Origin of the sequence: Pedobacter sp. PF22-3, assembly GCF_026239555.1 — a bacterium.
GTDB lineage: Bacteria > Bacteroidota > Bacteroidia > Sphingobacteriales > Sphingobacteriaceae > Pedobacter.
On the sequence record NZ_JAPIVP010000015.1, the window covers coordinates 57,672 to 115,342 of the forward strand.

55 protein-coding genes, 1 tRNA gene and 1 riboswitch (1 of these 57 only partly in view) are annotated in these 57,671 nt (G+C 37.8%); of the genes, 24 read left to right on the plus strand and 32 right to left on the minus strand.

The genetic code is table 11. The features are described 5' to 3' along the window. Window positions 1-10: 10 nt before the first annotated feature. The 3 genes from OQX63_RS17765 to OQX63_RS17775 all read right to left on the minus strand — a co-directional run bounded on the left by OQX63_RS17765 (window position 11) and on the right by OQX63_RS17775 (window position 3,040). Window positions 11-202 (minus strand): hypothetical protein, encoded by a 192-nt coding sequence (locus OQX63_RS17765; protein WP_265852166.1) that lies wholly within the window; start codon window positions 200-202, stop codon window positions 11-13. After that, window positions 199-1,386: a GAF domain-containing sensor histidine kinase gene (locus tag OQX63_RS17770; protein ID WP_265852167.1), complete on the minus strand. Its 1,188-nt coding sequence runs from the start codon at window positions 1,384-1,386 to the stop codon at window positions 199-201. The genes OQX63_RS17765 and OQX63_RS17770 overlap by 4 nt, the downstream gene beginning before the upstream one ends. A gap of 229 nt (window positions 1,387-1,615) precedes the next feature. Continuing rightward, window positions 1,616-3,040, minus strand: a complete 1,425-nt coding sequence (locus tag OQX63_RS17775; protein WP_265852168.1) for a glycoside hydrolase family 125 protein — start codon at window positions 3,038-3,040, stop codon at window positions 1,616-1,618. Between the two features lie 283 nt (window positions 3,041-3,323). Between OQX63_RS17775 and OQX63_RS17780 the strand changes: the two genes are divergently transcribed. Then, complete coding sequence (locus OQX63_RS17780; RefSeq protein WP_265852169.1) at window positions 3,324-4,511, plus strand: DUF1624 domain-containing protein; 1,188 nt, start codon at window positions 3,324-3,326, stop codon at window positions 4,509-4,511. 238 nt (window positions 4,512-4,749) lie between these two features. On the opposite strand, the gene OQX63_RS17785 is transcribed toward OQX63_RS17780, so the two are convergent. Both OQX63_RS17785 and mutS read right to left on the minus strand, forming a co-directional pair. Continuing rightward, complete coding sequence (locus OQX63_RS17785; protein WP_265852170.1) at window positions 4,750-5,277, minus strand: C40 family peptidase; 528 nt, start codon at window positions 5,275-5,277, stop codon at window positions 4,750-4,752. Between the two features lie 71 nt (window positions 5,278-5,348). Then, on the minus strand, window positions 5,349-7,961 hold the full coding sequence (gene mutS / locus OQX63_RS17790) for a DNA mismatch repair protein MutS (RefSeq protein WP_416276541.1): 2,613 nt from the start codon (window positions 7,959-7,961) through the stop codon (window positions 5,349-5,351). 516 nt (window positions 7,962-8,477) lie between these two features. Between mutS and OQX63_RS17795 the strand changes: the two genes are divergently transcribed. Together OQX63_RS17795 and OQX63_RS17800 are read left to right on the plus strand one after the other, a co-directional pair. Further along, window positions 8,478-9,227, plus strand: a complete 750-nt coding sequence (locus OQX63_RS17795; protein ID WP_265852172.1) for a phospholipase D-like domain-containing protein — start codon at window positions 8,478-8,480, stop codon at window positions 9,225-9,227. A 75-nt stretch (window positions 9,228-9,302) separates the two neighbouring features. Next, window positions 9,303-9,617 carry an HPF/RaiA family ribosome-associated protein gene (locus OQX63_RS17800; RefSeq protein ID WP_265852173.1) on the plus strand — a complete coding sequence of 105 codons (315 nt, stop codon included), beginning with the start codon at window positions 9,303-9,305 and terminating at the stop codon, window positions 9,615-9,617. A 109-nt stretch (window positions 9,618-9,726) separates the two neighbouring features. Here the strand turns inward: OQX63_RS17800 and OQX63_RS17805 are convergent, their stop codons facing one another. From OQX63_RS17805 to OQX63_RS17820, 4 genes are all read right to left on the minus strand, one after another. Continuing rightward, the gene (locus OQX63_RS17805; RefSeq protein WP_265852174.1) at window positions 9,727-10,452 is read right to left on the minus strand and encodes a menaquinone biosynthetic enzyme MqnA/MqnD family protein; all 726 of its coding nucleotides are present in this window, start codon (window positions 10,450-10,452) and stop codon (window positions 9,727-9,729) included. Between the two features lie 226 nt (window positions 10,453-10,678). Beyond that, window positions 10,679-11,302 carry a histidine phosphatase family protein gene (locus tag OQX63_RS17810; protein ID WP_265852175.1) on the minus strand — a complete coding sequence of 208 codons (624 nt, stop codon included), beginning with the start codon at window positions 11,300-11,302 and terminating at the stop codon, window positions 10,679-10,681. Between the two features lie 98 nt (window positions 11,303-11,400). After that, window positions 11,401-12,594 (minus strand): aminofutalosine synthase MqnE, encoded by a 1,194-nt coding sequence (gene mqnE, locus OQX63_RS17815; RefSeq protein ID WP_265852176.1) that lies wholly within the window; start codon window positions 12,592-12,594, stop codon window positions 11,401-11,403. A 448-nt stretch (window positions 12,595-13,042) separates the two neighbouring features. Continuing rightward, entirely contained in the window at window positions 13,043-13,537 is a 495-nt protein-coding gene (locus OQX63_RS17820; protein WP_265852177.1) for a hypothetical protein, read from the minus strand. 123 nt (window positions 13,538-13,660) lie between these two features. Between OQX63_RS17820 and OQX63_RS17825 the strand changes: the two genes are divergently transcribed. After that, window positions 13,661-14,776 carry a trans-sulfuration enzyme family protein gene (locus OQX63_RS17825; protein ID WP_265852178.1) on the plus strand — a complete coding sequence of 372 codons (1,116 nt, stop codon included), beginning with the start codon at window positions 13,661-13,663 and terminating at the stop codon, window positions 14,774-14,776. Window positions 14,777-14,966: 190 nt separating this feature from the next. Here OQX63_RS17825 and OQX63_RS17830 read toward each other — a convergent pair whose 3' ends face one another. Beyond that, window positions 14,967-15,980 (minus strand): hypothetical protein, encoded by a 1,014-nt coding sequence (locus OQX63_RS17830; protein ID WP_265852179.1) that lies wholly within the window; start codon window positions 15,978-15,980, stop codon window positions 14,967-14,969. A gap of 211 nt (window positions 15,981-16,191) precedes the next feature. Then, a riboswitch (SAM riboswitch) is annotated at window positions 16,192-16,302 on the plus strand. 260 nt (window positions 16,303-16,562) lie between these two features. Here OQX63_RS17830 and OQX63_RS17835 point away from each other — a divergent pair. From OQX63_RS17835 to OQX63_RS17845, 3 genes are all read left to right on the plus strand, one after another. Continuing rightward, window positions 16,563-17,894, plus strand: a complete 1,332-nt coding sequence (locus OQX63_RS17835; protein WP_265852180.1) for an O-acetylhomoserine aminocarboxypropyltransferase/cysteine synthase family protein — start codon at window positions 16,563-16,565, stop codon at window positions 17,892-17,894. Between the two features lie 31 nt (window positions 17,895-17,925). Further along, entirely contained in the window at window positions 17,926-18,984 is a 1,059-nt protein-coding gene (locus tag OQX63_RS17840; protein WP_265852181.1) for a homoserine O-acetyltransferase family protein, read from the plus strand. A gap of 139 nt (window positions 18,985-19,123) precedes the next feature. Then, a complete protein-coding gene (locus OQX63_RS17845) occupies window positions 19,124-20,368 on the plus strand; it encodes a homoserine dehydrogenase (RefSeq protein WP_265852182.1) in 1,245 nt (414 codons plus the stop codon). A 75-nt stretch (window positions 20,369-20,443) separates the two neighbouring features. Here the strand turns inward: OQX63_RS17845 and OQX63_RS17850 are convergent, their stop codons facing one another. The 4 genes from OQX63_RS17850 to OQX63_RS17865 form a co-directional block, all read right to left on the minus strand. Beyond that, the gene (locus OQX63_RS17850) at window positions 20,444-20,788 is read right to left on the minus strand and encodes a hypothetical protein (protein WP_265852183.1); all 345 of its coding nucleotides are present in this window, start codon (window positions 20,786-20,788) and stop codon (window positions 20,444-20,446) included. 2 nt (window positions 20,789-20,790) lie between these two features. Then, window positions 20,791-21,591, minus strand: coding sequence for a type II toxin-antitoxin system antitoxin SocA domain-containing protein (locus OQX63_RS17855; RefSeq protein ID WP_265852184.1), 801 nt, complete (start codon window positions 21,589-21,591; stop codon window positions 20,791-20,793). Between the two features lie 96 nt (window positions 21,592-21,687). Further along, window positions 21,688-22,140: a hypothetical protein gene (locus tag OQX63_RS17860; RefSeq protein ID WP_265852185.1), complete on the minus strand. Its 453-nt coding sequence runs from the start codon at window positions 22,138-22,140 to the stop codon at window positions 21,688-21,690. Window positions 22,141-22,175: 35 nt separating this feature from the next. Then, window positions 22,176-22,946, minus strand: a complete 771-nt coding sequence (locus tag OQX63_RS17865; protein ID WP_265852186.1) for a queuosine precursor transporter — start codon at window positions 22,944-22,946, stop codon at window positions 22,176-22,178. A gap of 195 nt (window positions 22,947-23,141) precedes the next feature. On the opposite strand from OQX63_RS17865, the gene OQX63_RS17870 reads away from it, so the two are divergent. Beyond that, window positions 23,142-24,368 carry a multidrug effflux MFS transporter gene (locus tag OQX63_RS17870; RefSeq protein ID WP_265852187.1) on the plus strand — a complete coding sequence of 409 codons (1,227 nt, stop codon included), beginning with the start codon at window positions 23,142-23,144 and terminating at the stop codon, window positions 24,366-24,368. A 231-nt stretch (window positions 24,369-24,599) separates the two neighbouring features. Here OQX63_RS17870 and OQX63_RS17875 read toward each other — a convergent pair whose 3' ends face one another. Both OQX63_RS17875 and OQX63_RS17880 read right to left on the minus strand, forming a co-directional pair. Further along, window positions 24,600-25,289, minus strand: a complete 690-nt coding sequence (locus tag OQX63_RS17875; RefSeq protein WP_265852188.1) for a PepSY-associated TM helix domain-containing protein — start codon at window positions 25,287-25,289, stop codon at window positions 24,600-24,602. Further along, entirely contained in the window at window positions 25,255-26,787 is a 1,533-nt protein-coding gene (locus OQX63_RS17880; RefSeq protein ID WP_265852189.1) for a DUF2271 domain-containing protein, read from the minus strand. The genes OQX63_RS17875 and OQX63_RS17880 overlap by 35 nt, the downstream gene beginning before the upstream one ends. 268 nt (window positions 26,788-27,055) lie before the next feature. Here OQX63_RS17880 and OQX63_RS17885 point away from each other — a divergent pair, with 268 nt between their 5' ends. From OQX63_RS17885 to OQX63_RS17905, 5 genes are all read left to right on the plus strand, one after another. Further along, window positions 27,056-28,201 (plus strand): methionine aminotransferase, encoded by a 1,146-nt coding sequence (locus tag OQX63_RS17885; protein WP_265852190.1) that lies wholly within the window; start codon window positions 27,056-27,058, stop codon window positions 28,199-28,201. Between the two features lie 20 nt (window positions 28,202-28,221). Then, complete coding sequence (locus OQX63_RS17890) at window positions 28,222-29,025, plus strand: nitrilase family protein (RefSeq protein ID WP_265852191.1); 804 nt, start codon at window positions 28,222-28,224, stop codon at window positions 29,023-29,025. Between the two features lie 163 nt (window positions 29,026-29,188). Continuing rightward, window positions 29,189-30,223 (plus strand): N(4)-(beta-N-acetylglucosaminyl)-L-asparaginase, encoded by a 1,035-nt coding sequence (locus OQX63_RS17895; protein WP_265852192.1) that lies wholly within the window; start codon window positions 29,189-29,191, stop codon window positions 30,221-30,223. Window positions 30,224-30,254: 31 nt separating this feature from the next. Further along, window positions 30,255-31,139, plus strand: coding sequence for a YegJ family protein (locus tag OQX63_RS17900; protein ID WP_265852193.1), 885 nt, complete (start codon window positions 30,255-30,257; stop codon window positions 31,137-31,139). Window positions 31,140-31,156: 17 nt separating this feature from the next. After that, window positions 31,157-31,927 carry a copper homeostasis protein CutC gene (locus tag OQX63_RS17905; RefSeq protein ID WP_265852194.1) on the plus strand — a complete coding sequence of 257 codons (771 nt, stop codon included), beginning with the start codon at window positions 31,157-31,159 and terminating at the stop codon, window positions 31,925-31,927. Between the two features lie 9 nt (window positions 31,928-31,936). Here the strand turns inward: OQX63_RS17905 and OQX63_RS17910 are convergent, their stop codons facing one another. The 3 genes from OQX63_RS17910 to OQX63_RS17920 all read right to left on the minus strand — a co-directional run bounded on the left by OQX63_RS17910 (window position 31,937) and on the right by OQX63_RS17920 (window position 34,199). Then, on the minus strand, window positions 31,937-32,329 hold the full coding sequence (locus tag OQX63_RS17910) for a DUF983 domain-containing protein (RefSeq protein ID WP_265852195.1): 393 nt from the start codon (window positions 32,327-32,329) through the stop codon (window positions 31,937-31,939). Between the two features lie 150 nt (window positions 32,330-32,479). After that, window positions 32,480-33,061: a Crp/Fnr family transcriptional regulator gene (locus OQX63_RS17915; protein WP_265852196.1), complete on the minus strand. Its 582-nt coding sequence runs from the start codon at window positions 33,059-33,061 to the stop codon at window positions 32,480-32,482. Window positions 33,062-33,212: 151 nt separating this feature from the next. After that, entirely contained in the window at window positions 33,213-34,199 is a 987-nt protein-coding gene (locus OQX63_RS17920; RefSeq protein ID WP_265852197.1) for a D-alanine--D-alanine ligase, read from the minus strand. Window positions 34,200-34,401: 202 nt separating this feature from the next. Here OQX63_RS17920 and OQX63_RS17925 point away from each other — a divergent pair, with 202 nt between their 5' ends. The 7 genes from OQX63_RS17925 to OQX63_RS17955 all read left to right on the plus strand — a co-directional run bounded on the left by OQX63_RS17925 (window position 34,402) and on the right by OQX63_RS17955 (window position 38,704). After that, a complete protein-coding gene (locus tag OQX63_RS17925; RefSeq protein ID WP_265852198.1) occupies window positions 34,402-35,172 on the plus strand; it encodes a PASTA domain-containing protein in 771 nt (256 codons plus the stop codon). Between the two features lie 18 nt (window positions 35,173-35,190). Then, window positions 35,191-36,246, plus strand: coding sequence for an endolytic transglycosylase MltG (gene mltG, locus OQX63_RS17930; RefSeq protein WP_265852199.1), 1,056 nt, complete (start codon window positions 35,191-35,193; stop codon window positions 36,244-36,246). Then, window positions 36,246-36,653, plus strand: coding sequence for an acyl-CoA thioesterase (locus tag OQX63_RS17935; RefSeq protein WP_205055601.1), 408 nt, complete (start codon window positions 36,246-36,248; stop codon window positions 36,651-36,653). The genes mltG and OQX63_RS17935 overlap by 1 nt, the downstream gene beginning before the upstream one ends. Window positions 36,654-36,661: 8 nt before the next feature. Continuing rightward, window positions 36,662-37,651 carry a YihY/virulence factor BrkB family protein gene (locus OQX63_RS17940; protein ID WP_265852200.1) on the plus strand — a complete coding sequence of 330 codons (990 nt, stop codon included), beginning with the start codon at window positions 36,662-36,664 and terminating at the stop codon, window positions 37,649-37,651. Between the two features lie 94 nt (window positions 37,652-37,745). Beyond that, window positions 37,746-37,830: transfer RNA gene (locus OQX63_RS17945), tRNA-Ser, on the plus strand. 239 nt (window positions 37,831-38,069) lie between these two features. Further along, window positions 38,070-38,384, plus strand: a complete 315-nt coding sequence (locus OQX63_RS17950; protein WP_265852201.1) for a TraM recognition domain-containing protein — start codon at window positions 38,070-38,072, stop codon at window positions 38,382-38,384. Further along, the gene (locus tag OQX63_RS17955) at window positions 38,384-38,704 is read left to right on the plus strand and encodes a hypothetical protein (protein ID WP_265852202.1); all 321 of its coding nucleotides are present in this window, start codon (window positions 38,384-38,386) and stop codon (window positions 38,702-38,704) included. Before OQX63_RS17950 ends, OQX63_RS17955 begins: the two co-directional genes overlap by 1 nt. Window positions 38,705-38,970: 266 nt before the next feature. Here the strand turns inward: OQX63_RS17955 and OQX63_RS17960 are convergent, their stop codons facing one another. From OQX63_RS17960 to OQX63_RS18005, 10 genes are all read right to left on the minus strand, one after another. Beyond that, on the minus strand, window positions 38,971-39,792 hold the full coding sequence (locus tag OQX63_RS17960; protein ID WP_265852203.1) for a hypothetical protein: 822 nt from the start codon (window positions 39,790-39,792) through the stop codon (window positions 38,971-38,973). Between the two features lie 10 nt (window positions 39,793-39,802). Further along, window positions 39,803-42,379, minus strand: a complete 2,577-nt coding sequence (locus tag OQX63_RS17965) for a hypothetical protein (RefSeq protein WP_265852204.1) — start codon at window positions 42,377-42,379, stop codon at window positions 39,803-39,805. A 124-nt stretch (window positions 42,380-42,503) separates the two neighbouring features. Then, complete coding sequence (locus OQX63_RS23400) at window positions 42,504-42,626, minus strand: LuxR C-terminal-related transcriptional regulator (protein ID WP_323670618.1); 123 nt, start codon at window positions 42,624-42,626, stop codon at window positions 42,504-42,506. A gap of 892 nt (window positions 42,627-43,518) precedes the next feature. Next, window positions 43,519-44,814, minus strand: coding sequence for a hypothetical protein (locus tag OQX63_RS17975; RefSeq protein ID WP_265852205.1), 1,296 nt, complete (start codon window positions 44,812-44,814; stop codon window positions 43,519-43,521). A 382-nt stretch (window positions 44,815-45,196) separates the two neighbouring features. Beyond that, a complete protein-coding gene (gene bla / locus OQX63_RS17980; protein ID WP_265852206.1) occupies window positions 45,197-46,060 on the minus strand; it encodes a subclass B3 metallo-beta-lactamase in 864 nt (287 codons plus the stop codon). A gap of 174 nt (window positions 46,061-46,234) precedes the next feature. Next, window positions 46,235-47,236: an alpha/beta hydrolase gene (locus OQX63_RS17985; protein WP_265852207.1), complete on the minus strand. Its 1,002-nt coding sequence runs from the start codon at window positions 47,234-47,236 to the stop codon at window positions 46,235-46,237. A gap of 186 nt (window positions 47,237-47,422) precedes the next feature. Further along, window positions 47,423-47,929 carry a RidA family protein gene (locus tag OQX63_RS17990; RefSeq protein WP_265852208.1) on the minus strand — a complete coding sequence of 169 codons (507 nt, stop codon included), beginning with the start codon at window positions 47,927-47,929 and terminating at the stop codon, window positions 47,423-47,425. A 29-nt stretch (window positions 47,930-47,958) separates the two neighbouring features. After that, entirely contained in the window at window positions 47,959-49,155 is a 1,197-nt protein-coding gene (locus OQX63_RS17995) for a serine hydrolase domain-containing protein (RefSeq protein WP_265852209.1), read from the minus strand. Window positions 49,156-49,570: 415 nt separating this feature from the next. Next, on the minus strand, window positions 49,571-50,200 hold the full coding sequence (locus OQX63_RS18000) for a carboxypeptidase-like regulatory domain-containing protein (protein WP_265852210.1): 630 nt from the start codon (window positions 50,198-50,200) through the stop codon (window positions 49,571-49,573). Between the two features lie 9 nt (window positions 50,201-50,209). Beyond that, entirely contained in the window at window positions 50,210-50,797 is a 588-nt protein-coding gene (locus tag OQX63_RS18005; RefSeq protein WP_265852211.1) for a hypothetical protein, read from the minus strand. A 220-nt stretch (window positions 50,798-51,017) separates the two neighbouring features. On the opposite strand from OQX63_RS18005, the gene OQX63_RS18010 reads away from it, so the two are divergent. From OQX63_RS18010 to OQX63_RS18020, 3 genes are read left to right on the plus strand one after another with little or no spacing between them, the layout of a single operon-like run. After that, window positions 51,018-53,021, plus strand: a complete 2,004-nt coding sequence (locus OQX63_RS18010) for an ATP-binding protein (protein WP_265852212.1) — start codon at window positions 51,018-51,020, stop codon at window positions 53,019-53,021. Further along, window positions 53,014-53,643 (plus strand): response regulator transcription factor, encoded by a 630-nt coding sequence (locus OQX63_RS18015; RefSeq protein ID WP_265852213.1) that lies wholly within the window; start codon window positions 53,014-53,016, stop codon window positions 53,641-53,643. The genes OQX63_RS18010 and OQX63_RS18015 overlap by 8 nt, the downstream gene beginning before the upstream one ends. A 29-nt stretch (window positions 53,644-53,672) precedes the next feature. Then, window positions 53,673-54,209 (plus strand): hypothetical protein, encoded by a 537-nt coding sequence (locus OQX63_RS18020; RefSeq protein WP_265852214.1) that lies wholly within the window; start codon window positions 53,673-53,675, stop codon window positions 54,207-54,209. 59 nt (window positions 54,210-54,268) lie between these two features. Here OQX63_RS18020 and OQX63_RS18025 read toward each other — a convergent pair whose 3' ends face one another. Then, entirely contained in the window at window positions 54,269-55,246 is a 978-nt protein-coding gene (locus OQX63_RS18025; RefSeq protein ID WP_265852215.1) for an NmrA/HSCARG family protein, read from the minus strand. Window positions 55,247-55,347: 101 nt separating this feature from the next. Here OQX63_RS18025 and OQX63_RS18030 point away from each other — a divergent pair, with 101 nt between their 5' ends. Then, the gene (locus OQX63_RS18030) at window positions 55,348-55,719 is read left to right on the plus strand and encodes a helix-turn-helix domain-containing protein (protein WP_322974474.1); all 372 of its coding nucleotides are present in this window, start codon (window positions 55,348-55,350) and stop codon (window positions 55,717-55,719) included. Window positions 55,720-55,745: 26 nt separating this feature from the next. On the opposite strand, the gene OQX63_RS18035 is transcribed toward OQX63_RS18030, so the two are convergent. Together OQX63_RS18035 and OQX63_RS18040 are read right to left on the minus strand one after the other, a co-directional pair. Next, window positions 55,746-56,438, minus strand: coding sequence for a response regulator transcription factor (locus tag OQX63_RS18035; RefSeq protein ID WP_265852216.1), 693 nt, complete (start codon window positions 56,436-56,438; stop codon window positions 55,746-55,748). Further along, window positions 56,425-57,671, minus strand: partial view of a sensor histidine kinase gene (locus OQX63_RS18040; RefSeq protein ID WP_265852217.1) — the 3' portion only. Its footprint extends 85 nt past the window's final position; 1,247 of the gene's 1,332 nt are visible here — the last part of the coding sequence; its start codon lies beyond the right edge, outside the window; the stop codon is at window positions 56,425-56,427. Before OQX63_RS18040 ends, OQX63_RS18035 begins: the two co-directional genes overlap by 14 nt.

Here is a 57,671-nt window from a genome sequence, read left to right on the forward strand (position 1 = left end):
GTAACAAGCGTTAACAAACCTGTTTGAGTTTTTTAATGATGATATGGCTACCTTCCAATTGAAAAAGAAACATTAAAAATTCATCCGTTTCGCTAATTTCAACATTTTGAATGATGCCGGATTGGTTTCCGTTGGAAATCACATCCCCAATTTTCAATTCCAACAGCATGGAAGTTGGCAACTGATCGTTAACCGCTATCATTTTTTATAAGGGATATGCAGGGTAAAACAAGTTTGTTCAGGCGTAGAAGATACATCAAGGGTACCATCATGCGCAGTTGCGATTTCTGAGGCAATGTAAAGACCTAAACCCAAGCCTTTTTGATTGGGTTCTACCTCTCCTCTCGAAAAAGGTTGAAACAAACGTTCCATAGCAGCGGTTGGTATTTGTTTGCCCTTATTCGCTACGCAAAGATTAAACTCTTCGATATTGCTAAATGCGGTAATTTCTACAGTCGAATCTGATGGAGAATAATTTAAAGCATTAGCCAGCAAATTAGAAAAAAGCTGCGCAATACGTTTACCATCAGCATGAACAGGATAACCAAAATTAAAACTTACCTTAAGATTTCTAGACGGCCAAATGGCCTGTAACTCTTCGACTACCTGAAGCAGCAATTTTTCTAAATCTTCGTCTGGTGTTTTAGTAATCGTAATGCCCTCGCCTAATCTTCCGCTGGCAAAATCGAGCATATTCTCGATCAAACCATTCATCCTAAAAGATGAATCTTTAATAATTTTAGCAATCCGTATACCACGATCATCTAAATTTAAACGCGATAATAATTGTGCACTGCTGGATATTGCATTTAAAGGATTACGGAGATCGTGACCCAAAATAGCAATAAACTGATCTCTTAAAACCGCTATTTCCTGCTCTTTCTTTAATTCTCGCTCTGTTTTCGCAAGTTCTTCCAGTGCGTCTAAATGAAAGGCGATTAAGTCGGCAAACATGGTAAACATACCTGTAACTGTTGGATTTTTCAGTTTAGCAGGTTTAGGATCAATGGCACATAATGTACCGAAAAACATACCATTTTTTAAAGTGATGGGTACTGAAATGTAACTCTGAAAACCATACGTTAAAGGCGTATGGTGATGGGCAAAATCGGGATCTTCTGCCACATGGTCAATGATAACGGCTTGTTTGTGCTGCCTGATCTCGTTACAGATGGTCGTTTCCAGTTTAAGTTCACCTCCCACAGCTAACCCAAAATTTATTTCATCACGAACAGCACAGACTGTCCATGTATCTGATGTTACCCTGGCCACAGCCGAAAAGCCCATCCCTGTTGTTCTACAAACAATTTCTAAAATATGTGCAACAGCAGGAATCTTATTTATCGATTCAATGTCCTCAAGGATGGTTTTATTAAAATTTTGCAATGCTTTAAGGAAATAATTTTTAGCAAATTACAATATTTATATAAGTAAAAAAAAAGTAACAGGTGTTTTAACAGCGCTTTTATGTAGATTAAACGCTTTATTCCCAATTGGAGTATAAATGCAATAATATTTAACATTAGGTTGTAAAGAAAACCCGAAACCGTATTGATTAGAAATAGAACTGAATATCAAACGCAGTCAATAAAACCAATCAATACGGTTAGTTACATTATGCTTTTAACAAGGCTGGTTTTTCATGGTAAGTTCTCCAAAGCAACTCGCCAAATAAGGTGTTAGACCAGGCGAACCAGGCCCTGGTAAAGTTGGCTGGGTTATCTTTATTAAAAGATTCGTGCATAAAACCTTTGCCCGCATGCGTTTTACGCAAAGTATCTATACAATATTTAATCTCTGCATCATCTTTAGAAGTTAATGCACGCATGGTGATGCTCATTGGCCAAATCATGTCCTGACCAGCATGTGGACCGCCAATACCTTCTGCAGCTGTACCTTTAAAGAAATAAGGATTATCTTTAGAAAGCGCAAATTTCCTGGTGTTCTGATAAATCGGGTCTTCAACTTTCATCGCACCCAGATAAGGCAAGCCCAATAAACTTGGTACGTTCGAATCGTCCATTAAATACGAACTGCCAAAACCGTCCACTTCGAAAGCGTAAATTTTGCCATATTTTGGATGGTTTACAACAGCATGTTTCTGAAGTGCGACATTTACCTCATCAGCAAGATTTAACAAGCTGCTTTCCAAAGTTTTATCGCTGTATAGAGCCTTAATCATTTCTGCAGCCTGCTTTAAGCTCGATACGGCGAAGAAGTTAGATGGAACCAAGAAAGGAAAAATGGTAGCATCGTCACTCGGACGAAATGCAGAACAGATTAAACCCACCGGGTTTACCGGAAAACCATAACCGGCCATCGGTAGCGAATCAGTAGGTTGTGTGGTTTCCCGCTGGAAATGGTATGGTCCTTTATCTGATTTGCGTTGTTGTTCTTTAAAAGTTTTTAAAGTAGCTTCAATTCCTTTTTTCCAATTGGCATCGAATGGTGTTTTATCACCTGTTTTTTTCCAATAGTGATAAGCCAAACGGATTGGGTAACACAAGGAATCGATTTCCCACTTGCGCTCGTGCACACCTGGCTGCATAGCGGTTTTATCGGTTTTCCACTCGCCTACTTTATTGGCATCGCCATAAAAAGCATTGGCATAAGGATCTTTTAAAATGCATTTGGTTTGGTGGATGATTACCCCGGCAATTAGTTTTTTTAGTGGCTCATCTTCATTTACAAATTGCAGGTAAGGCCAAACCTGTGCCGAACTATCGCGTAACCACATGGCATCAATATCGCCGGTAATTACATAAGTATCAGGTTTGCCGTCTTTTTCACCATGATAAACCGTTGTATCTAAAGTATTTGGGAAACAGTTTTCAAACAGCCAGGCCAACTCAGGATTTTTAACATTTGCCTGGAAAGTTTTAATGGCTGCGTCTACTGCCTTACTTTGAAAATGTCTTTTCGCAGCAGCTACACGTACCACAGGGAATTCTGGTGCCAGATCAGCTGCGAAAGAAAATTTTGATGCAACTACTCCTGCCCCTAACAAGCCTGTGTTTTGTATAAATGTTCTTCTTTTCATTATAATTTATGATGATATTTTGGTTTAATTTTTAGTGATGACACTCCGACACATTATGAATTCACATCACTTGCAGTGCTGGCATATTATTCGGTTAGTCCTTAACAAATATTATGATAATTTTTCGAACATCAAAATCATGATGGTCAATTTAACTATTCCTAAATCGATTTTCTTGTGCAATATATAAAATAGATTCTGCTCGTATTCTTTGGATTAAGGTAATTAATTATGGATATAAATAATTCTAAATAAGTATATTTAAATAACCAAACCTAATTTTATGGATGCTGATAACGTTACCCTGTCTAAACGTATTTTATCTATTGATATTCTGCGCGGCTTAGTGATGATTATTATGGCATTAGATCACACCAGAGATTTCTTTCAGATAAGTGCCATGACAGCCGATCCGCTAAATCCTGAAACCACCACAGGGATGTTATTTCTTACCCGGTGGATTACACATTTCTGTGCACCAACATTTGTTTTTTTATCGGGTTTATCTGCTTATTTATCTGCACAGCATAAGACAGCAACTCAGGCGTCTAAATTTTTGCTAAAAAGGGGATTGTGGCTAATACTGGTTGAGATTATAGTCATCACCTTAGGGCTAACGTTTAATCCATTATACAATTTTATCATTCTTCAAGTGATCTGGGCCATTGGTTGGAGTATGGTATTTTTGGCGTTAGTTACCCGTATTTCACCAAAAAGCGTCCTTATCATAGGTTTAATTTTGGTTTTCGGACATAATCTCTTTAATTTATTTCCTGCTCCGGCAGATCCGAGCAGCGGTTTGATTTTAAAAGTTTTCTTTACCGCATCTGGAACAGTCGTACCAATATCCGGTAATCATTTGGTTGGTGTTTTTTATGCCATCCTGCCATGGACAGGTATCATGTTTTTAGGTTACGCGCTCGGTGCATGGTATAAAAAAGGATATGCCGCCGAACGTAGACAAAGAAATTTACTGTTTCTAGGCTTATTTTCTATATGTATGTTTATCGTCCTGAGGTTAATCAATGTATATGGCGATCCAGCACCAAGAAAAGAATATCATGATTTCTTTAAAAATGTACTTGCTTTTTTTAATGTAAGCAAATACCCACCATCACTGCAATATACCGCAATGACTTTAGGTCCGGCCATCCTATTTTTAACTTTCACCGAAAACCTGAATAACTGGTTTACCAGGATAACTGCTGTATATGGCGCTATACCTTTCTTTTACTACATATTACATTTTTACCTGCTTCATACCCTACTTATACTTGCATTTTTTGTCACAGGGTATACAAGCAAGGATATTGTACAAATTCCGTTCTGGTTTAGGCCAGCTCCGTTTGGTTTTGGTTTGCCAATAGTGTATTTAATATGGTTTTGTGTAGTAGCAGCCTTGTATTTACCATGCAGATGGTTTAAACGATACAAAGAAAACCACAGACAATGGTGGTTAAGGTATGTTTAAACAATGAGAGTGTATCATAAAGGCGATTTTATCTCAGATAATAAAGTTTGTTTTAATAACAGATTGTCATTCTGAACAGTTGGTCGTCATTCCCGCGCAGGCGGGAATCTTAATGCAAGAAGCTTTACGATTCCCAATCAACCAAATAGCTATCGGGTTGGGAATGAATACACCCATATTAAAGATTTCTCCATTCCGTTGCACTTCAGTCGAAATGACGCCCTCCCCCGAACAAAAACTAATTAACCGATCCCGATTTCACCAAAACCTTTTGATAAGCCGGTAATGTTAAATCATCTACAATTACCCCTCTGGTAGTGCTTGCATGCACAAAAAAACCATTATTCAGGTAAACACCCACGTGATCTACATCGTTGCCACCAAAAGAGAAAAACACGAGATCCCCCTCTTTTAAGTTATCAATATCTTTTCTTTTGATCACATTGGCCTGATCGCGTGAAATTCTTGGTAACGTAACCCCATAAATTTCTTTTTCCAGTAAAAAAGCAAAACCCGAACAATCAACACCATTTTTATCCAATCCGCCAAAACGGTACCTCACCCCTGTCCAATCGGTAATGAAACGATAAAGCGGTTTGCTTTTTAAATTGGCCATTGCGTCAGCCGCTTTTGCAGCCTTCGTATCACTTTTAACCGTATATTTTCTGGTGCCGCAGGAAGAAAGGAAGAATATGGTGGCTACTAAAAAGAATAAGTTTATTTTGAGGGGGAAGGTAAAGGGCGTAAGGTTGAAAGTTCTTTCCATCGTATAGTGTATTCGTTGTGTGTGATAAGATTTAAAACCTTATGCCTTAAACCCTATACCCTACAACCTTTCTAATTCTTAATCAATCGCTGTATTTCATCCAGTTTTAACAAAGCTTCTACAGGTGTTAACGCATTTACATCCAAATTATTGAGTGTATCGCGGATTTTCACCAGGACAGGATCATCAATGGCAAACATTTGTAACTGATAAGCCTGGTTCTGTACTTTTTTAATGCTGTCTTTTATACTTTGCCCTTCAGTACGGTCTATTTCCAGCTTCTTCAAGATTTCGTTGGCCCGACCTATTAGTTTTGTAGGCATACCGGCCATTTTCGCTACATGTATACCAAAACTATGCTCACTTCCACCAGGAACCAGTTTCCTTAAAAAAATCACCTTATTGGTCATTTCTTTTACCGATACATTAAAGTTTTTAATGCGCGGCATGGTGTTGGCGAGTTCATTTAACTCATGGTAGTGCGTAGCAAATAAGGTTTTTGGCCTGGCAGTTGGGTGTTGATGCAAAAACTCAGCAATGGCCCAGGCGATTGAAATACCATCATAGGTACTCGTCCCGCGGCCAATCTCATCGAGTAAGATCAAACTATCGTCCGAAATGTTGTTCAGGATACTGGCTGTTTCATTCATTTCGACCATGAATGTACTTTCTCCCGAAGAAATATTATCTGATGCCCCTACACGGGTGAAAATCTTGTCTACTATACCTACCTCCGCATCTTTCGCCGGCACAAAAGAACCCATTTGTGCCATCAATACAATCAGTGCAGTTTGCCTTAAAATGGCCGACTTACCCGCCATGTTGGGACCGGTAATCATAATAATCTGCTGACTTTCGGTATCAAGATATACATCATTGGTGATGTATTCTGTGCCAACAGGCAACTGTTTTTCAATTACGGGGTGGCGGCCACCTTTAATATCAAGCACTTTATTTTCAGTAACTTTTGGCTTGTTATAATGGTTTTTAGCTGCCAATTGTGCAAAACACAACAAACAATCGAGTTGTGCAATTAAATACGAATCAAGTTGGATGGGTTTAATGTAACTGGCTGTTTCGTACATCAGTTCGTTGTACAAACGGATTTCGATGGCCTGTATTTTTTCTTCCGCACCTAAAATCTGATCTTCGTATTCTTTAAGTTCAGGTGTAATGTAACGCTCGGCATTCACCAACGTTTGTTTACGTATCCAGCCTTCTGGCACTTTATCTTTATGGGTATGGGTAACCTCTAAATAATAGCCAAAAACATTGTTAAAGGCGATTTTTAACGATGGAATGCCCGTTGCCTCTGCTTCACGCTTCTGAATCTGAACAAGATAATCTTTACCGCCAAAAGCAATTTTACGCAAGCGGTCTAAATCTTCATCAATCCCATCGGCAATTACATTGCCTTTAATCAGCAATGCTGGTGGCTCGGCCTGTAATTCCTTTTCAATCCTTTCGCGTATGGCCAAACAAGGATTTAATTGATCAGCAATTTTAATCAGGAAAGGATTTTTAGAATCGGCTGCCAGTTTTTTAACGGCTTCTATATGATAAAGCGCACGTTTTAAAGCAACCAATTCCCTCGGACCAACCCGTTGCAAGCCCACTTTGGAAATCAGGCGTTCTAAATCGCCAATCTGTTTAATGTTATTTAGAAATTCGCCCTGTAATTCTTCATGCATTACAAAATACTCCACCATACCAAGTCGTTCCTGGATTGGCTTTAATTCTTTCAATGGCATAATGATCCACTTCTGCAACAAACGTGCACCCATCGGCGTACAGGTATGATCCAAAATATCAAACAAGGTTACTGCATTGTCATTAGGCGAGTTTACCAGCTCCAGGTTACGGATGGTAAAACGGTCCAACCACATGTAACGGTCTTCCTCAATGCGACCTATCGAGCTGATGTGCTGCAGGTTACGGTGTTCTGTTTCTCCCAAATAGTGCAATATCACACCGGCGGCAACGATTCCGCTCTGTAAACGCTCCACACCAAAACCCTTTAACGAAGAAACTTCAAAATGTTTCATCAGGATTTCGTTTCCAAAATCAGTGGTAAAAGGCCATTCGTCTAAACCAAAAGTGTAGAAACGGTCGCCAAAGTTTTCGGTAAAAACCTGCCTTTTAGATTTCTGAAAAATAACTTCTGTTGGCTTAAAGCCTTGTAAAAGCTTGTCTATGTAATCGCTGTTTCCTTGTGCAATCAGGAACTCACCTGTTGAGATATCTAAAAATGAAACGCCCAATTGTGTTTTATCAAAGAAAACGCAGGCCAGGAAATTGTTCGATTTCTGATTTACAATGTTATCGCCATAAGCTACACCAGGCGTAACCAACTCGGTAACACCGCGTTTTACGATGGTTTTAGTAGTTTTAGGATCTTCAAGCTGATCGCATATGGCAACGCGCTGCCCTGCCCTAACCAGTTTAGATAAATAGTTATCCAAAGAGTGGTGCGGAAAACCAGCCAGTTCTAAAGCACCGCCATTTGGGCCTGTACCTCTTCTGGTTAATACTATGCCTAAAATCTGTGCCGTTTTAATGGCATCTTCGCCAAAGGTTTCATAAAAATCGCCAACCCTAAATAATAAAAGTGCGCCAGGATACTTCGCTTTTATCGCGTTGTATTGCTGCATTAACGGGGTTTCTTTATTTGTGTCTTTAGCCAAAACTGAAATGAATTTACAAAAGCCATAAAGATAACACGAATAAGTATTTTACAACTGTTTTGTTGAAAAGTTAAAAAAAATTGGTTGTTTAATCGGTTAACTGTTTAAATTGGTTAATCGTAGGATATCACAGTTAACCACTATTTGGAAATGAAGGGTTCTGTGCATTTCGGTTGGTGTAGTCCTGTTATCCGCTTTACTTCGTTACACTCGTTAACCCTGCTCCACAAGAATGATGTTACTCCAAAATTAAAGACTACCACAGTTAACCAGTTTACACAGTTATCCAATATTTGGAAATCAAGGGTTCTGTGCATTTGGGATAGTGCAGTCCTGCTTTTTACATGTAGTTCCTCTTTTTTTCGGGAGCTACCGCTTTAATCATGTTAATGAACGAGGGTTGTTTCTGAAATCAAAACTTAAAAGTTAGACTTTTAATAAAATAAATTTTCTTAAATTTATTTTTCGAAGGCTATACATTAATAAATCTGATCAAACTATTCCCTCATTTTTGATATGTTTTACAATAACGCTCTTTGTGATATCTATATTGGAAGCGGAGCTGGCAAAAAGCTCATGAATGATATGAAAGCTGCGAAGCTTTCAGTTAAGATAGTCTCCCCTTTTTTATCACCTTATTTGATTTCAGAGTTGATTTACCTAAAAGACAACAACATTGATATCAAATTAATTACGACAAATAACATAGAAGATTTTTATAGTTATCGTGAAAAAAATATCTATAAACTGATTATTCAAAATAGAAATACGGATGTTCAAAAACAAAAAATTAGAGATAAGTGGGTCAATTTCACAAGCCGTCTTTCTTATGTTGGCTTTAGTTTAATAGCCCTATTAATTGTCTTGGCTTATTATTTCAAGGATGTTAATGTGTTTTTTGGTTTTACGCTTATTATTATCATTTTTTTAATCCAAAGTCTATACAAAACCAAAATAAAAAAACTGCAGATCTACTCATATTACTATACACAGCTATTTCCATTTAAAGTATACATAGCCGACGAAAAAAAATCTTTAATTCACAGTAAAATTTACTTAATAGATGACCAGATAGCATATATGGGTTCATTAAACTTTACCCAGAGTGGTACTCAATTTAATCATGAAACCCGAATCAGAACAACTGATGCAAATGCAATCCGGGAAATATTGAAAGAAATTGACTTGCTTTTTGATCATCCTTACCTACCGGTTGCAGATTTACAGCTTTGGGGGAAACAAATATATAATGAACCGATTAACTAAAATTAACAATTAATTTTAAAACGTTTTGATACAAGTGCTGTTATTCATGTATATATTAACCTAATATTTTTAATTATGACGATCCAACTGAATACCGACAAAAATTTAACCATACACCAGGAATACGAAGAAAAAATCCAAACCCAGTTAAGTGAAGGTTTGAGCAGATACAGCGATTTAATCACGCGTTTAGAAGTTCATCTATCTGATGAAAACGGCAGTAAAGATGGTTTAGACGATAAAAGATGTTTGTTAGAGGCCAGAATAACTGGAAAAGAACCTTTAGCTGTTACCAATATGGGGAACACCTACGATTTGGCCATTACAGGCGCCTTAACCAAGCTGAAAAGCGCGCTGGAAAAAGTGGCTGGAAAAATGAAAAGTCACTAGATTTCTTCATCATGAACGTCATTCCCGCGTAGGCGGGAATCTTAAAGCTTTTAAAATGCATTAAGATTCCCAATCAAGTTGGGAATGACGAATCTATAAATTAAGTTATTTACAACCGCTCAATATATCCCAAAAACAGATTCAAAGCTTTCTTTCTATCATTGGTTACATCAAATTGAAGCTTATGGTATAAATAGTCTTCCAGATCAAAGTTAGGCGATGCTGGTAACTCCATTAATACTTCTTTTCTATGATCTAAACCTAATTTTAAAGCAGCATTAAATTCATCTTTAAATTCCTGTGAAATTTCTTTGTTGGCCACCCAGGCTGCATACATAAATGGCAGACCGGTAAAGTTTTTCCACTCCTCACCCATGTCATAAGCGTAAGCAAAATCTTCTTTTTTACCAAATGTCCTGTCTCCTATTAGAACAAAGGCATCTGTTTTTGCGGTTGGATCAGTAGTAAACTCCACTTCTTTTTTCCAGTAGAATTTCAGTAAAACTTTGGCTAAATTGTTTGATGTACGCGAGTGGGCATCCAGTCTTACCGTTTTAATTTCCTGGGCAGGAACTTCACTAAAAATAAACACAGAATTTACACCTCCATCACTTCCAATACAATAATCGGCCACAATATTGGCATTTGGAACCAGAGGAATGGCTGCAACCGGCATTAAACCGATATCTACCTGACCATTAATCACTTTTGCTGCACAATCTGAAGGAATATCTAAACTTAAATCAATTTTATTTATAATGTCCGAATGTTCTAATCCGTATATAAAAGCTTTAGTGTTGGTATAAGCAACAGCCGATATTTTAATCTTATTCAAGGTGTTATGTTAAATCTTTAATTATCACTCGCCATGGTTCGTGTCCTCACGAACAATTATATAAATCCATTTAGCTTACCATTAGATCTTGAAACAAGTTCAGGATGACGGATACCTTTGGATTATCCAATTACTAAACCGTCTAAATGGACGGCCTCCGCCATGGTTCGTGTCCTCACGAACAATTACTTATTTCGTTTCGTGGAGACACGAACCGAGACCGTTATTATCCTATTACCAAACCGTCTAAATGCACTGCGCTGTTAAATTCAAGCACAGTAAATTTCCCGTCTTCAAAACCCATTTTATAAAGCACGGTATTCTGGTGTGGGAATTCGGTCATTTCACTTAATGGTTTGCCCAATAATAGGCACAGAAAAACACGCATTGCCCTGCCGTGCATACAAAGCAGCACTGTTTTTTCTTCAGGCCTCGTCATTAAAACTTCCATGGGTTGTTTTAAACGTTCATAAACATCCTGAACGCTTTCGCCACCTTCAAAATGAGCGGTATAGTCTCCACTCTCCCAGCTTTGTAACATCTCACGAAAGGCTTCACGGGCATCTTCAGTATTCGGTTTTCCCTCCCAAACACCCCAGGCCAATTCATCTAGTCCTGAAAGCTTTTCCCAAGGTAATTTAGCATCTATAAATTTTTGAACGGTTTGCCAGGTACGCTTTAAATCAGAAGTATAAATCTTATCAAAAGGAATCTCCTTATATTTTTGATAAAAAGCCTCTGCCTGTTCCCTTCCCAAATCATTTAAGTCAGAATTTATGCCCCTGCCCTGTACTATGCCTTGTCTGTTCAATTCCGTTTCGCCGTGGCGTATGATGTATATTTCTTTCATCTAATTAATTATTGAATGAGGGATTTTTGAGTGATTGAATGTTAAATTTAACGCTCTATACCCTTATTCGCTCATTCAGTCATTCTCTAATTCAATCATTAATTCACCACCGGTAATTTATAATATTGTGGCTTCTTTTCTTCCTCGAAAACAACATTTTCGAAATCCGTAACCACATTGTATAAAGTATCCCTTTCTATTGCTTTTCTGCCAACTTGTTTGATCAGGTTAACCAATTCTTTAGTGCTCATTGCAGGCGTTTGCTCCTCAGCTCCTGCCATCGAATAAATTTTGGTGGTATCATCAAGTGTACCATCAATATCATCCACACCGTAATTTAAAGATAACTGAGCCGTTTCGCGACTGATCATTGCCCAATAAGCTTTAATATGATCGAAGTTATCCATATAGATACGGGCAATAGCATAATTTCTTAAATCTTCAATTACCGACGATTCGGGTACATTGCTCATCTGGTTATGCTGATTTCTGAATTTTAACGGAATAAATGTCTGGAAACCACCTGTACGATCCTGCAGTTCGCGGAGCTTTTCCATATGATCTACACGATGCCAGTATTTTTCGATATGGCCGTAAAGCATGGTCGCATTACTGCGCATGCCCAATTTGTGCCATTCTTCGTGTATATCCAGCCATTGCTGACCGGTACATTTATCTTTAGCGATCTGTTCTCTGATTTCCGGATGGAAAATTTCTGCCCCACCACCTGGTATCGATTCCAATCCGGCTTCTTTCATTAAACGCATACCTGTTGCGTAATCGATTTTAGCCTTTTTGAAAATATAGTGGTACTCTACAGGCGTTAATGCTTTAACATGTAAATCCGGACGATGTTGTTTAATAGCGGTAAACAAGGCCGAATAAAATGCCACATCATATTGTGGAAGCACCCCACCTACGATGTGTACCTCTGTTACCGGTTCGCCATCATATTTTTTTACAATATCGAGCATTTGCTCCATCGTTAAAGCCCAGCCTTCTTCTTTTTGTTTAATTAAACGAGAGTAGGAGCAAAATTTGCAGTCATAAACGCAAAGATTGGTAGGTTCTAAGTGAAAGTTTCGGTTGAAATAAGTTTTATCACCATGTTTTTTCTCACGAATGTAATTTGCGAGGACACCCAGGTAACCTAGTTCGGCATGTTCGTAAAGATGCACACCTTCATCAAATGTAATGCGTTCTCCGTGAAGAACTTTGTGTGCTATGTTTTGTAATTCAGTTGATAAATTGGTATCAGCTAATATTTTTTCAACTTGCTCAGTTGTATTCATTCCTGATTTATTTTGAACAAAAATACAATAATGAGGCGATTTGAAAATCATTTTCTTGTAACAAACCGCGATTTAGAACTGCTCTAATTAATAATAACCCAGGATAAGATAGATTTTGATTGTTAACCATATCCTAAGACACTTAACTAAAGCAATACAAGCCACCGAACTACAAAAAGGGATTTCCTAAAATCAATACCCCATAAAAATCTTTAGATTTCGCTATAATATACAAATCTTTCTATTAAGTAATCGTCTTTCCCGCGCAGGCGGGAATCTTAAAGCGACTGCATTACGATTCCCAATCGAGTTGGGAATGACGACATCTCGTAACCTAAACTTTTTTATAAAATAAATCAGACCCAATAATGATAATGCGAAAGAGTAACAAAAAAAGCACCTCTTTTCAGAAGTGCTTTCATTTATGTTTTTTCAAAGGTAGATGAAATTATCTTGCAGCAGGCGTAAATGTTAATACGATATTTGCAGTTTTACCACCAAATTCGATTGGAGATTTCAAAATCATTTGTGTGCTGGAAAGATCGGTTAATACTAAACGGTAACCTTCTGTTACGTTTTTAGCTTTATCACCTTCATAGATTTTCTTAAACTGGAAGGTTTGATCTTTTGGTGCAGCCGACCAGAAAATAGTCTGCATTACCGAACCACAAGCGCTTGATGCTGGTAAAGTATAAGAACCATTACCGCTATTGGTTAAGTTCCATGTACTTCCCTGGAAACATTTGTAAGATTTTTCTCCAAATAATCCTTGAACAGCGCCGTCAGGCAATCCTTCTAAAGCTACGTTACTCACCACCCATTCGCGAACAACTGTACCTCTGCTACCTGTTACGCCTGCAGTTACTCTTTTTGCAGTATTACAACTTTGTAACATTACTAAAGTAGAACATGCTATTGCGATAGCTATAAATAATCTTTTCATTTTTTGTTTAATTAAATTTCGACAAACTTGTTACATAAATCTTGCCAAAACCATTACGAACCTTAAATTAGCGCCAAATTATTAAATTGCTTCCCGATATCATTTCGATCAAAATTAATTATTATGAAACCCGAAACCCTTGCTATTCACGCTTCTAATCTCGTAAAGATCGCTACTGGTGATGTTACACCGCCAATTAATCTATCCACTACTTTTTTTCGTGGCGAAGATGGTGGTTATCCCGGAGGGCACATGTATAGCAGGGTAAGCAATCCAAACCGGTCTGCTTTAGAAAACACTGTAGCCAAATTAGAATATGGCGAAGATGCTGCAGCTTTTTCTTCTGGTAATACCTGCGGATTAGCGATGTTCCAGGCTTTAAAACCTGGTAGCCATATTATTGCACCAGATGACATGTATTGGGGAATTAAAAAACAGCTGCTTACCATTTTTAACGAAAGTTTGGAATTTGATTTTGTTGATCAAACCGATTTAAATCTGATACAATCGAGCATTAAGCCCAATACCAAACTGATCTGGATCGAAACGCCATCAAACCCATTGCTAAAAGTTACGGATATTGAAGAAATTGCCAAAATTGCTAAAGCAAAAAATATCACCCTGGTTTGCGACAGCACCTTTGCCTCTCCAATTTTACAGAATCCGATTTTATTGGGCGCCGATATGGTAATGCACAGCAGTACCAAATATTTAGGTGGCCATAGTGATGTACTCGGTGGGATTTTAATTACGGCCAAAAAAGATGAATTATGGGAGCGCATCAAAAATATCCAGCAAACCGGTGGGGCGGTTCCTGCCCCATTTGATTGTTTTCTGTTAACAAGGAGCATAAAAACCCTGGCCTACCGCATGAAAGGCCATTGCGAAAATGGAAAAAAAGTAGCCGACTATTTAAACGGGCATCCAAATGTTGAAGCTGTATTTTATCCTGGGTTGGAAAGTCACCCACAGCATGAAATTGCAAAAAAACAGATGAAAGATTTTGGCGGAATTATGTCGTTTTTAGTTAAGGGCGATGTTGAAGTTGCTCATAAAGTGGCAAATAAAGTTGAACTATTTGCACAGGCAACCAGTTTAGGTGGTGTAGAGAGTTTGATAGAACACCGTTACTCAGTAGAAGGACCGGATAGCAAAACGCCTAAAAATTTGCTCCGTATCTCTGTTGGATTAGAACATGTGGATGATATTATTGCCGATTTAGCGCAGGCGCTGGGTTAAAATATAAAACCTATGAGGTCTTTAAGACCTTATAGGTTTCTAGTTATTTCGAACCTTTGTTGCTAAACCCGATTGCAGCGATATCCTTTTTGGCTGTCACCCTGAGCGAAGTCGAAGGGTAGCCAAAAAGATAAAGCGTAAAGCGGGACTGCAATCTCCTAAGGACTACAGTACCCTAATTTTCCAAAACTTACTTAGGATTACAAATCGTGCTTAACTTAAGCGAATAATTTGCCTCCAGTGGTTCGTTAGTTTGTGCTAAACGTTGCGAACCTGTATTGGCAGGACAAGCAATATCTCCTGCAGCATCATAAACCAATCTGTTTCCGTTGACTAATAATTCTTTTGGTACATATACCTGTACTTTGGTAACTGAATAACCTGAAGGGAAATAACGTACGTAATAACCATCGGGATGTTTACTCCAGATACCACTTGGCACATCGCTTCTTGGCGGGGCCATACCTGCAATAATTGCATACTTTTCCATGTCGGCATAAGTGTAATTGCCAGAAGCCACTAACTGGCGAATATTGTTTTCTGCCTCAAAAACGGCCCTCACGCCAGCAGGCAACTGGTCTTTAGCTTTTTCCATCACATCAAAAGGTAAAACGCCTAAAGCACCACCTTCTAATTGCGTAAGTTGTTTTGGGGTTAATAGTTTTATTGCCGTAACTTTAACTTGTCCGTTAAAATCGGTAAATTTTGTTTTGGCAATAATGGTCCATAACAACGATTGGATATCATGTTGATCTACTTCGGGATGTTTTTCAGCACTTTTTAGTATAGCAACTACAATTTCCTCTTTCGGACCTAATACAGGAGCAAACATGTAACCATCACCTTTTGATGGTGCAAAAGTTCCGGCTTTTAAGCAATAACTTTTATTGGTCATTTCATAAAGTCCCTCACAAAGCACAAAACCACCTTCTGGATTTTTAGGTAGTAAATACAAAGGTTGAGCTCTTAAATTTAATGATGTAATAAAATCTGGCATTCTTTCTCCTTCCCTGTTTACATCATCAAAACTGGTGGTAATAGCAGCGGGCTGTTTCAAAAACTTGTCTACTCCTAAAGCCTTAGCACCCTGAGCAGTACCGATTTTTAATAATTTGTCTTTTAAACCGCCAAACTGGGCATTTGCACTGCTAAAAGATATTACTGTGAATAGCAAGCCTAAGCTTAGAACTCTTATATTTTTCATCATCATTATTTAGATAGGTAGCACAAACTTAGAATTTTAAGCGTTAATTTTATATGAAAAGTTTTACTTATCAACTGAACCACTAAAATACATTGCTCATTTTCAGTTACTTATTTTAAATTCAAAATTTTATTTTGTAGATTAAAAATAATTTTAGACATTTGAAATATTATTTGGCGGAAAACTAAATAAAAGTCAATCCTCACAGGTTGATTTATAAAGAAGTGGCGAGAGACTGGCTCGGTGACCCACTGGCAACCCTCAGAGAGAGAAGGTGCCAATTCCTGACCGGACAACATGGTGTTATCTGGAGATATAAATTAGAACTGATGCAAACATTAAATCTTCAATCGCTTGGCGAACCTAGGGCAAACCTTAAAAAAGTAGAGCAAACTTCTATTTCTTTGATTTGTGGCCGTATGCTTGCGATTACCTGTATGTGCTGTTGCATGCAGTAATTTAAAAATCTTCCTTTTTTGTTTATCTCAAACTGGAAGGTCCCGGGTAATCGGGATACGCCCTGCCGTTTTAGGATCAACCTAAGCTCCTTACCTCATCATTTAACAATTAAAAACAGAAATTATGTCAACATCATATAAATTTGAAACTTTACAATTACACGCCGGCCAGGAAATAGATCCAACTACAGGTTCAAGAGCGGTGCCAATATATCAAACCACCTCATACGGATTTAATAGCGCTGAGCATGGTGCCAATTTATTTGCTTTAAAAGAGTTTGGCAATATCTACACCAGGATTATGAATCCGACCAATGATGTTTTCGAAAAGCGTATTGCAGCTTTAGAAGGCGGCGTTGCAGCTTTGGCTGTGGCATCAGGTCAGGCTGCTCAATTTATAGCACTAAACAACATTCTAGAAGCTGGAGATAGCATTGTTTCTTCTTCACATATTTATGGTGGAACGTACAATCAGTTTAAAGTAGCTTTTAAACGTTTAGGTATTCACGTAGATTTTGCAAATCCGGATGTACCAGAGGAATTTGAAGCTAAAATTACCGATAAAACCAAAGCCATCTATCTTGAAACCATTGGTAACCCGGCATTTAGTATGCCTGATTTTGAGAAAATTGCGGCCATTGCTAAAAAATATGATCTTCCTTTGGTGGTTGATAATACTTTTGGTGCAGGCGGTTATTTATTTAAACCATTAGAACATGGTGCCAACATTGTGGTAGAATCTGCAACTAAATGGATCGGTGGGCATGGAACAAGCATTGGCGGTGTGATCATCGATGGCGGAAACTATAACTGGGGCAATGGTAAATTCCCTCAATTCTCTGAGCCATCAGCAGGCTATCACGGTTTGGTTTTCAGCGATGTTTTCGGCATCGGCGGACCATTTGGCAACATCCAGTTTATTATCCGCGCACGTGTAGAAGGACTAAGAGATTTAGGACCAGCCCTATCACCTTTCAATTCGTTTCTTTTATTACAGGGATTAGAAACCTTATCACTTCGCGTACAACGCCATGTTGATAATGCCCTTGAACTGGCTACCTGGTTAGAAAATCATCCACTGGTTAAGGAAGTACAATATCCTGGATTAGCAAGTAGCAAATACAATAATCTTGCGAAGAAATATTTAAGTAATGGTTTTGGAGCCGTACTATCTTTCGAATTAAATGGAAGTAAGGAAAACGCCACGCAGGTGATCGATAATTTAAAATTGGTTTCGCACCTCGCAAATGTGGGCGATGCCAAAACATTGATTATACAACCATCGGCAACAACCCACCAACAATTGAGCGAAGAAGAACAATTGGCTGCAGGTGTAAAACCAAACGCCTTAAGGGTTTCAGTCGGTATCGAACATATTGATGATATTAAGGCCGATTTTGAGCAGGCTTTTGCAGCCATTAACGCACAAGTTTCTACTGAGAATTTATTAGCGTAAGCCCGTTTATTTTTCCGAATACAGCAAAACAATGAGTACAGCATCAATATATAAATACAATAAACAGTTCAAACTAGAAAGCGGAAAAAAAATCCGTAACCTACAAATTGCTTATCAAACTTATGGCAAATTAAATGCCGCTAAAGATAATGTAATTTGGGTTTGCCACGCACTTACTGCCAATGCTGATGTTTTTGAATGGTGGGAAGGCTTATTCGGTCAAAATGCGTTATTCAATCCAGAAGAGCATTACATCGTTTGTGCCAATGTTTTGGGCTCGCATTACGGTAGCACCAATCCATTAAGCACCAATCCGGTAACGGGCTTGCCTTATTACCTCTCATTTCCGCAGTTTACCATCCGCGATTTGGTATCAGCACACCAGTTATTGGCCGCGCATTTAGATATTGATTATATCAAATTATTAATCGGTGGTTCTTTAGGTGGACAACAAGCTGTAGAATGGAGCATTTCGGAACCTAATAAAATTGAAAACCTGATTTTAATCGCAACAAATGCAGCGCATTCTCCTTGGGGTATTGCTTTTAACGAAAGTCAGCGTTTAGCCATTACAACCGACAGAACTTTTTATGCCAACCAACCGAACGGTGGTAGCAAAGGTTTAAAAACAGCGCGTAGCATTGCACTATTAAGTTATAGGACCTACAATGCCTATGGCAGTACACAGGTAGAAAGCGTAAACGATAAGACAGACAATTTCAGGTCGTCTTCTTACCAGAATTATCAGGGCGAAAAACTGATTAACCGCTTTAATGCTTATAGCTATTATTATTTAACCAAAGCCATGGATAGCCATAATGTGGGCCGTAACCGTAAAAGTATTGGCGATGCGTTAAAATTAATTAAGGCGAATACCTTGGTTATCGGAATAGAAAACGATGTATTATTTCCGCTTTCAGAGCAGAAATATCTGGCCGACCATATCCCTGGCGCCGAATTTAGCGCTTTGCATTCGGATTATGGACATGATGGTTTTTTAATCGAAACCAATGCTTTGACCAACGTAATCGGAAACTTTATGAAAGAAAGCCGGAATAAAAAAATCATCAAATTACAGCATACTGCTTAAATAGGTAGAAGGTTAGGGTTTAGGGTGAAAAATAAAAAGAATAGCTAATATCTGTACTATCAAATTCAACAAAAAATAATATAAAATAAATACAGTTAATCGGTGTAATCTGTTTATCTGTGTAATCAAGTCTAAAATAATGAGTAAGAATTTAAAAATCGGTTTATTTGGTTTCGGAGTTGTAGGACAAGGTTTATTGGATATCATCCAAAGCCAAAACCTGAACCTGGAGATCATTAAAATCGCGATAAAAGACCCAAGAAAAAAGCGTACCCTTAATAAGGATCTTTTCACTACTGATCGAAACGAGATATTGAACAATACGGAGATTAATACGATTGTAGAATTGATTAATGATGCCGATGCTGCGTACGAAATTGTAACTACCGCATTAAAAAATGGTAAAAATGTAGTTTCTGCCAATAAAAAAATGATCGCCACACACTTAAAAGAGCTGGTAGATTTGCAACAAAAACATGGCACATCTTTATTATACGAAGGAGCAGTTTGCGGTAGTATTCCAATTATTCGCAATTTAGAAGAATATTACGATAATGAATTATTCCATGCTTTGAGCGGAATTTTTAATGGCTCATCAAATTATATTCTATCGAAGATATTTAACGAGAGTCAGAGTTACGATTCGGCATTAAAAGAAGCGCAGGATTTAGGTTTTGCAGAAACCGATCCGATTTTAGACGTGGGTGGATACGACCCTAAATATAAACTGGCCATCGCTACTGCACATGCCTATGGTTTATTTGTAAATCCTGATGCCATTTTAAACATCGGGATACAAAACCTATCCAACAATGATATTAAATATGCGCGTGAGAAAAACTTCAAAATTAAGCTGGTTCCTACAGCACGCAAAGTAAACACAAAAGATATTGTGACATATGTTCTTCCTAAGTTGGTAGCGAAAGATGATTTTCTTTACAACGTAGAAAACGAATACAATGCTGTTGCTGTTCAGGCGGCTTTTGCCGATAAACAGTTCTTCTACGGTAAAGGTGCTGGTGGCCATCCTACTGGTGCAGCTGTACTATCTGATATTGCAGCTTTACGTTACGATTACCGTTATGAATACAAAAAATACCATTCAGAAAACGGTGTAAAACATACAGAAGAAATTCTTTTAGAAGTTTACCTGCGTTATGCAGATGAAGATTTGATTACGCTATTGGAATTCGATAACATTAGCGAGCGTTATGCGGCCAGCAGTTATAAGTATGTGGTTGGTACGGTTAAGTTAAAAAGTTTAATTAAAAACCGCGACTTACTATTGGATGAATCTGTTTTTGTGGCCTATACCGGCAGACAGATATACAAACAGGAGCAACTGAGTGAAAATGTTTTTGCCGCAGAACTGGCAAGCCTGTAATTTATTTTTAAGGTTAATTTTTTTATTTGTTTTGTTGTTAAGTACAAAGGCCGGAGCGAGTCCGGCCTTTTGCGTTTATTTAAAATTGTCTAAAATGCGTTGCCTGTCTTCATTTTCTTTATCGTTTTTATGATAAAGCTCGATAAAAACGATCTTTTTTTCTTCTTCGAAATAAGCATAAATTAATCTCAAGCCAGAGTTTACCCCTCGACCTTTTAAACTATCGCAAGTAATTTTTTTAATTTTAATTACACATGTGGAAATCCCTAAATTATCAATACGAAAACTAAAAGGATTGCGCTCATTAGGTTTTACCCTTAAAATTATCTTTACATCCTCCAAATCGGATTGCAAACTACGATATCGCTTAAAAAGCTTTTTAAAATCCTTATTAAACTCTTCTATAGATTCAAAAAGCATAATTAATTATTTTCTTCTTCATCATAAACCCGAACAGAATAAGGTAGTTCTCTATAGAAAGCTAAATTATAACTAATATCCTTACCTTCCTCTGTAACTTCCCAGGGTAAATCTTTATGCGAATAATCGCTTATAGCGGTAGCAGACCAATCGCTCATTTGTTCAATCACTTTATCTATAACATCTTTCTCGCTGGCTTTAAGTTCGGTTAAGTCAGCCTTTTCAAGTGGCAGGTAACGCTTTTGCGGATAACCTTTAAATACTGTTTTTATCCTTTGAAGCTGATTGGCATCTATCATTTGGTTGATGATGGCATCTAATTTTTGAGGAACAGGGCCATAAGGAAGTTTTTTGTACTTCGCCCCTGTTAAATGCTCTTCGTACAACTCGTAATAATTAAAATCAGAAAAATAAAGGAGTTTATACAGTACGGTTTCACCAACATTTGGTTTGCCGGCACAACGCTCTAAAATATAAAGTAAAATATTTTTAAACTTATTTACATTTAAGGTTGGAACAGAAATACGTTCTGAGATAACCTCATCTTGTGATGTGCCAGATGGCTGTAAACTTTGATTGACCAGAAAATCTTTGGTCATAAAATCATCCAGTGAAAAACCTAACACTATCGATAGTTTTTGCATTTCACTTAGGCTCACGCCTCGATTTCCCAACTCTATTTGGGTTAAAGATGACCTTGAAATCGCAATATTTTTGGCTAAATCTTGTTGGGAGAAGCCTTTTTTTGAGCGTAAGTTAGCTATTCTTTCTCCAATTTCTTTTTTCGACAATTCGTATCCCATAACTCAAACATACGACATGTTTTAAAATAAAACAACACAATGATTTATTTTAAAACAAATATTGTATTTTGATAGGGATGCACATAGAAGAAATACCTATTGTTTTATTTTGATGTATTTTTCGATTATTACGCGGTCTACCCCAGCCTTTTCCACCTTCTCCACACCTTTCTGAATCAAAGTATCATTATGGATGGTGAGTTTGAAATTAAAATGCTTGTCTTCCCAATTTTTGTCTTTATAATATTCAAGGTGCTCAGTGTAATCGTCGCCATTTAAAACGAAGGTTCCTCCTCCTGCATCAAAACCAGCGCTATCTTTCTGATCAAGGCTATGTTTCAAAAAAGCAAAATGCGTGTTATTAAACAGTTTGATCATTTTTACCTTCCCGGAATAAGCAGTGGTTTGGCTGTTTCCATTTTCGATTGTTGTAGCCGATAACAACTGCCAGGTACCCTGAATATTTAGCGCTAAATCTTTTTTGTTCCTATCTTTATTCGCACAGGAAAATAAGAAAAGCACTACTAATAGCATCAAGATATTTCTCATAAATCAGATTATTTGGTAATTGAGTCGTTTAAATATTATCCTCTTCCAGCCATTTTGATCAGTTTATGAGCCAGGTCTTTGCCTAAATAACGATCTATAATTGCATGTACGATATATAAAATTGGAGTCATTAGAATGGCAACAATAAATTTATAAGTATAATTAACCAAGCCAATTGCCGCGACCATTTTCCAGCTATAGTGGTATTGTGGGTTTAAATAAAATGCGATGAAAATCACCACAAAACTATCAATCAGCTGAGAAACCAACGTAGAGCCTGTTGCACGTAACCATAAAGCACGTTCACCAGTAATTTTTTTAATACGGTGGAAAATGAGCACGTCTGCCATCTGCCCGATAATAAAAGCCGTGATGGAACCTGCGATAATCCACATACCCTGCCCAAAAATCCCGGCAAAAGCATTGTTCATATTGAGGTCTTCCCCATTTATATTTTGGTGTACCCAAAAATCTGCTGCACTTAAATGCATCGACCCCCAAACGACCAAAAAAGCAAAAGCGATTAAAATGGAGGTAAGGATAGATAGAAAACGAACCTGTTTTACACCAAAATATTCGTTTATAATATCTGTCATGATGAAAATAATGGGCCAGGTTAATACCCCGGCAGACATTACAAAAGACAGATTTGGAACACCAAGCAAATTTATATCGAACTTTTTAAAACCCAACGTTTCTTCAACACTGAACAATTTAACCCCAATAAATTCTGATAATATAGCGTTTGCTACAAAAAAGCTACCCAGAACGAGTAGTAAACGGCTTTCTTTTGTCTTAAAAGTCATAGAGTATAAATCTATAAATAAATAGCAGATTTAGCATAGTGATCTTCATCTTTTTAACATAGATAATACAAAGAATTTGGCGGAACCTTTTTTCAGCCTATTGATTAAAATATGATTTTTACAATCATTCGACCATAAAAATAGGTTAGCAACTTAAATCTCCCAATCTTTGCGCCATCAAATCCGGTAATCTTCATGGCTAAAAAACAACATTTCTATCTTATACTCATTTTAGGTTCATTAGCTGCTCTCGGTCCTTTTTCAATCGACATGTATCTGCCTGGCTTTGTTGATATTGCAAAGGATTTAAAAAGTAACGAATCTACAGTAGCACTCTCTTTATCCAGCTTTTTTATCGGAATTTCTGCTGGTCAGTTATTGTACGGTCCGCTGTTGGATAAGTTTGGACGGAAAAAACCACTATACTTTGGGCTGACACTTTATATTTTCGCTTCATTTTTATGTTTGGCGGTAACCGATGTAAACCAATTGATTGTTCTGCGTTTTGTACAGGCTATCGGAAGTTGTGCTACTGCAGTAGCCTCAGTTGCTATGGTAAGAGACCTGTTTTCAGTTGAAGATAGCCCGAAGGTATTTGCCTCTTTAATGTTGGTGATCGCCGTCTCGCCCATGCTGGCCCCAACTGCTGGTGGTTATTTAATTTCGGCCCTGGGCTGGAAATATGTGTTCGTATTTTTAGGATTAATGGCTGTTTTAATGCTCCTGGCTTCAATATTTAAATTACCGGAGAGTTATAAACCAGATCCGAATTACTCTTTAAAACCAAAGCCGATTTTAACCAATTTCTTTACCGTTTTAAAAGAACCACAATTTTACACTTATGCTTTAATCAGTTCAATCACGTTTTCAGGCTTATTTGCCTATGTATCTTCTTCTCCAACTGTATTTATGAAAATATACGAAGTAAGTAAGACTGGTTATGGATGGATTTTCGCCTTGTTATCGGTAGCCTTTATTGGGTCGAGCCAGGTAAATAGCTTAATACTACGATGGTTTTCCAGCAAAAAAATTGTTACCTACGCACTTATTGCACAATGTATTTTCAGTTTAATGTTTTTGATTTTTGCTTTAAACAACTGGTTGAATTTATATGCTACCATAGGTTTCATCGCATTGTTCCTGGCTTGTTTAGGCCTAATTAATCCTAATGCGGCCGCCTTGTCGCTCGCACCATTCTCTAAAAATGCAGGCAGTGCATCGGCTTTAATGGGAGCTTTGCAGATGGGTTTAGGTGCCCTGGCTTCGGTAATGGTGAGTTTATTTAGCGAACACTCGGTGGTACCGATGCCTTTGGTTATGACAGCCGCTGCGTTTATCGCGCTGTGTTGTTTGCTAATCGGCAGGAGGTTTATCACCACTGAAGTGGAGGCATCAGCTGACGCTGCCGTTGCAGCGCATTGATATTTACGCTCAAAGACACCAAGGCTATCATAAATACAGAATTTTCATACGGAAGGCTAATTTATTGGATAAAAATCATCTCGGGGCGTCATTTCGACCGAATCGAGAAATCTTTTAAATTCATCTTTTTGCTTCAAAGATCTCTCCATTCTGTTGCACTCCAGTCGAGATGACGATCTTTCTATTGGAATCACAAATATCCTACAGTCTCACCGTCTCTTTGTGGTAAAACTACGGTACAAATAACTTATAAATCAGATAACAAATAACCGTTCCGGCAGCTGCGATAATCAATCCGCTCAATCGTTTCTTTTTGATAAAACAGATTAAGATTATTCCTGAAATAGATACCAATGTCATCAGCACTGCCGAAATATCGATAATCCACGACCAGGCCTTACCAGAATCTCGTCCTTTATGTAAATCATTAATTACGGCTACAGCACCGAATCGCGTTATGGTTAACTCATATTTTCCCGTTTCTCGGTCTATAAAAGAATCGGCCAGGTAACCCGGTCCGTTAAAGGTTAAGCTCAGTTCCCTGTCATCCATTCTAAAATCGCTCAATGCGCCTTTAACCTGATGTTTACTTCTAAAAAATTCAACAATTTGCAGCTTATTGACCTTATTGGTATCAGGTTGGTTTACCCATTTTAGATTTACCGATCCTGAATCTTTAGTAACCATTTCCTTACCAGCAGTAAACCAGTCTGCATGATTTAAGGTCAGGCCCGATACGGCAAAAAATAGCAGAATGGTAAAACTCACCATCGACAAATAAATGTGCAACCAACGGGATAAACCTGCTAAACGCTTTTTAGCCTTGCCTCTCCCGCTATCTTTTTGTACCTGCTTTTTTCCCATTCCACCAGGTGCAGCGGTGATCTTATTTTTTTGCGGTTCCGATTTTTCTGTAGTCAAGAGATGCTGATGTTAGTTCTGTATTTGGTGTTAATTCTATTTTTTTTGCTGAGCCGGTAAATTTCATTTCTTGCGCAATCACCTGATAAGTTCCATGCTCTCGGGCAACTTCGATAAAAACAGTATAAACACCGGCTTTAACCAGTTTGCCACTATCGTCTTTTCCATCCCATGATAAGCTATATTTACCAGGGCCACGTGTTGCAGAACTCGTTGAGCTCAGTTTTCCTGCTGCTCCTTTTTTAAATTCATCGCCATTGGCTCGGTTCCATGATTTTAAATCTGGCAACCAACGTGGTTTGTTGTACCAAATAGCCAGATTACGCACAGGGGTTTTAGCTGCATCTTCAACCCATACGGCTACAAACGGCCTACGGACACGTTTACCATCAGTAGATTCTATATTGGCAATTTCTAAATTGACCACCAGCTCATATTTAGTATTCCAAAGTTTATCCGCTTTGCTTGCCTTACCCAAAATGGTAACTGGTTTATTTAAAGCGATTTCGTAATTGTTCCATGTTTTGCTTCTGATTTCTTTGCCGTCTTTGGTAATCAGTAAATATGCAATGTCATTTCTCATCGCGGTTAGCGCTTCAATTTCGGCGATAGAAAGTATGTTGAAAGATGTCGCTAGTGCTCCTGCTTCACTGGCATCAGGACCAATAACCGTTGCGCTGATGATTGCTGAAGCAGGATTTCCGGTACGTGGATCAACGATATGAGAGTACCATTTTCCATTTACGTTAAAACCCCTGCGGTAATTGCCACTCGTTGCGACCGCCATGTTAGACACCTTAATTGTGGTTAGTGCAGCATCGTTTTCAGCATCAGCTTTAGGGTTTGCTATTTCTATAGTTTCTGGCTGGTTTCCCTTAATTACCATATCGCCACCAATATTTACCACCACGTTTTCAATACCCGGGCTTTGAGCAGCTTTTTCAGCAGCTTTGTTAATGATATAACTTTTAGCAAAAGAATTTAATGCTAATGCCGCATCATCCAAACGGGTAACCGTTTTATCCTGCTCGTTTAAGATATAATGTTTTTGTTTAACCAAATTAACTGCTTGTTGTAGCGATTCAGCAGATGGCAAACGATTTTCGGCGGCTGCTTTTTTCCATAACTCACCTATCACTTTGGCTGAAGCATCAAGCGCACCGTGGGTTAACACCTTATAATTTTCAAACTGTTTTAAGACCTCAAATAATTCAGGCGAAACTTTCGTTGTTTGTTTACCATTGTTCATCCATTTACTGAACTCGCTGGTCGTTTTATAGGCGCTTAAAATGTCATCCAGTCTATCTATTTCTTTTAATGCGCGGGCTTCCGCCAAATCTGCATCGGCCTGACTGCTGGTTTTAAATTTTAATTCCAATGATGTGCCCAATACGTTTTCGTAGTTGGAAGCGAATGTTCTTAAAGCTTTTTTGGGACTTATAAATGCTGATGTACTAATTACCAGTAAAAAAGCAGTGGTTAAGTGTTTAAACTTCATAATTAATGGATGGGTTGAGATTTCATTGCAAAGAAAAAGGTTTATCTGGAATAATTTTAAATAAGAAGAAATATATTTGAAATAATACAAAATTAAAGGGTTAAAATTTGCCAAGACCTGTTGTTTATTCCTTTGCTATTGAATATAATTTTTGGTGATTGACTAATACTTTTAAAAAAATCCAACGGCTACAGTTACAATTATTTAGCCAGGGTTATTACATAGGTTTTTAAGTCTTAAGCTTTTTTTTCCTATTTTCGCTTACAAGATGCTTCATATACAATCTAAACTTCCCGGAATAAATACCACCATTTTTTCGGTGATGAGTAAACTTGCCACTGAACATAATGCCATTAATCTTTCTCAGGGATTTCCTGACTATGCCTGTGATCCAAAACTAATAGAATTGGTAAATAAAGCCATGAAAGATGGTTTTAATCAATATGCGCCAATGCCTGGTTCTACTTTTTTAAAAGAAACCATTGCAGAGAAAGTTGAAAAACTTTATGACATCAAGTATAATCCTGAGACAGAAATTACGGTTACAGCAGGCGGAACACAGGCAATTTTTACCGCACTGGCGGCCATTATTAATGCTGGTGATGAGGTCATCATTTTTGAGCCGGCTTATGATAGCTATGCGCCTACTGTTAAACTGCTGGGCGGCCTGGTTAAAACTTACGAACTTGCCCCTCCAAATTATGCAATTGACTGGGATATGGTTAAGAAGTTGTTTACAGTAAAAACCAGAATGATCATCTTAAATACGCCACAAAACCCAACCGGTAGTATTTTATCATCAGATGATATGAAATCGCTCATTAAACTCATTAGCGGCACCGATATTGTGATTTTAAGTGACGAAGTTTATGAACACCTCATCTATGATGGGCAAAAACACCAGAGTGTAATGTGCTATCCTGAATTGAGGCAAAGAAGTTTCGTTGTGGCCTCTTTTGGTAAGCTTTTGCATGCTACGGGCTGGAAACTGGGTTATTGCCTGGCGCCGGAGGATTTAACCAAAGAATTTAGGAAGGTACACCAATTTAATGTTTTCAGCGTTAATAGTCCCATGCAGCAGGCCATTGCCGAATACATTAAAGAACCAAAAAATTACACCGAAATTAGCAGTTTCTTTCAGCAGAAAAGGGATTATTTTAGAAATCTCCTGGCTGAAAGCCGTTTTAAACTTCTGCCTTGCAATGGTTCGTATTTTCAATGTGCAAGTTATAGCGATATCAGCGACGAAAAAGATACCGATTTTAGCATCAGGTTGATCAAAGAATTTGGAGTGGCCACCATTCCGGTTTCTGCATTTTACCAAAAAGCAACTGATTATAAAATTATCAGGTTTTGTTTTGCTAAAGAAAATGCCACGCTCGCCTTAGCTGCAGAAAAACTTAAAAATGTTTAACCAGACTAAACCGATATAAAATGGAAGCACCTGTTTACACCCAAATTGAAAACCTGAAAGTAACTGTTTTTCAAGCCTATCTTTTTTGGGAAAACATTGAGAAAAACCTTTTAAATCTGGCACTTAGACTGTCGATGGGGGTAAGGGAGAAAACCGATATTATTATTTTACCCGAAATGTTTAATACTGGTTTTAGTATGAATTCTGAAGCTTTGGCTGAAGAAATGGGCGGTAAAACGATGCAATGGATGCAAAAAATGGCACATCAGTACAATTGCGTTGTTACAGGAAGCTTAATTATTAAAGAGAACAATCAATATTTTAACCGCCTGATCTGGATGGAACCAGATGGTAAAAACAAGCATTACGATAAACGCCATCTGTTTGGTATGGGTAATGAAGACCAACACTTTAGTCCAGGGAAAGAAAAACTCATAGTAGAACTTAAAGGCTGGAAAATCAGATTGGCCATTTGTTACGATTTACGCTTTCCGGTTTGGTTACGTAACGTAGACCAGGAATACGATATCCTGCTCTTGGTGGCCAACTGGCCTGATAAACGTTCGGCACACTGGAAGGCATTGATCCCAGCCCGGGCAATTGAAAATCAAAGTTATGTAATTGCCGTAAACCGGGTTGGGCATGATGGAAACCAGATTTACCATAGCGGATTATCAATGTGTCTGGATCCATATGGCAATACTGTTTATTATAAACCAGAAGATGAAGATTTGTATACTTTCAGCATCAACTATGAAGAACTGGTTAAAGTTAGGAGGCAGTTTCCATTTTTAAAAGATGCAGATCATTTTACGATTGAATAGGCAACGACCAATGATAAAATCACGTTTATAAGACTATAGTAAAACGATTAATTACTTGAAAATACTTATCCTCAAATCGCGATTAGACACGATTAGACAATTTAAAATATCATAATCAACCCCTTTATTAAATAAACAATAAACCAGTTAACCAACCACATAAATGTTTAACCGCCGTAAATTTATAAAAGCTTCTGCCCTGTCGGCCGGACTAATGGCTATTGATAAAAGCAGTATTGCCAATGCTATTCCTAATAAATCGTCAAAAACAGGGAATTTTCCCATTGTAATTTCCACCTGGGATTTTGGAATTGCTGCAAATGCTGATGCCTGGAAAGTTTTATCGTCTGGCGGTCGTGCTTTAGATGCGGTAGAACAAGGCGTTTGGGTACCAGAAGCCGACGAAAAAAATCAATCTGTAGGTTATGGTGGCTTGCCCGATCGTGATGGCCATGTTACGCTCGATGCATGTATTATGGACGAATTGGGTAATTGTGGCGCTGTTTTGGCACTCGAGCATATTAAACATCCCATCTCGGTAGCACGTAAAGTGATGGAAAAAACACCGCACGTGATGTTGGCTGGCGATGGTGCATTACAGTTTGCATTGGAACAGGGTTTCAAAAAAGAGAATCTGCTTACTCCTGCCAGCGAAAAAGCATGGAAAGAGTGGCTAAAAACGGCGAAATATGCGCCGGTAATGAATATCGAAAATAAACTTTACGAGAAAGCAGCCCCACAAAAATTACCGGGCAACCAATACAACCATGATACCATTGGGATGTTGGCTATTGATGCGAAGGGTAATATTTCTGGCGCCTGTACCACTAGTGGCATGGCCTATAAATTGCATGGCAGAATTGGTGATAGTCCGATTATCGGCGCCGGCCTTTATGTAGACAATGAAGTTGGTGGCGCAACATCAACCGGTGTGGGCGAAGAAGTGGTACGGAATGTAGGTTCGTTCCTGGTGGTAGAGCTTATGCGCCAGGGTTATACGCCGGAAGCAGCATGTAAGGAGGCGGTAATGCGTATCATCAAAAAGAAGCCGGAAACGGCCAAAAACATACAGGTAGGATTTTTAGCCATCAATAAAAAGGGCGAATACGGTGCTTATGCCATCCAACAAGGCTTTAGTTATGCCGTTTGTAATGCAGAAAAGCAGGATCTTTTGATTAAAGGTAAAAGTTATTATTAGCATTATTAATCTCTCAAATAATAAACAATAAATGGGATTGTTATCTAAAATTTTCGGTAAAAAGAATGTAGAAGAGCGCAAGGGTGAACCTGATATGGTTTACATTTCAAATGCGGATGAGCGTATGCGTTGGGCGATTGAAAAGGCCGGTTTAACACTTTGGTATTTCGAAGAAAGTCTTTCCAATCCACAACAACATCAGGCTTACTTCTCGGTTAAGGCTCATATCAGAGATGGGGAATATAGCGAGCACATTTGGCTTACTGAACCTCGTTTTGATGGTGAAGGAAATCTGTTCGGTACTGTTGGTAATGAGCCTGTTGATGTGAAAACGGTTAAACTAAATCAAAAAATTGGTATTTCCAGTGATGATATATCGGATTGGATGATTATTGAAAACGGTCGTTTAATTGGTGGCTATACCATTCGGGCAATTAGAGATGGCCTCCCTGAGAAGGATAAAGCTGCATTTGACGATAGTATAGGTTTGTACATCGATGAAGGTGTAGATCATTTCAAAGTCAATCTGGAGACGCCTGAAGGTGCCATACTTTCTATTGAAAAAGCATACATAAATAAAGACATCGATGCAGCAATGGGCTGTAAAGATTTTTACGAAGAAGCGAAATCTTTACTTTCCGGAATGAACATGGCAGTAGAAATTGATCAGGATATTATCAACGAAACAGCTGAGGTGCTAAAGCTATCCTTCATCAATAACATTGAAGAGCATGGCTTTCCTGATTTCTCAAATATTCAAAATGCTTTTCCAGAACGTAAAAAGATTGATAATACCCATTGGGTGATTACTGAAGTTTGTTGGTACCCGGATGGAGGAAAGTCTGTACAATTGCTAAATACCTTTAAATCGCCAAAGGGATGGGTAGTTTTAGGCGTGGTGGATTCGGTAGAATAAAAAATATTGCATAATAAATGAATATGAATATTGAGGTTACTTCTTGCTTAGAAGTATGTGCTAACTCTTACCAATCGGCATTGGCCGCCCAAAATGCTGGTGCAAAAAGAGTAGAATTTTGTGATAACCTGGCAGAAGGCGGTACCACACCAAGTTATGCCCAGATTGCATTGGCCAAGAAAAATCTATCCATTGAAGTTTGGCCAATTATCCGTCCGCGGGGTGGCGATTTTCTATACTCCGACACAGAATTCGAAATAATGAAAGAGGATATAAAAATCTGTAAATCATTAAATTGTGAAGGTATAGTTATTGGAATACTTAAGGCCGATGGCACAATTGACAAAGAACGCTGTAAGGAACTTATTGAGTTGGCCAAACCTATGGAGGTTGCTTTCCACAGGGCATTTGATATGACCAACGATCTGAATCAGGCGCTGGAAGATTTAATCGCACTCAACATAAAAAGGGTACTCACTTCCGGAGGGGCTTCTTATGCAATGCTGGGTGCAGGAAAATTAGCACAACTTGTAAAAAAAGCAGCGGGACGGATTACCATCATGCCTGGTGCGGGAATTAATGAAAACAATATCAAAAACCTGATTGATCAAACCGGTGCAACACAATTCCACGCTTCTGCCAAGGAATTTGTTCCCAGTAAAATGGAATTCAGAAATACTGAAACCAGAATGGGCAGTATAGAGGATGAATATCGGTATGAACTCACCTCAGAAACCAAAGTGAAAGCTTTGGTGGCTTGTATAAATGAAGCTTTTAATTTAAAATAAGATTCGCTTCTAATCTCCACTTCCAGGCACATAATGTAACCCTGGTGTAAGGTAATGAAGCAAAATCACTCTAGAATAGCGGTAATTTATTGGCGAAAACAACAAAACACCTGCTAAGATTAGTCCCACGTAGTACCACAGATTCTCATATACCAGGGCTAAACCTAAAACATATGATGCTACACCAATGGTAATGATTTCTGCAACATTCATGGCATAACTTACAAACATGGCAACATAGAAAAACCCAGGTTCGCGCTCAAATTTCAAATTGCAATGTGGACAGTTTACATTTGTTTTTTGTAGCTTGAATGAGTAAGCACTACCTGTAAAAATATCTCCTTTGCGGCACCTCGGACACTTACACTGTACAAAAGCCTGGAATTTCGTTAACGCTGCCATAATCTTCTAATTTGATCATACAAAGATAAGCCTAAAAATAAACACTAATTTATGATCTAGGTCATGTTTGTGGCATTAGTTTGGTAATTTAACGGCTTATTTATCATTAAATATTCCTGTTGCTTAACTGTACAAATCACTGATGATTTACTAAACCTTAACTATTTTTCCTTTAACGGTTTTAATCAGACCTTTATCGGCTAGTAGTTTCATTCCTCTGATAACGGTTTCCACCCTCAAACCAGTCATGTCGGCTAGTTCTTGTCGCGTTACTTTTAAATTTTCACCTACGGCAATATCATTAAGCAGGTAATTGATCATTGTTAGCAAACGGTGATCAGCCTTTTCACTTGCCAGTTCTTCCAACATCATCGATTTATAAAACAGGCGGTTACTTAAAGTACGGATCAGCTCCATGCTAAAATTGGGCTCGTTTTCAATCAGCTCGAAAAAATCTTCTTTATTTACGGCAATAATCTGCGAATCTTTGTTGGCAATGGTGAAGGCTAAATAAGGCCGATCGGTTAACAAGGCCGGTTCACCAAAATATTGGCCTGTTTTAAAAACGCCTTGAATAAATTCTTTCCCTTCATTACTCACGGTAACCATGCGCACCTCGCCCGATTTGATAAAATACACATAGCGGGGCTGCATCCCAGGCTCGTAAATAACCGAATCTTTTGGATAGCTCTTGAGTTTTAAACCTTTATCAATCAGTTTTTGGATGTTCATGGCTTTGCAGGCTTTGGCGGAATAGCATGTATCTATATTTCATTTTAAAACACCGACTTAAAAAGACCTTATTAAAAAAACAATATGTCCATAAATGCAACGCTACTATTTAAAGATTCTTCATTGTTCAGAATAATCAAACTCACAAAGGCTACCCCAGCGTTTCTTTCATTAAGCGGGTATAAAATTCTTTTAGCGTAATGCCCATTGCAGCTACCTGCTGGGGAATAAAACTGGTTGCTGTTTGTCCGGGAATGGTATTGATTTCAATAAAATAAAATTTACCGGTTCCTTCCTCCAGAAAGTAATCGATACGCACTACTCCCCTACAGTTCAGTTTTTGATATACCTCTTTTACCACCTGCTGCACACGGCTTACCTCTTCGGCATTCATTCTGCCCGGGGTAATTTCTTCGGTTGCACCTGGTGTATATTTGGCTTCGAAATCGAAAAACTCATTCTGCGGAATCACTTCTGTTGCAGGCAAAACAATAATTTGTCTGTCTGAACCAAAAATGCCAACCGAGAATTCCCTGCCGTTCACAAACTCTTCGATTAAAATCTGCGTATCCTCCTTAAATGCTTTTTCAATCGCTTCTTCAAGATCATCGGCATGTTTTACCTTAGTCATGCCAATGCTGCTTCCCCCACTGTTGGGTTTAACAAAATAGGGTAACCGTAAATCCTGCTTAATCTGATTTAAGTTATAATTTCCGCCTTTAAATATCTGAACAGATTTTGCGGTATACAGGTTATCAATATCTGCCACAATAGCTTTGGTGTAACCTTTATTCATGGTGATGGATGAAGTTAAGGCATCACAGGTAGTATAAGGAATACCCAACATGTCGAAATATCCCTGTAATTTTCCATCCTCACCAGGAGAACCATGTATGGATATAAAAATACCATCAAACTTAATTTTTCTTCCTTCCAGCGTTAAGGAAAAATCATTTTTATCAATTTCTATTTTAACAGAATCGGATGGTTCATAAAACCAGCCTTTTTCGTTCAGCATAATCTTATACACATCGTATAAATTAGGGTCGATATTTTGAGCAATGGTGGCTGCGCTTTTTACAGAAACAACCCATTCGCCTGTGGTACCGCCTGTTAGCAATGCTATCGTTTTCTTCATGTTAAAAATCCTTTTATAAATAGAAATTGAATATAAATATATCCTCAAAAATATAAATATCTTTGTGCTTTAGTATTATTGAAAGCGAGAATTTATGGAAGGAATTGGATAAAGATAGAATGGAGGAAATAGACGCGATAATCCAATCCATCATTTAAAATAGTTACATTTGAGCTTGTACGCATAACCCAAATTAAGATTCATGTCTAAATTTATAGAGTATTTAAAAACCAAATCGTTTAGAAACAACATTTTAGCAGCAGTAGTAACTGTTATCGTGCTTTTACTGGTTGCCTTTTTTAGTTTAAGATATTATACGAAACACGGACAAGGTTTAAATGTACCACTGGTAAAAGGATTATCTTTTGAGCAGGCCGTAAAGAAACTGGAAGATGCCGGATTAAAATATGAAGTAGATTCTGTTTTTATTATGGATCAACCTGCCGGAATTGTAATTGATCAGGATCCTGATCCCAATACTTTTGTAAAAGATAACCGTACCATTTATTTAACCATTAATGCAGGTAGAACACCGAATACAAAATTCCCTGATATTGCGTTTAAAACCTTAAGAGAAGCACAGGCTATTATAGAGAGTTCGAGATTAAAACTTGGCGATACCACCTACAAACCGGACGTAAGTCGCGATGTAGTTTTAGAAGCCTCTTTTGGCGGTCAGCCGATCACAGCCGGGCAGGTAGTGCCTGTTGGCTCAAGGATTAACCTGGTATTAGGCGATGGTCGTGGAAACGAAGAGGTAGATATTCCGCAGTTAATGGGCTTAACCATGGATGAAGCTAAATTTAGCCTGAGAGGATCAAACCTCACTTTGGGTAGCATCATGTACGATGGCCCGATTACCGATAGCGCTGCTGCCGTTATTACTAAACAAGATCCTATGCTGGTTGATTCGGTAACGAAAGTGCCAATAGGTACCAGAATTAACATTACGCTATCTAATAAACAACCATAAACAAGTATCATATTAAAGATGACTGAAGTAGAAAAAAAGAACATGGGTACAGGCAAAAAAGCGGCTATAGTTATTGCGCTTGTAGTTATTTTAATTGCCGGTTACTTTGCGTTGAATATTTACAGGCTTTATTTTGCGCCTAACGTTACCGAAAATCAAAAATATTTATACATCAAAACCGGAAGCAGCTATGATGATCTCGTTGCAGAAATAAAAAAGAAAGATCTGCTAAAAAGCGTGTCGTCTTTTACAGCTGCTGCCGGAAAAATGAATTTAGCGACAACTGTTAAACCAGGACGTTACCGCCTGAAAAAAGGGATGACCAACCGCACGTTGATTAACATGATCAAAGCCGGAAACCAGGACCCTGTTAAATTAAAATTCCATAACATCCGTAAGAAAGAAAATTTTGCAGCCTATCTGGCCAGTAACCTGGAAGCCGATTCGTTAAGTTTTATCAAGGTATTAGATTCTACTGCGCTGATTAGCAAATATGGTTTTAACCAGGATAATGTATATGCCATGTTTATCCCGAACACTTACGAAATGTACTGGAATATTTCGCCGGTTGATTTTTTTGAGCGCATGCACAAGGAGTATGAGAAATTCTGGACAGCAGACCGCAAGCAAAAAGCAGCGAGTTTGAACCTTACACCTGCACAAGTATACACTTTGGCTTCTATTGTAGATGCAGAGGCACTTTACGATAAAGAGATGCCAATTATAGCGGGTTTGTATTTAAACCGCTTAAATAAAGGCATATTACTTCAGGCTGATCCGACGGTGATTTTTGCCAATAACGATTTTACAGTAAAAAGGGTAACCGGAAAATTATTACAGGTACAATCGCTTTACAATACGTATAAATATGCAGGTTTGCCTCCAGGCCCGATTATGATGCCAAGCATTAATGCCATTGATGCCGTGCTTAACCGCGATAACAACAATTACATTTACATGTGCGCCAAAGAAGATTTCTCGGGTTACCATAACTTTGCTGAAACCAAGGCTGAACACGAAATTAATGCTAAGAAATACCGTGAGGCGTTAAACAAAAGAAATATATTTAAATAATGTTTAGCCACAGTACAAAAATCAGGGTTCGTTATGGCGAAACCGACCAGATGGGTTATATGTATTATGGCAATTATGCACAATACTACGAAGTAGGCCGGGTAGAAATGTTGCGCAGCTTAGGCATGAGCTATAGCTCAATGGAGGCTGATGGTATTATGATGCCTGTTTTAGAATTAAAGTGCAAGTACATTAAACCTGCTCTTTACGATCAGGAAATTACGGTAAAGACAATCATTAAAACCTTGCCCGGCGTTAGGATCTTTTTTGAGTATGAGTTGTATAACGAAAAAGAGGAACTCATCAACATTGGTTCAACCACACTGGTTTTTGTTGATATGAAGAAAAATAAACCAACAAATCCACCCGAAAATTTTATGGAAAAATTATCGGTGTTTTTTAATTAACCAATATAATGGAATGGTTACACAGGCAGTTATTACATCTTAAACTCTATTCTAGATTTATAGAATGGACTAAAGGATGCATTTTGCCTGGTTTTAGCCCACTCCCCTTATATACTGTCGCCACATTTTTCTTTCGTGAAATCGGAAAAGATGCCTTGGTAAACAAGTCATCATCATTAGCATACAGTTTCATGCTGGCCATTTTCCCAGGGATTATCTTCTTGTTTACTTTAATTCCTTTTATCCCCATTAAGGGTTTCCAGGATCAACTTTTAAATTTAATCCAGCTGGTATTGCCGCACAATGCATTTGATGCCTTTGAACTGACTTTGAAAGATATCATCAAAAACCAGAACAAGGGGTTGTTATCTTTCGGTTTTTTATCTGCACTTTTTTTTGCAACTAATGGGGTTAAAAACCTGATGAAAGCTTTCAATAAATCATCATTAATTATTGAAACCAGGGGCTGGATTAAACAACGTTTAATTGCGCTTGTACTCACTGTAATTATCTGCTTCTCTATCATCATCTGCATCAGTGCAATGGCCTTGGGTGAAGTTCTATTAAACAAAATTAACGATGAACTGCACCTCAAAGATAGTTTTTTGATTTATACCATCAAATTTACCCGTTGGGCATTATTGGCCATCCTGTACTTTATTACCATTTCCATTTTATACCGTTACGGACCCTCCCATACCAAAAAATGGCGCTTATTTAGTGCGGGTTCCTGGCTGGCTACTATTCTGGCCTTTCTTACCATTTGGGGATTTTCGTTTTACATCAACCATTTTGCTTCCTACAATAAGGTCTATGGCTCTATCGGAACATTAATCGTAGTGATGATCTGGCTTTACCTCAACTCGTTGATTTTATTGATCGGGTTTGAGCTGAATGCCAGTGTTGATGTAAGCAAAAGAAGTGTGAAAATTATCCGGCCTACCTTTAATTTGTTCAAAAAATCTGAGCCAATTGAAGAAAATATACAGAAGAAATAATTTTTTCTCCCTCTGTGTTAAGTAATTATCAAGTTTATATAAAAAAAAAGCTTTCTAAGTTTGCAGAGTTAAGCTGAGTTTGTACTTTTGCAGCGGAGAGCTGGCAGAGTGGTCGAATGCGGCAGTCTTGAAAACTGTTGACTGTAACAGGTCCGGGGGTTCGAATCCCTCGCTCTCCGCATGAAGGGTTTCCTTCAAAATCATCAAAGGGTTGCTCCAAAAATAGCAGCCCTTTTTCTTTGATTATCAATAACTTATGAGCGAACTCCACATTAATTTCAGGTATTCTAAAACTACCTTCTTTATATGTGAGTCCCTGTTTGAACACCTGGTTTAAAATAGCATACTTTTGCCCTAAACTGGAATCCTGGAAAATTTTAGGCATATTTAACATATAAGGCAGCAAATGCAGTTCGTTATGCAGGTCATCTTCAAGTTTAAGGGCAGAAGTAATATGATTAGTTGTACGATTGGGATTCAAAGCATTGAGCAGGTAAAAAAGGAATATGGCTCGGAACAGGCGGAGATTATAGCGGGCATTTGTGCCAATATTATCAGCGGGCAGGTATCGGGTGATAGTGCAAAGAAGCTTTCGGAGACTTTCGGTAAAATTATGCAGGATAGGCAGAGCATCAACAGCAATGATACTTCAATTTCTAAATCTACTCAGATGGATTATGCGATTCCAGCTCTAAAATTGCTACGCTTTCTTCGGGTGAGTTTATCGGGATAGTGGCCGATAGTCCGGGTGAAAAGATACCGCAAAAAATGTTTCATGGGGAGATTCAAAATGATCATGATGCTATTGCAACAGAGGAAGCTGGATACAAATTGCTTCCAGTTCTTCGAACAGTTACAAAAGAGGATATTGATGAAAACTATTTAAGAGTTAAAAGAGATGTACAGGAGTTGATGAGGCTGGAGCTGAAAAAGATCAGTAATCGTCAGCCGAAGAAATTGAATAAAAGGAAAAATCGTGATTCTGTTATTGCACAGGGAAAAGCAAAGAAAATGGCGAAAACGGTAAAAGAGCCAAAAATAAATTCACTATGAAGTTTCGCCATCGGAAATTTGCATAAAAGTTAATTATCTAAGAAGTCGTTTTATTTGTCTTTTTCGCGGTATCTTATTATTTTGATTCCGTTTAAGCATTTTTACCAGGTATTTCGCTAGAGGAAATATTATTCCTGTAATAATTGTCGCAATGCCTCCCAAATCAAGTTCAGCATGCTCTATAATGATATGTATTTCCATCGTGTAAAAATTAACCTTACAAAAATGAAAATTAAATCAAGCAGGGGTGGGTCTAGGGGTCACCCCTACTTATTCTTCATAGCTTGAAGATCAGCTTTAATTAGCTTATTAACTCCGTCAAACTCTGATCCCAGTTCGTCAAATAATGCTGCAACAATTTCTACATTTTTTGCTATTTTAAGTCTGTCACTACTCGATTCCTGTATTCCTGTTAGCGCCTTTCTTAGATTTTCATATCCATTATCAAAAAGAAAACTCAAAATTTTGGCCTGTTTGGTAGCGTCCTGACTAATCTTATTAAGAGTTAGTTTTTTATCCTTGACTAAATAATGCAAGACGAGCGCCTTCTGTGAAATCGTATTCTTTTTCTGATCCATGGAAACTAGATCAACATCATTAATCGTAGCCGAGGGGATAGAATGGACAATTCGTTCAATAGTAGCATAATAATAATTCAGCAACATTGCATAACAAAGGACATAGTTACTAGCCTCGTAAAAACCGATATCATGTGAAACTGCTAAATCCGCACTATAATAAATTTCATCCACAGACAATGTGCCCCCTCCAAACTCTTCATGCATAGTTTTTTCAATTCTTTCAGCACTAATCGGTTCATTAAAAAGTTTGAAAGAAATTACGCAGTAATCCCTATATATACCTTTTTGTTTATCATCCAATAATAAAATATTTAATCTAACTTCCACAAAAAAGGCTTTGAGCAATGCCTGCATCTCGTCAAATTCAGATTTGAGATTTTTAATCATACTGTAGCGATTGTCGTCATCCCAAGACTCAATCAATTCATTAACTACCTTCTGAATACTTCGGTTAACGGCATTAAATTTATCGGGCAAACTATCAATTTTCTCGTTTTTAAAATTCATAGTAAATATCTTAAGTTGTTAGTTTGCTCAGGTTATTTCTTTTTCTTACCTCGACTACGAGTTTCTGGCTAACCTTGAAATCTCCTGATAAAGACTGCTTTGCTTTAGCGATTTGTACGAAAGATTGATTAGTTTCCATTTCATCTATTTTGGCCAGATCTAACTCTTTTGAAAACAATTCCCAAATTGTTAAAATGTAACCTAGATACGAATACACTTCGTCTATCATTTCTTTAAGACGATAGCATAGTTCAATTGCATTTGAATCACCAGATGTATCTTCCTCAAGTTCTTTTCTCAGTTTGTATAGATTTATAACAAGCTTTTGTAATTCTATAATTGACAGGTCTATGGTAGAAGTATCAATAATATCTAAAAATTTCAATTTAGCCACTAAGGTGTTCGGCAGTTTTCTAACGATGCTGCTTATTGCGAAAAGCTTATTTCTCACATCTTCCTTTATCAGAAGATTACAGACTATATCCAGTTTTTTGTGAAATTGTGATATCCTGGTAATATCTCTGAAAACACGGATGATGTCGCGTGGTAAGCCTGCCGATAAACAGTAAGCCAAATAAAAGAATAGAATAGGACGACCAATAACACGCCTTTGCAACAGCGAAACCGTATCTTTCAAGTTCAAATAATCAACATAGATAATACTATCGAACGAGCTATCAAAAACATCTCTAAATGGCATTCCGCGTCTTTCAAAATTGAACATTGCGTTTTCAGACACAGAGACTAAGAAAAAACACCGCTGCAGTCCAAAAATGGCTTTGATTTCGTTTAGAAAATTCTTTGCATCAACTTCCGAATCCATTTTATCTAATTCGTCAATTCCAATAACGACTTGGTAATCGGTACAAATTGTATTCAGGAATGCAACAAATGCGTCCACAATTTCCGGATTAGACATCGCGCGTTCTTCTATTGTTGTGCTTTTTTGTACACTACCTTCAAATGCTATTGGGAGTTTTAAACCTCCTGACCATCCCGATGTGAAACTTTGTTGAAATTTGATCTTCTTTAGATATTTTCTTGCAGTGCCTGCGTGCGGACTTTTTTCAAATGCAGAATCTCTCACTTCCCGACTAAAATCATCAAGCCTATCTGCCATATATTGGTCCCACATTAATATTCGAAACAATCGCGGTCTAATGTAATATGAAAGTGGAAACGTGCCGAAACTTATTGTTAAAATCACCCATCCTAATAACGATAAAATTCCGTTAGAAAAGAGCTGAGCCGGCAGTTCTTTAGCTTCACTAATAGTCGCTAAATAGTAGTCAAAAAAATTGATCTCTGGTTTCCTCGTTGGCTGAATGGTGTCTCCAACAGTTTTAGATTTATCGAGCTTAGTGATCAAGCTATTCTTTAATGAATCAGTCTTTTTGTTTGCAATCTTGACTACACTGGATGCCGTTACAGGATGATAATGACTGTGGATAGCTCGCAAAGACAGACTAAACGTTATTAATGCAATCCCAATATAAATTAAAAATATTTGAAGTAAAATCCTGATACCCATGATAACAGTTTCAGTGGAGTACTTCTGATTTGATCTAAGATAATGTTGATGTTCATCTCTTGGTGCTTTTTCCAAAATTAGAACACTCTCACATGTTGACGCAAAAAGGTTCAAGATAAAATCGCGAAAATCATATTTAACAGTGGCCGATGTCATTACAGGAAGAACTAACCTATCATTTATTTGGGTAACATTCCTCTCAGCACCACAGTAGGAGTGGATTAAAGTACTTTTTCCAGCACCTCTAGACCCGGCAATACCAATACTTCCACCTGGCATTGTTCTGAGAAGAAAATCCAATTTGATTTTAGCGTCTGTATCAATGGTTCTTGAAACGTCAATTACCTCCCCCAGCCCTTTAGTTTGTAAATCAGGCAGATCACGACTGTAAGAAGGCTCTAATTTCTGGTTAATGAAGTACCTTAATCTCTCTTTAATTGACTTCTCGATCATATTTTGGTCTATCAACTTAGTTAGACTTTCCAATCTTTCTTCTCTGGCACTATACTCCCCAACAAGTTCAGAGTTCGTTCGCTTCCACTCATTAGACACTCTAATCATCTTATTTGACTGCCTTTTCACATATCTCTGTATTAGAAGATCAGTAAGCCAAATTAAAATACCCAGCATGCCAAACAGAAAGATAAATCCGATCAAAAAATGGAAGAAACCATTGGTAGTCCACCTGTAAATAGACCCGTTCGCCCAATCCTGTACATATTTGAGTTTTATGGTCGGACTTAGGACAAATGCAAGTAGAATAAAAAAAATTGGTGTTAGAATAATACTTTTCCATTTCTCCTCATTAATCCAAAAACTTGTACTTTGAGCTAGCTCCCTATTAGCAGTTCTAAGAGAAATCTGTTGTTCGTTCAAAGCTTCATATTCCAGAAGTTCGCTACTTACTACCCTCCAGATCTCCTGGTCGTTATTAAGAATAAGTTTTTGGGCTTCTTCCTGTGAGATTTCAGCTTCTCTAATTCCTTTTAGAATATCGGAATCTTCAAGTGCAATTTTAACAAGGTGCTTTAATGTGTCGAGCGTTTGATAGGGCATGGTATTTAGTTTTAACAAAAATCAACTATTTTTTTAATATCTGTTTATTCATTTTTAGTTTTCAATTACAAATATTAAATAGATTGACTTTTAACAAAACGAATTGCACCAATAGTGCTAAAATTCAGATTACTCCCTGCCCCAATTTGTACACTAACTCAGTCTTATCGTTCACCCCAACTTTCTTAAATATATTCTTCACGTTGCTTTTCACAGTAGCTAGCGAAATAAACAGTTTATCCGCAATAACTTACACTGCATTCCCTAGCCTATTTCGGCAGTCCTTAGATGGAGAATTTCAGGCAGGCCTTCGGTTCTTTTCATAAGATCCTCAAGAATTTTGACATCCTTTTTGTTCATATTGTTCAGCATAGGCTCAGTAAAGAGTACGTTATTTTTTTTTGTCATGAAATCTACTAATTGCCCTTTTGTAAAGTTATCGAAAATTAATTTTGAACAAAACAAGTTAAAGCATGAAGTAGGGTTTTATCATTTTTTATTCTTATAAATTTCTTTTATTATAGCCAATAACCCTTATAAGTGTTTCAATGCACTCCCTCCTTCTCCGCACTAAGCTTAAAGAGAGCTGAAAATTTATTTAGAAAGAAAAAGAGAGAAGTTGTGGCACTATCGCGGCGCTTTTCATTCTAAAATGAAGAAAATCAATATCTATCGTATATTGAAGAGGTGGGTGAGAGTCCCTCTCTCTCCGCAAATAGCACGATAGAAGATCTCTTAAAAGTGTGATAAAAGCTGATAAAGCCTGCAACTTTTGAAATTGCAGGCTTTTTTATTTTAGGTAGAAATAGCCATAATTTCCAAAAATGCTCATAATTATTGTGGCAGATCTGTGGCACTTTTGTTAAGCTACTAAAAGCGCCAAAGAAATCATCTTAACACTCTGTATATCAAAAGGTAAAGTACGTCATCGACTTGACTCAAGAATGATTTAGTTCGACATTTACTAACCCTCAAAATGTTTAATTATAGCCCTGCAAAACTGCAACTGTGTTCAATAGCTTTCAGAAATGACAGCATCCTGAGTGTCTATTATCGGGGTTTCAACCACTAGGCTCTTTTTGTTATATAAAAGGAACGAAAACTACATTTCTATTGTGTAGTATTGTTACGCGTGGCTTTTATCTTTTTGTAAGCTTGTAGTTGCCCGTTTTTTCATCTTTTATTACAGCGTACTTATCGTTAAGTTGTAACGTCCAACCATCTCCGCTTATAATTTTATTCTCCGTTTTTAAAGGACTGGTTACTGAAATTTTGTCCCATTTAGAACTCATTAATGCTCCGTTTTCAACTGTAAGTATTCCCCACTTGTCGGTAACTCTAATATTAGGATAAACTGTTCCCTTATCTTCGATAGGTATAATGTTTCTTGGATCGAATGATACATTCATTTGCTCAAATACAAGTTCAAAATGGGGTTGGGTAATAAATTTACTTTTGTATTCAGCAATCAGTTTTTTTGTTTTTTCTTCTCTTATTTTTTCTTCTGAAATAATTGCCTCTCCGTTATATTGATTTATAACTAAGTCAGTAGTTTTCTTTAAATCATTCGGCAGTGTTATATTAAATGCATTTATAAAATAATCAGTCAGGTTTGTTTTAATTGTTATTTCTCTGTTCCATCCTTTTCTTATATTATCGAGTAAGTGACCGTAGATAGGAATTGTCTGATAAGCAAATGAGCGAACGAATGTTGGATTACTCAAAAAAGAATTTATGCTTTGCGTAAAGTGTTCGTAAGATTGCTTTTTGTTTCTACCACTAATTATTGTACCTGTATACTCAGCAATTCCTTCATTTAATTCTAATAAGTTCTCGGTAGTGTCTGCTCCGGGATAAACCGAATATCTATATTTCCTAAAAGCAATCGCATTCGTCAGATGTGTTTTTTGTTCAGTTTGATTGCTTGTATGAAGAGCCTTTTTTAATGCTTCCAATTCCAAGCGCAAATAAATTCTACCATCTCTTTGGTCAAGGTGATTGTTTTCGGTATTGAATAACTTAAAACCTAATGATGGCTGATTTACGTGAAATAACTCATGGGCTAGTAAATTAATTCTTTCATGTTTATTAACTGGTAATGGAAGCATAATCATAGCCCAACGTCTGCCGTTCCAATTGACAGCTGTGTTCGCAATGTTAATTTTGCCAGGTAAAATTCCAGCATAAATTTTGCCGTTTTGTTTGAGAAAACCAACGCTATCTGGAAAATTTGCAAGTGTTTGCCTCGAATTAGGATTCACTAAGAGCATTGGTCCATATAAATCTTTCTCCCATAGTCGTTGATGCTTGTATGCCTCAGTTTTTATTTCATCAAAATAAGTTGCAATACTATCTTGAAAGGTTGCCTTTTCTTGTCCAAATAAGGATTGAGTTAACATAAAAAGCAATATCGAGATGTAAAATTTCTTTATCATATGGTTACCTTTTAAAAATTACATATAACGTTTTTAGGTTTGGCGAATCGGGGCAATCGAAGTTATTATTATCAGTTCATTTAAAAAAGTTCTAACGTTGAACCATGCTAAAAGCGCAACCTCTGCTATCATCATTTCGGGCTTTGCATTCGTTAAGTTATTCAGAACCGAAACTTTCGATCAAATTACAAAAATTCAAATGAAGAACCATAATGAACAAGCCTTACATCAGAAAGATAACGAAGGAATTGTATCAGATTGAAACAGAATATGGGATTGAACTTGCAACTATTTTTGAGATAAAATTTATATACTCTTTATGCTACATTTTTAGATTGATTAGACATTAAATTTTGATACTCTCTTATGGTTAAAATATCTATTACTTCCCATTTTTTTTATCATACTCCTCCTGCAGTTCGTCCAAATAGTCGTAAAAGTTTTTTACATCCATAAAAACAGCAGGATTATAGGGATCTCCGGGTTTGTGTTTTTTCAGGAGGTCAAATTGTACGCCGTGTGAGGCTACCCATAGATCGAACTTTAAGTTTTTCATGCTGCGTAAAGTATAAGCGTAATCTTCTGCAATTTGAGGATAGGCAGAAACGTCTGCAAATTTTTTGTCTGTTACGATAGTGGGCAAATTGGCAATCAGTACCCTATACTTTCTATTTTGGTCGTTAACGGTGAGCAGAAAACTACATGAACCTTTAGTATGCCCGGGGTGATGCAGCATGATTAATTCCATCCCTCCTAGCCTGATGATATCCTTATCGTGCAAAATACGGTCAACTTTTACAGGCTTAAAAACAGAAACCTTGCCATCCAGATCATAATCAGAACGTCCACCATCAGTTGCAACCTGAGCATCGGCATAATCTACCATAAACTTAGCCCCTGTAGCTTTCTTGATTGCAGCCATGGCACCCAGGTGATCAAAATGCGCTTGTGTGGTCAGTAATATTTTAGTGTCTGAAAGTTTAAATCCCAGCTTTTTAATATTTTCCCCAATAAGCTTTTCCGATGATGCCAGTCCGGTGTTGATTAGGATATTTCCTTTTGGCGTAGTGATGAGATAACAGGCCAGATCGGCTGTGCCCACGTAATATAGGTTACCTACAATTCGAAATGGCGGAAAAGGCTTTGACCATTCCGGGTGATTTTCAGATGATGGCTCATGTACTTCTTGCGCCTGCAGGAAGCAGTAGCTGTGTGAAATCAGGATAAGTAACAGGAGTTTTTTCATATATAATATTATGGGGTATAAATTTTTAGTGTAAATTATGCATTAAATTACTGCAAGCGTGTTATAGCTGATTATTCTCTCCTCCCTGTTTTTTGAAAACGATGCAATAGTGGTAAGCGTTGGTATCTTGAAAACTGTATTATTTCCCTTATTTAATAGGTCAGATATGATGTTTTATTTTTGATGTATATTTTTATTCACCATATCATTGATGGCGGTTTCAATAACTTTTGGCTGCTCCTGGTTGATATAATGACCACTATTCGGTATTAATACCTGTTTGCTTTCCATGGAAAGTAACAGAAAATCTTTTTGCATTTTATTCCACGCACTTAACATTTCTGTCTTTAATTTTAAATCTTTGATGGAAGAATCAAAGCGCTTTTCATCTCCGGCAGTCAGTACATAAAGAGGAATATTGCCAAAAGATTTTATTTTTGATGCTTCATTTTTAATCGAACGCATCTGATCCTGCTCTTCCAGTAATGCATCAGCACTTTTGTAAAGCAGAGCAGGCATTATGGTGTTTTGATATTCATATTGTTTGTTATTGGGAAACATACCTCTGAACATTAATCTGGCGAGTCCAAAAGTGTTGGCGAATCTTAGAAAGCTACCTGGCAAACCCTGATTGACCATTTTGAATAGTTCGGGAGATAAATATTTTTCATCATCGGGGCATTGACTATCCACAAATATTACGCCTGCAACATCTTCAGGATATTTGTTGACAAAAAACCGGGCAAGTGTTCCTCCAAAGGAATGGCCTACAAGAATATATGGTTTTGGGGCGTTGGCTTTTTCCAGCAAAAGATGTAATTCTTTAGCCATTTCCTCACCTGATTTTGGATTTTTGCCTCGCTCGCTCCATAAAATTCCGGCCCTGTCATATGAGAAGCTTGTATAAGAGCTTGGTAATTCTTGTTGAATATTGTACCATTGCAGATGTCCGGCCGGATCAAATGCGGTTTCAAATACAATGGTTGGTCCGCCGTTCCCTTTTTTGTAATAATGAAGACGATGATGTTCAACTTCTACAAACTGGCCATCAGGTTTAATTTTTTCAGCATTATCCCGTGATATTCTTTCAAAAATAAATCCGATCAGGAGCAACAAGATTAGCAAGGTAACTAAGCCTAAGCCTATACGTTTGGTCCATTTTAGAAAAGTTTTCATATTTTTTTATTATAAATGGTATTTGTTTGAGCGGGGATTTTTCTGATACAATTGGATTTTCTATTTTCTCATTATATTGGATAAGGAGTATTGCGATTTTTTAAGCTTGCATTTTAGCATGCTGCAAATGGCCGGCAACTGATAATAAACGTTGAAGCCATTCAAAGAAATGACCATTATTTACGTTTATTCCTCCACACCTTCAAGATGTGCAATTAGTTCGATTTCCAACTTTGCATCGGGCTCATAAAGCCTGTTTACCTGAACCCAGCTTGCAGCAGGAAAGTCGTCTTTATAGAACGCTTTTCTTGCACCATTATACTTTTTCATCGCTTCAATATCAGTAGTGTAAAGTGTCTCTTTAACAACGTTCTTTGAGGTAGCACCAAAGGCTTTGAGGCATTGATTAAGTCTTTCATAAACCCCGCTGATCCCTTTTGGACTCAGGTCATTTGTAGGAATGCCAGATATATAAATTACCTTACCTGATTTAACAACCTGGGCATATCCCGCCGTTGTATCCTGATCTTTACCGCTGCCCCAATGCCATTTTTCCTTAGCTATTGTTAGCGGCTTCTTTTCCTGTTTACCTACAGCAGTATTTTCACGCTCACTGTTTTTGCAACTACCAATGGCCAGCATAAACAACAATAGAGCATAATTAAGCAACAGTTTATATGTTTGTTTCATCATGGTTGTACAAATTTCAGTTATCATTATTTTTACCGGTTTCGTATATCCTTATTTTTAAGTTTAACGCCATATCGATAGAGATCTTCATAGATTTCAAAGAATTTGTGCTCTTCCTTTTCACTCAACGAAGTATTCATAAACAGGACGACGCCAACTTCCTTTTTTAAATCAGAAAGCATAAAAGTCCTCACCCCGGGATCCGATCCATTGTGCCCAATCCTGGTACCACCCATTTTTGTCGCCCAAAAAATACCTGAATTGAGTGATTGTGGTTTAACATTTTCGGGTTTGTTAGCCTCATTAAACTGGAACCTGAGCATTTCCTCAACTGTCTCAGCTTTTAATACCTGCCTGTTTTTAAACTTCCCGTTGTTTAACAAACAGATAAAAAAATTGCTTAGATCGTCCACAGATGTGCGTACGCCTCCATCCGGATAGGTAGTACAACCGTACAATGGTATTTCCCTGACTTTATTATCTTGTTTCTCGTAAAGTTTTGTATGCTTTTTCAGGTTTACTTCAGCCATAAACCATCCGGTATCTTCCATCTCCAAGGGATCAAACAGATATTTTTTACTGTATTCGTTCAACATTTGACCCGTCCTAACTTCAACGATATAACCTGCGAGTGCTGCTCCGATATTGGAATATTCACGGAATGTTCCTGGTTTATGGTTAAGGAAGTTTTCTTTCGAATAATACTTCCCACCGGGAATAAAATAGTTCTTTAGGAAATCACGCAATGCTTCCGGCGAGTCTTTACCATTAAAGTAAAGGCTATCGGTATAAAAGGGATACCTGTCGGTAAGTCCCGAAGTATGCGTTGATAAGTTTCGAAGGGTTATTTTTTCTGCCGGAAAATAAGGATTGTGAATTTTGAAAGGAAGGTAGTTGTTTATATCCTCATCCAGAGAGAGTTTCCCTTGTTCTATAGCTTTCATGAGGCAAGCACCGGTTACCGTTTTGGAAACCGATGCAATATTCATTAAAGTTGATGTGGTGAAAGCTGCACCGCTTTGTTGATCTGAAAATCCATATCCTTTTTTCCAAACCACTTTTTTATCAATAATAATGGCTGCACCTAGGCCGACAATCCCACTTTCTGACATTTTTTTGCCGATCAGGCTGTCAATGTTTGTGCTTCCGGTATTACGTTGTGCAAAAACATTTGTAGCGAGAAGTAATATTCCTATGCAAAACAGAAGTATTCGCCTATAATAATTCATAAAATTGATTGTCGAAATTAAAGTTAAAAATTTTATAATTGGTTTATTTGACTTTACCTGATTTAACATTTTCATCATTTCGTTTTCTCTGCCTAACGCTGACATAAACACCGCCGATAGTTCTGGTCTATTTTCGTTTTTGAGACTGTTTAATCAGTATAAAGTTACAATCTTGAGGAATAACTTATTTATAAAAATCAATATTAATGACAGATGTAAAAAGAAGTTTGAATGGCCTCGAAATATCGTCATTTCGCCCGCAGTGTTCCAAAGGAACTCCTTTTGAGGAGAAATCTTTTAAACCAGATTTCAATAACCCGGTTCAAAGATCTTTCTATTTTGCTGCGCTACAGTCCGAGATGACATTTTTTTTGGAGTCAGTTATTAAATATTTCTTAAAGCCGGAAACCTTAATTTAATGCAGTTTGACCTTAACAGTCTCTCCATTCTCTTTTACCTCCACGAACACTTCAATCCGGTCCTGGATATTTTTGTAATATTCTTTTTCCTGGTAGTAATCGGTTCGTCCGCCATAATCATTATAACCTGAACCTGTATAGGCATTATAGGTGCCTCTAAGTGTATAATCTAACATACCCTGCAGAAAATATTTACCAGGCTTCATATCGGGGAAGGTAAATTCTCCGTCACTATTCGTAATCGCTTCAAGCCTGTATCTATAAGCTTGGTCAGAAAGGTAGACAAAGCGTTTTCTTCTAATGCTTTCTTTATCTTTTCTAAGCTGGTACCATTCTTCAAAATAAGGTGTTATCGGAAAAAGCACTATTTTTATTTTATTAGCAAGTATACGTGGCGATAACGGGACACCATACCCAAGTGGATGTTTCTGCCTGGTAAAGGCTACACCTTTGATAACAGCAGTGCCTTTGGCCAACATTTTTTTTGCCAGCAGGGAGTCGAACGCCATTTCAGGACGGAAGATTTCCACCTTATCTTTTTTTTCTGGTTCTTTATACTGTGCGGAAACTACAGCTGTTGCTGATACCACATAGAAAAGTGTAAGGACATATTTTTTAAGCTTCATGTACTGATATTAAGGATTAATAATTGTTTCATAAGGAAGATTAAATGTGCCATCGGTAATGTCAATGGCCTCTCCTGCTCTGTTTCTAACCGTTCCGGAAAAGGCTCCTTTAATGCCTGACTTGCTTATTTCTCCAATTTTAAGGGTAAATACATCATCTGCAATAGCGGTATTGTACATCAGCGTTCCATCGCTTTTTTGTATGGCATAACGTGCGATCATACCTTTTTCCGCAGGTGTGGCATATGTTCCTGCAGTAATATTCCCACCCTCCCTCCAGATTTCGAAATCCAAAGAAGGCGACACAGGCCCTGATGGCGGATCAGAAGCCTCATGACCACCAATAACAATTTGTTCGAACCGATTATCATTGCCACCGCCCTGAAAATTCACACTGTGGAAGTTTATAGCTTTCCCACCAATCTTTGCCCGGAAATAATAATCACCAGTAGGCGCGCCCCCGGTATCATCTTTCTTAGAGCATGCCGAAAGGCATACAGAAAGCGTTATAAAACACAGAATTGCCCAAAAAATGCCAACAGGCTTTCGGATCAGGTTAATTTTGAATAAAAAAGCTTTTGAGGGTATTGTTTTCATAGTATCATCCGAATTATGGTATAAGGGCAAAGCTATTGTAAGTATCAGCCAAAAGAAATACCAATTTTTGCCGTTTTTCATCTACTGGTTTTTAGGTATTTTTTATTAAAGCGGAGTGAAATGATGATAGGCAGGAAATTATGTCTGATATTTACAAGTAAATTTGCCTACCGGAAAGATAACCTGATCTTCGACAGGAGAATAAATGTAATTTTTAAGCATGACCCGATTTTTTTTATTCCTGATATTGATTTTGATCTCATTTAAATCTGTTGGACAACAACAGGTTCCGCTGAATGAGCAGCATTATCTTGATAGCCTTCAGCACATTCTACAGAAAAAAACTTCAGATAGTTCAATAGCATGCACCAATTTTCTATTGGTAGAATACTGGAAATACAAAGACACCTTAAAGAGTAAAGCCTACCTGGAGGCAGGTACAGCTGCCGCTAAAAACGATAAATTTTTAAATGCACTGGCACTTTTCTCTAAAGGGCAGTATTATTTCAACTGGAACAAAGCGAAGGCATCAGATGCTTTTAAAAAAGCTGCAGAAGCACTTTCTCCATTCAACACTAAAATCGCCTATGCAAAGCGGGCTGCATCATGGTTTAATTATGCCTTGATGAATGTAGACAAAATGGGCTATGGTTTTATGACTAAAATAACCCTGGAAAAAGCTATTCCTATTATAGAAAAAACGGGAGATCCGGCACGCATCGCTTACTATTATACGCAGCTCGCCACTATCCTGATGAACAACTACCAGTTTTCAAAAGCGACGGCCTATAATGAAAAAGCCATCGCCTTACTGGAAACCAAAAACCCTGGTTCTACCGATCTGTTGTTTTCCTATCTTTCAGGGGTAAGCATCTATTGTTATGACAACAAAACCGACAAAGCCCAGGTACTTCTGCAAAAAGCACAACGGCTGCTGAAGCCATACCCCTCCTCTTTAAACTATCCGATATACTATTATAATGAGGCACTTTACTACTCCACCAAAACGTTATACGATAAGGCACTTGCGAGTATAGACAAGGGGATTCCTCTGGCTAAAAAGTATAACCAGAAGCAAGTCTACCAACAGTTTTTTTTTCGCAGATATGATATCTATCAGCAGCAGAAAAAATATGCCGAAGCCCGACAGATATTACTGGATATTGTTAAGGAAGGAACTTTGACCGCCAAAATGAATGACAGGGCACAGATTTATTCGGAACTGGCGAAAATGAGCGAAAAGTTAAGGGATTATAAAGAGGCATACCACTGGCTGAACAAATACAGGCAGACCAATGACAGCATCAACAACGACCAGACAAAAGTAAAGATCAATGAGCTGGAGACAAAATACAGAAGCGCAAGAAACCAGCAAAAAATACAGGCCCTGCAATCAGAAAACAGGCAGGCACAGCTTAATGCCCGTAATGACCGCTTGTATAGACTTATATTTGGTTTGGGATGTCTTTTCCTGCTCCTTTTACTCGTTTTCGTTCTGCTCACAGCCCGGAGCCGACGCAAACTTGCCCAACAAAAGGAGATTAATTACAAGCAACAGCTTAGCGAAATGGAAAAAAAGCAACAGCTCAAGATTACAAAAGCCATGCTTGAAGGTGAAGAGCTTGAAAGGGAACGCGTTGCAAGGGATCTTCACGATGGACTTGGTGGTATGCTGTCAGGAGTTAAAATAGGGCTTTCCGGCTGGACAGATACACAGCCAGGCATGTCCGGAGATAAAGACCTTCACCGCATTATCGGACAGCTGGACACCTCGGTTACAGAACTGCGCCGCATTGCCCGCAACATGGTACCTGAGACTTTATTGAAGTTTGGTCTTGAAACCGCCTTAAAAGACCTTTGCGAATTTTATATGCGTGAGGGTTTGCTCATCACTTCAGAAATGTTTGGCATTCAAAAAAATATTGCGATGAATGTGCAGCTGAATATTTACCGAATTGTACAGGAACTTATCTCTAATGCGATCAAACATGCCCATGCAGACAACCTTATACTGCAGTGCAGCCAAAATGAAAATACCATTTTTATTACCTTTGAAGATAACGGGCGTGGCTTCGATATGGATACACTTGCTGATAAAACAGGTATGGGACTGGATAATCTGAAAAACCGTATCGCATTTTTGCAAGGAAAATTTGAAGTTCACTCTGCTCCTGGCGAAGGAACCAGTATAGATATAGAACTTAAAACCAATATCAATGAATAAACTCCGTACGGTTATAGTAGATGACCATCCCATTGTTATTGAAGGACTGAAGGCCTTGCTTAAAAATGAAGATAACCTAGAGGTTGTTGGTGGCTTTTCAAATGGCGCACAGCTGCTTTCTTATTTAAATAGCAACCCTGTAGATCTTATACTGCTTGATGTTACCCTACCAGATATAGGTGGTATGGAACTTTGCCAGATCATCAAAGCTCAATTCTCTGCAACTACTATACTTATCCTCAGTAACCATACCGAGCGAAGTATTATTATGCAGACTATACAAAACGGTGCAAGTGGCTACCTGCTTAAAAACAGTTCTCTTGAGGAGCTTAGGCAGTGTATTGCATCAGCTGTAACAGGAAATATCTGTTACAGTAAGGAAGTCGTCGAAATTATCAGCCGACCAACCAAAAACCAGTTGCGCAATACGCCACAGCTCACCAGAAGGGAAAAACAGATACTATCATTTCTGGCTGAAGGAAAAACCAGTCAGAATATTGCCCAGGAACTATTTTTAAGTCCGCTGACTGTAGATACGCACCGCAGAAACCTGATACAGAAATTTGCAGTCAAAAATGTGGCCGAACTGATAGCTGCTGCACACCAACAACAATTATTGTAAATTATTGATCAATAACTCGTTATAATATTATGAATACAGTCGCATACCGATTAATATTGTTTTTTCAATTTTTAGCACTATTTTCTTTTGCACAGCAAAATGCTGGACTTAATACCCTTTTAAACAAAAACCAGGAATTTATTTTCCCTCAAACTCCAAAGAAGATTTCGGCAATATTAGGTGTAAAAACGGTATTTTATGAGGATGCTAACGAGCAGCCCTATGCAAAGTGGCTAAGCAAATCAGGGTTGGAACTCTATTGTAGTCTTAAAGAAGATAGAACTATAGATGAAATGTTTTTTATTATTAAAGATGATAGACCTATTGTAGTGGAAGGCTTGCCTTTTAATTTAGTGATGAACAGAACCACTCTTCAACAAAGTATGTTAAAATTCAGCAAGTACAAAATCAAGAAAGAGAAGCTTGATGAGGGTTACGAATATCCTGGAGGCACAAGACTTTTTTTTAAGAAAGGCGATCGTTTTATCACCCTTCTTTTTGATAGTAAAAACCTGCTTAAATTTTTATCGATAACAAATGAGATCATCGGTTCTGCCGTCAACTGATTTTAGATATGAGTTTCTATATTTACTCACATTTTCATTGAAAATTCGCTTATTTTTTTTTAATACATAAGTTTCTGCCCTTTCCAGTTGGTTGTGCGTAAAAATGCTTCCCAATTTAGAGTCTGCGGATTGATCTGCCGGCTCCATTGCAGGTCACGCTCGTTAATGAAGTAACCATATTCTACGGCAAATTCTGCCATGCCTAAAATCTCATTCAACAAAACATCATTTGAAGCAAATTCGGGGAAATACCGGAGCATTTCCTGCCTTTTATATGCAGAACTGTATTCAGCTTTTATACCTGTAACTTTAGTAAAGGTATCAACCATTTCCTGGGGAGTAATGATATCGCCGATTACAGGTAAGGATTTGCCTGAATATTTATCTGGATTTGAAAGAATCTCTAAAACGGCAGGTCCGGTTGCAGTAAGCGGATCTACGAAAGGCGCAGCAAAATCTTTCGGTAGATAAATCGGAAATACAAGCGTATCACCTTTTAATTGAGGGTTATAAAATTCCATTAGATTAGTAAAAAAGAATGCCATATAGATAAATGAACTTTTAACAGGCAGCGTGCGGATATATTCTTCTATTCTGGCTTTATCTGTAAAATGCGGGGCGAACAATTTTCCACCCGTTAACTTATCTACATTTTCTAAACTACTGAAAATGATCTGTTTTACGCCAGCTTCAACGGCAGCATCTGCCAGTTCTTTACCCAAATCAAATTCGTAGCTAGCTGGCGGGGCAATGTTCGGCGTCATTAGAAAAATGCTGTCAGCACCACGGAATGCTTGTGTAAACTCTTTTTTATACCCAGGGTTAAGTGGTAAACTTATGAGATCAACGCCTTGTTCTGCCAGCTTAATGGCTTCCGGAGCATCAAGCCGGCGGGTTATACCCCGTATCCGGTAAGCGCCGCTTGCGAGTAGCGTACGGGCTACACTATAACCCTGTTTCCCCAATATGCCAACGATGATGATGAGCGGTTTTTCAACTTGTAAAGTGGTCTTATTTTCTGTTGATGGATATGACATTTCCTTTTTTATTTTATACTATAATTATTTTAGTTGCAAAACTAATTTTAGTGCGATACATTTGCAATAACTATCAAAATAGATAGGGTTAAATTTTGAAGATGAAAACAGAATGTGTAGGTGATTATGTTAAACTAAAAGGCAAAACATACCCTTGTACGGTAAGCCTTACCATGGATTTAATTGGTGGGAAGTGGAAAGCTGTTATGCTTTATCATTTAAAAAACGGACCTAAAAGATATAATGAACTTCGTAAGGAAGTGCCATCTATCACCGAAATGACGCTAAGCCTTCAATTAAAACAGTTGGAAAAAGATGGTTTGATACACAGAAAAGTATATGGCAAAAAGCCACCTATTAAAGTTGTTTATAGTTTAACTGACTTTGGGAATAGTCTTCTTCCTGTCCTGGACGCCATTACAAACTGGGGTAACCATGTTGTTGGTGAGTATGGTGAGTTTGTTAAGGCTTAAATAGCTTTAATTTGATATAACCACAATCAACAGATCAGCTTATAGCCCACTCCCCTTAAACTCATGATCTGGATTTCGGGTTCAGTTTTTAAGAGCTTGCGCAGGTGCGCCATAAAAACATCCATGCTACGGCCGTTGTAAAAACTATCCTCACCCCAAATTTTGATCAACGCATGCTCACGTTCCAAAATGTTATTGCGGTTTTTCAATAATAATTCGAGCAAAATGGTTTCTTTATATGAAAGTGAATATTCGCCTACAGATGTTTTTAACTTTTGGGTAAGCGCATCAAGTTCACAACTGCGGAACTCGTATTTTCTAACCATTGCCGTTTCATCCTTTTGCGTATGACCGAATCTTTTTAAAAGCGATTCCATGCGCACCAACAGTTCATCAATGCTAAAAGGCTTTTTAAGATAATCATTCCCTCCGCTTTTAAAGCCCATCACCACATCTTCGGTAAGGGCCTTTGCGCTCAAAAATATAATGGGAATATTGGGGTCTGATTTCCTGATTTCGGCAGCCAAAGTATAGCCATCTTTCTGCGGCATCATAATATCGAGTATACAGATATCGGGTTTATTTTCCTGAAATTGCATCCAGGCCAGTTGTCCATCCAAAGCCAGATTTACCTCGTAACCGCTACTGCTTAAGCCATCGAAAACAATACGTGCCAAAAAAGGCTCATCTTCCGCGTACAAAACTTTAATTTTCTTCATACAATGGTAAAATGATCATAAAATTACTTCCCTTTCCTATTTTGCTCTGCAGCGCAACCCGTCCGCCGTGAAGCTCCACCACTTGTTTTACATAATGAAGGCCAAGTCCCGAGCCTTTCACATTGTGTATATTATCCTGGTTAAAAATCCTGAAAAAGCGCTCAAAAACCTGCTGCTGGTAAATTTCATTTATCCCCGGACCATTATCTTTAAAACTGATCGTTAATTGACGATCAGCAATACTTAAAGATACTTCAATTTTAGCATGAGCCGGAGAATACTTCAATGCATTATCAATCAGATTATAAAAAACATTAGAAATATGCATGGCATCACCCTTGATAAATAATGGTTCATCAGACGGCAAAAATACGAGTAATGCATTTTTCTCCCGTATCTGCACATCCATAGCATAAATTACCTGTTGCAGTATCGGTTGAACATCAATCAGGCTAAACTGTAATTGAGTTTCTCCAAGGTCCATTTGCTCCTGCTTAAGTACTTTTTCGATCATAGCCTGCAAACGCTGCAGTTCGTGAGTGCTTATGTTAATATAATTCTCCAGTTTTTCAGGCTGATCTATTAAATGATATTTTTTAATGGATTCAAGGGCAACTGAGATCGTCGAAATTGGTGTCTGCAGCTCATGAGTCATATTACTGGTAAAAGTCATTTTCGCCTGCGCATAAAGCTGTTGATTTTTCATCAGCCTGATGAGCAGGTAGAAGGCTACAGCAGTAAGGAAAAGCATTAGAAAAGATGATATCAGGTAGTATCGCATCTGAAAAACAATCAACCAAACAATGGATGGAATAATGAGTTGATACCTATTTTGAAACTTAAGGTTATAGGTATATTTACCACTTACGAAAGAAGAAGCTGTTTGAGCAGACTGCTGTCCTTTTACCAATCTTCCATCCGAATAGTCGTAAAGTGCATAATTTCTATTGGTATGCCAACCCAATTGATCTAGCCGACGGTTTACCAAACTATCCATTACCTTTAGGTCTCGCTGATCTTGCAATGAAACTTCCCGTTGTGATTTCCCATTTGTGACAGCTGAAGATTTACGATCGAATTTCAGTTTGGCATCATTCAGAAACGACATTTTCATTTCTACTACCGAGCTATCATTGGTAATCCCGTAATGGAACTGGCTTCGCAAATTGTCAACCTTTAGCTCATCAAAGGCCTGCCTTAGTGCCAACCACTCCTGAGAAAGGAAAAACTGTT

Coding starts and splice junctions, on each gene's coding strand:
- OQX63_RS17765 (WP_265852166.1), bottom strand. CDS start 202: ATGATAGCGGTTAACGATCAGTTGCCAACTTCCATGCTGTTGGAATTG.
- OQX63_RS17775 (WP_265852168.1), bottom strand. CDS start 3,040: ATGAAAAGAAGAACATTTATACAAAACACAGGCTTGTTAGGGGCAGGA.
- OQX63_RS17780 (WP_265852169.1), top strand. CDS start 3,324: ATGGATGCTGATAACGTTACCCTGTCTAAACGTATTTTATCTATTGAT.
- OQX63_RS17785 (WP_265852170.1), bottom strand. CDS start 5,277: ATGGAAAGAACTTTCAACCTTACGCCCTTTACCTTCCCCCTCAAAATA.
- OQX63_RS17795 (WP_265852172.1), top strand. CDS start 8,478: ATGTTTTACAATAACGCTCTTTGTGATATCTATATTGGAAGCGGAGCT.
- OQX63_RS17800 (WP_265852173.1), top strand. CDS start 9,303: ATGACGATCCAACTGAATACCGACAAAAATTTAACCATACACCAGGAA.
- OQX63_RS17810 (WP_265852175.1), bottom strand. CDS start 11,302: ATGAAAGAAATATACATCATACGCCACGGCGAAACGGAATTGAACAGA.
- mqnE (WP_265852176.1), bottom strand. CDS start 12,594: ATGAATACAACTGAGCAAGTTGAAAAAATATTAGCTGATACCAATTTA.
- OQX63_RS17820 (WP_265852177.1), bottom strand. CDS start 13,537: ATGAAAAGATTATTTATAGCTATCGCAATAGCATGTTCTACTTTAGTA.
- OQX63_RS17825 (WP_265852178.1), top strand. CDS start 13,661: ATGAAACCCGAAACCCTTGCTATTCACGCTTCTAATCTCGTAAAGATC.
- OQX63_RS17830 (WP_265852179.1), bottom strand. CDS start 15,980: ATGAAAAATATAAGAGTTCTAAGCTTAGGCTTGCTATTCACAGTAATA.
- OQX63_RS17835 (WP_265852180.1), top strand. CDS start 16,563: ATGTCAACATCATATAAATTTGAAACTTTACAATTACACGCCGGCCAG.
- OQX63_RS17840 (WP_265852181.1), top strand. CDS start 17,926: ATGAGTACAGCATCAATATATAAATACAATAAACAGTTCAAACTAGAA.
- OQX63_RS17845 (WP_265852182.1), top strand. CDS start 19,124: ATGAGTAAGAATTTAAAAATCGGTTTATTTGGTTTCGGAGTTGTAGGA.
- OQX63_RS17850 (WP_265852183.1), bottom strand. CDS start 20,788: ATGCTTTTTGAATCTATAGAAGAGTTTAATAAGGATTTTAAAAAGCTT.
- OQX63_RS17855 (WP_265852184.1), bottom strand. CDS start 21,591: ATGGGATACGAATTGTCGAAAAAAGAAATTGGAGAAAGAATAGCTAAC.
- OQX63_RS17860 (WP_265852185.1), bottom strand. CDS start 22,140: ATGAGAAATATCTTGATGCTATTAGTAGTGCTTTTCTTATTTTCCTGT.
- OQX63_RS17865 (WP_265852186.1), bottom strand. CDS start 22,946: ATGACTTTTAAGACAAAAGAAAGCCGTTTACTACTCGTTCTGGGTAGC.
- OQX63_RS17870 (WP_265852187.1), top strand. CDS start 23,142: ATGGCTAAAAAACAACATTTCTATCTTATACTCATTTTAGGTTCATTA.
- OQX63_RS17880 (WP_265852189.1), bottom strand. CDS start 26,787: ATGAAGTTTAAACACTTAACCACTGCTTTTTTACTGGTAATTAGTACA.
- OQX63_RS17885 (WP_265852190.1), top strand. CDS start 27,056: ATGCTTCATATACAATCTAAACTTCCCGGAATAAATACCACCATTTTT.
- OQX63_RS17890 (WP_265852191.1), top strand. CDS start 28,222: ATGGAAGCACCTGTTTACACCCAAATTGAAAACCTGAAAGTAACTGTT.
- OQX63_RS17895 (WP_265852192.1), top strand. CDS start 29,189: ATGTTTAACCGCCGTAAATTTATAAAAGCTTCTGCCCTGTCGGCCGGA.
- OQX63_RS17900 (WP_265852193.1), top strand. CDS start 30,255: ATGGGATTGTTATCTAAAATTTTCGGTAAAAAGAATGTAGAAGAGCGC.
- OQX63_RS17905 (WP_265852194.1), top strand. CDS start 31,157: ATGAATATGAATATTGAGGTTACTTCTTGCTTAGAAGTATGTGCTAAC.
- OQX63_RS17910 (WP_265852195.1), bottom strand. CDS start 32,329: ATGGCAGCGTTAACGAAATTCCAGGCTTTTGTACAGTGTAAGTGTCCG.
- OQX63_RS17915 (WP_265852196.1), bottom strand. CDS start 33,061: ATGAACATCCAAAAACTGATTGATAAAGGTTTAAAACTCAAGAGCTAT.
- OQX63_RS17920 (WP_265852197.1), bottom strand. CDS start 34,199: ATGAAGAAAACGATAGCATTGCTAACAGGCGGTACCACAGGCGAATGG.
- OQX63_RS17925 (WP_265852198.1), top strand. CDS start 34,402: ATGTCTAAATTTATAGAGTATTTAAAAACCAAATCGTTTAGAAACAAC.
- mltG (WP_265852199.1), top strand. CDS start 35,191: ATGACTGAAGTAGAAAAAAAGAACATGGGTACAGGCAAAAAAGCGGCT.
- OQX63_RS17935 (WP_205055601.1), top strand. CDS start 36,246: ATGTTTAGCCACAGTACAAAAATCAGGGTTCGTTATGGCGAAACCGAC.
- OQX63_RS17940 (WP_265852200.1), top strand. CDS start 36,662: ATGGAATGGTTACACAGGCAGTTATTACATCTTAAACTCTATTCTAGA.
- OQX63_RS17950 (WP_265852201.1), top strand. CDS start 38,070: ATGCAGGTCATCTTCAAGTTTAAGGGCAGAAGTAATATGATTAGTTGT.
- OQX63_RS17960 (WP_265852203.1), bottom strand. CDS start 39,792: ATGAATTTTAAAAACGAGAAAATTGATAGTTTGCCCGATAAATTTAAT.
- OQX63_RS17965 (WP_265852204.1), bottom strand. CDS start 42,379: ATGCCCTATCAAACGCTCGACACATTAAAGCACCTTGTTAAAATTGCA.
- OQX63_RS17975 (WP_265852205.1), bottom strand. CDS start 44,814: ATGATAAAGAAATTTTACATCTCGATATTGCTTTTTATGTTAACTCAA.
- bla (WP_265852206.1), bottom strand. CDS start 46,060: ATGAAAAAACTCCTGTTACTTATCCTGATTTCACACAGCTACTGCTTC.
- OQX63_RS17985 (WP_265852207.1), bottom strand. CDS start 47,236: ATGAAAACTTTTCTAAAATGGACCAAACGTATAGGCTTAGGCTTAGTT.
- OQX63_RS17990 (WP_265852208.1), bottom strand. CDS start 47,929: ATGATGAAACAAACATATAAACTGTTGCTTAATTATGCTCTATTGTTG.
- OQX63_RS17995 (WP_265852209.1), bottom strand. CDS start 49,155: ATGAATTATTATAGGCGAATACTTCTGTTTTGCATAGGAATATTACTT.
- OQX63_RS18000 (WP_265852210.1), bottom strand. CDS start 50,200: ATGAAGCTTAAAAAATATGTCCTTACACTTTTCTATGTGGTATCAGCA.
- OQX63_RS18005 (WP_265852211.1), bottom strand. CDS start 50,797: ATGAAAACAATACCCTCAAAAGCTTTTTTATTCAAAATTAACCTGATC.
- OQX63_RS18010 (WP_265852212.1), top strand. CDS start 51,018: ATGACCCGATTTTTTTTATTCCTGATATTGATTTTGATCTCATTTAAA.
- OQX63_RS18015 (WP_265852213.1), top strand. CDS start 53,014: ATGAATAAACTCCGTACGGTTATAGTAGATGACCATCCCATTGTTATT.
- OQX63_RS18020 (WP_265852214.1), top strand. CDS start 53,673: ATGAATACAGTCGCATACCGATTAATATTGTTTTTTCAATTTTTAGCA.
- OQX63_RS18025 (WP_265852215.1), bottom strand. CDS start 55,246: ATGTCATATCCATCAACAGAAAATAAGACCACTTTACAAGTTGAAAAA.
- OQX63_RS18030 (WP_322974474.1), top strand. CDS start 55,348: ATGAAAACAGAATGTGTAGGTGATTATGTTAAACTAAAAGGCAAAACA.
- OQX63_RS18035 (WP_265852216.1), bottom strand. CDS start 56,438: ATGAAGAAAATTAAAGTTTTGTACGCGGAAGATGAGCCTTTTTTGGCA.